Genomic DNA, 57,671 nt, shown 5'->3' on the forward strand with positions numbered 1-57,671 from the left:
CGTCCGGTACGACAAGCGCAGGGTCGGTCACCGCGCTGGCCAGGCACGCGGCGATCACATGGAGCAAGGGCTCGGTCAGCCGTGTGCAGTCATCCTCGGTCAGGCGCGGTGCGGCCACCGCCAGCGACGCCAGCAGGCGCCCCAGAAGGCCGCCCATCGTGCTTTGCCGGCACAATCGCAGGCCATGGAGTTGCCCCTTGGCATGGGGCACCACTACGCGCGGGATGACCAGGCTCAGCCCCTCGCCTGCGGCCATGCCGAATGCCGCCGGCTGGGCCAGGTCCAGCACCACTACATCCTGCACGCGCACGCGTAGGCCATTGCCGCCGGCCAGCCCACGTTGCAGCGGCAGGTACAACACATAGTGATCCAGGTCACACCAGGCCAGACGCGCTCGATCACGCACATAGCGGGCAGCGTCCAGGCGACCGCTACACAACAGGAACCGCTTGAAATGAAAGACCGCGAGCGAGGCGTCAACCGAGGTCCCGGCACGGGCCGTGGTGCCGAACAGCACCGAGGGCCAGCCGGGATGATTTTCCTGACCGAGGTGCAGGTGGGGCAGCAGCGTGGCGCGGTCGATTGGCGTTGCGTGAATATCCATGGGATTGGCTCTTCCGTCCGTAGTAGAGCCGGAAAAGTGGTCCACAACTGACCAGTTCGTAGCCAATCGCCATCATCAATGTCAGAGGATGCCTTGCGCTGCCGTAATCACCCATGCGCAGGCTTTCACAAAAGAACAACCACCCGGCCTAAAACCGAGATTTTTTCCGTAACGAAAATGTAATATTCGATTTCGCATACCTATAACAAGCTGGGAGCTTCACATGTTTGCCTTCTTCCGCCCTGCCGCGCACCAGGCGCCGCTGCCCGACGAGCGCGTCGACAGCACCTATCGCCGCCTGCGCTGGCAAATCTTCGCCGGGATCTTTTTCGGCTATGCCGGCTACTACCTGCTGCGCAAGAACTTCTCCCTGGCCATGCCCTACCTCATCGAGGAAGAGGGCTACACCCGCGGCCAGCTGGGCCTGGCGATCTCCGCCATCGCCATCGCCTACGGTTTGTCCAAGTTCCTCATGGGCCTGGTTTCGGACCGCTCCAACCCACGCTACTTCCTGCCCTTCGGCCTGCTGATCTCGGCCGGGGTAATGTTCATTTTCGGTTTCGCGCATTGGGCCACGTCCAGCGTGACGATCATGTTCGTGCTGCTGTTCATCAACGGCTGGGCCCAGGGCATGGGCTGGCCGCCAAGCGGCCGGACCATGGTGCACTGGTGGTCGCAGAAGGAGCGCGGCAGCGTGGTGTCGGTGTGGAACGTCGCCCATAACGTCGGCGGCGGCCTGATCGGCCCGCTGTTCCTGCTGGGCCTGGCCTGGACCAACGACTGGCACGCGGCCTTCTACGTGCCTGCCACGGTCGCCGTGCTGGTGGCCGTGTTCGCCTTCGCCACCATGCGCGACACTCCGCAGTCGGTCGGCCTGCCACCGGTCGAGCAGTACAAGAACGACTACCCCGAAGGCTACGATGAGAGCCACGAGCAGGAGTTCAGCGCCAAGCAGATCTTCGTCCAGTACGTGCTGTGCAACAAACTGCTGTGGTACATCGCCCTGGCCAACGTGTTCGTCTACCTGCTGCGCTACGGCGTGCTGGACTGGGCGCCAACCTACCTGAAGGAAGCCAAGCACTTCAGCGTCGACACCACCTCGTGGGCCTACTTCTTCTACGAGTGGGCCGGCATTCCCGGCACCCTGCTGTGCGGCTGGATGTCCGACAAGATCTTCCGCGGCAACCGTGGCCTGACCGGCATCGTGTTCATGGCCCTGGTGACCGTGGCCACCCTGGTGTACTGGCTCAACCCGCCGGGCAACCCGACCATCGACATGATCGCGTTGTTTGCCATCGGCTTCCTGATCTACGGTCCGGTGATGCTGATCGGCCTGCAGGCGCTGGAACTGGCGCCGAAGAAAGCCGCCGGTACCGCGGCAGGCTTCACCGGGTTGTTCGGCTACCTGGGCGGCTCGGTCGCGGCCAGCGCGGCGATGGGCTACACCGTCGACCACTTCGGTTGGGATGGTGGCTTCGTGATGCTGGTCAGCGCGTGCGTGCTGGCGATTGCGTTCCTGATTCCGACCTTGCGCCATACCAAGGTGGCCAGTGCCGGTCGTGAGGCAGTGGCCTGACAGCCTCGTGCGACACTCAGGTAAAAGCCCGGGGCCTGCACCCCGGGCTTTTTTCAAGCGGCTTGATGCAACCGCGTGATCACCGGTTGCTGACGCTGGCGCGCCTGCCAGATGTCGTAGTCCACCTGGATCGTCAGCCACAGCCGCGCCGTGCTGATGCCGGCCATTTCCAGGCGTACCGCCAGGTCCGGAGAAACCGCTGCTCGGCCATGAAGGACCCGCGACAGCGCCTCACGCGAGAAACCCAGATGCTCGGCGAACGCCTTGACCGTCAGGCCCAAGGTCGGCAGGACATCTTCACGCAGGGTTTCGCCGGGGTGAGGCGGGTTGTGCATAGCCATGATCCAGACCTCCCGTTTCAGAGCGAGAAAGTGTCACCCGGTGAGTCAGGCCCCACCAACTGCTAACTGTGACTTGATACTTCAACTTCGTGGTACATCACCCTTGCTACCAGCCGTTTAAGGGTCTTTTGGGCGCAAAGGTTGTTGACCGCATCAGGGCCTCCAAGTATCCGCCGCAAGCCTTGCAGCGCCTATCAGATCGAGCGCCGCCCGCGCGGCGCATCGCTGGCAAGCCAGCTCCCACATTTATTTCGGGCCAGTTATGCCTTCGCCGCCGCGGCTGTACGCCTTGTCGGTACGACGCGGTTTCAGCGTGTGCACCACTGGCGTCCTACCTGTCTCAAGACATGCACCAAGGCGGACAGCGATAACCTCACAGGACAGACTGGCCCGAAATAAATGTGGGAGCTGGCTTGCCAGCGATGCGCCGCGCGGGCGGCGCTCGAAATCCCAGGCACTGCAAAGCTTGCGCCGGACACCTGGTGGCTGCCCGCAGGATGCGCCACCTCAATGCCGTGTCTGCGGCTCACCTGGTATCTGTACCTGCGCCAACGCCGAGTCCAGCAGCGCGCGCACGGTTTCCATCTCGTGCACCGCCGTCAGCGCCAGCGTTGCACCGAGCGAATGCGGATGCGAGGCCAGCACCGACTGATGGGCTACGATCAGGGCGCAGCGTACATATTCCGCTGCCTGGATCAGGGTGTCTTCAAGATGATAAGGGGAAGGATTGGATGACGGTGGATCCGGACGATCTTTAACATGGCACTGCTCCCTTTGCTTGAAAGATACCGCCATTCAATACCTTGCAAGTAATGGTGGCGGTCGTGTGCAGGGCTGCAAGACCGGGGCAATAGGAGAAAACCCGGCTGGCCCGAAGGCCACCCACACACAACCGCCATAAATCAGCCACAGACAAACGTCAGCAGCATAGCGGTTAGCGCTAGGCTTCCTATCACACACAGGCTTGCAGACCTGGTCGCTGAATTGGCAACGACCGAAGGAGCCTAGATTGATGAGAAAACCGTAGCAATGGCCCAGGAGGGGTAAAAGGATGATTCGGAAACGGACTACAAGCAATGAGGAAAATCTGATCGTTCTGCGGATGTAGGATTAACTTTCAGGCCGCTACATTGTGCTTTCACCTGCCTGTTCGGGTATCCAGCATGGATGAAACGACAGTAGCGGCAAGCAGATCCCCCATAGTAGCGTCTTGCCTCTACCGCCCGGATGGGCGAGCACGCACTGGAGCGCAAATGGAATTTGTAGAACGTCTCAACGCGATGGCCGCCAAGGTCAACCAACTGGCTTCGAGCATTCAAACTGAAGAAGCTACTAAAACTGCATTCATCATGCCCTTTATCCACTCCGTTCTGGGCTACGACGTTTTCGACCCGTCCGAAGTTGTCCCAGAATACGTCTGTGACGTAGGCACAAAGAAAGGTGAGAAAATTGATTACGCCATATTGAAAGATGGTGAAATCCAGATACTCATCGAAACAAAGAAAATTGGCGAACCCCTCAACATCAACCATGCCAGTCAATTGTTCCGCTACTTCCACGTCACAACCGCCAGAATTTCAATATTGACGAATGGGCGGCATTACCGCTTCTTCACAGACCTTGACGCACCGAACAAAATGGACGAAAAGCCATTTTTGGAAATCGACCTTCTCGATATTGATGAGCACGTTATCCCGGAGCTGCAGAAGCTTACAAAATCAGCTTTCGACGTTGACTCAATAATCAATGCAGCAGGAGAGCTCAAGTACGTCGGGCAGATCAAACGAGTCATCGCATCACAATTCAGCCAACCTGACGACGACTTTATAAAATTCTTCGCCTCACGCGTCTACGACGGCGTTATCACTCAAAAGGTGAGAGAGCAATTCGGCCTGCTGACTCGCAAGGCAGCATCTCAATTCTTGAATGACCAGATCAACGATCGCCTGAAGTCAGCCATGAGTGGTGTTTCTTACCCAACCCCTGCTGAAAAGGTTGTTACCGAAACGCAGAGTGATTCCACGGATAACGCAGAAGATCGCATTCAAACCACAATGGATGAGTTGGAAGGCTTCCACATAGTCAAAGCTATTGTTCGTACCACTGTGGACTCCAAACGTGTCATCCACCGAGATACGCAGAGCTATTTCGGGATTCTGCTGGACGACAACAACCGAAAACCGATTACCCGGCTTCACTTCAACCGCTCACAAAAATACATCGGTATTTTCGACAAAGATAAGAATGAGACACGCCACCCCATCAACTCATTAGACGACATCTACGAATTCGCTGACCAGTTAAGGGACACCGTGGGCTATTACGAGTAAAGAAAAGACGCCCTCGCCACTGGAGTGCACCCAGGGCGAAGGTAACCCTACCGTCTCACCATCAACTGCCCCCCGCCCGATCCCGCACCGGACACTGCGCCCGGTGCAGGTTCAGCGCCGTATTGATGATGCCGATATGGCTGAACGCCTGCGGGAAATTCCCCAGCATCCGTTTGCCCACCGGGTCGTACTGCTCGGCCAGCAATCCCACGTCATTGCACAAGCCTGTCAGCCGCTCATAAAGCGCCTGCGCCTCCTCCTGCCGCCCCAGCAGCACATAGACATCCGCCAACCAGAACGAACACACCAGGAACGTCCCCTCACCTGGCGTCAGGCCGTCGCTGCAACTGTCGCTGTCGTAGCGCAGCAGCAGGCCGTTGCGCAGCAGGCGGGTTTCGATCTGTTCGAGGGTGCGCAGGAAGCGTGGATCGTCGGCGGGCAGAAAGCCGGTCAGGGCGATCTGCAGCAGGCTCGCGTCCAGCTCGGTCGAACCGTAGGCCTGGACGAAGTGGCGCCCGTCGGCATCCAGCCCGCGGCGGCAGACCTCGTCACGGATCTGGTCCGCCACCTGACGGTAATGTCGCCCCCGCTCACGCCCTTCCTCGGTGGTGTCGGCCAGGCTCGCCGAGCGGTCGAAGGCAACCCAGGCCATGACCTTGGAGTGCACGAAGTGCTGGCGACCGCCGCGCACCTCCCACAGCCCCTCGTCGGGCTCGCGCCAGATGCTTTCAAGGTACGGCAGGATCGAGCGGGCGATGGCGGCGCTGCGCGGATGCCGCGGCAGCCCGCCCTTAATGGCCTGGGTCATGGCGTCGGCCAGTTCGCCGTAGATATCCAGCTGCAACTGCTCGGAAGCGGCATTGCCGACCCGCACCGGCTGCGAATGCTCGTAACCGGCCAGCCAGGGCAGGCTGAACTCCGGCAGGTCGCGCTCCCCCGCCAGCCCATACATGATCTGCATCTGCTCGGGGTTGCCCGCCACCGAGCGCAGCAACCACTCGCGCCAGGCCTGGGCTTCGTCGAAGTAGCCGAGGTTCATCAGCGCCAGCAAGGTCATGGTGGCGTCGCGCAGCCAGCAGTAGCGGTAGTCCCAGTTGCGCTCGCCACCGACACGCTCGGGCAGCGAGGTGGTGACGGCGGCGACCATGCCCCCGGTGGGCGCGTAGGTCATGGCCTTGAGGGTCAACAGCGAGCGGCGTACCCGCTCGGTGTACGGGCCAACGTCGGGGCAGCGGGCGGCGAAGGCCTGCCATTGGTTGATGGTCTGCTCGAGGTCGTGGTCGACATCGCAACCGGGCTGCACAGGCAGGTGCGAGGGCTGGTGGCAAAGGCTGAACACCTGGCGCTCACCGGCGCGCACGCGAAACCGGGCGACGCTGTGGTGGTCCCGGCCATGGGTCTCGGTGCTGCTGCGCAGGATCAGGCGATCGGGGCCGGCAACCGCGCTAAGGGTCAGCGGGTCGAGTTTCTCCACCCAGGGCACGCTGCGGCCATAGTCGAAGCGCAGCACCAGGTCCATCTCGAACGCCGTCTCGCCGGCCAGGCCCTCGACAATGCGCAGCACAGCATTGGATTCGCCCAGGGGCATGCAGTCGAGCACACGGGCGCGACCGCTGGCGGTGGTCCAGGTGGTTTCCAGTACCAGGGTGTCGTCGAGGTAGCGGCGGGCGCTGTGTTCGACCGGGTCGCTGGGGGCGATGCGCCAACGGCCGTTTTCCTCGTTGCCCAGCAATGCGGCGAACACCGCGGGAGCGTCGAAGCGTGGCAGGCACAGCCAGTCGAGGGCGCCGTCGCGGTTGATCAGGGCGGCACTGCGACAGTTGCCGATGAGGGCGTAGTCTTCGATCAGGGCGGGCATCTCGGATCCTCAGGCGGTGGGCGTGAGTTTGGATGCCGAAGCGGGATTGCAGGTTCCGTTGAGCTGCACTCTGTGCAGGTTACCGAGGCGTTCGAATCGATGCGCAAGAACATTGATCCACGGCACAGACCCACTGTTGCGCTGTGTTAGAAATACCGGGCCAGTGGTTGCTTTTCAGGATGAATAAGCTTCTACCCCTGCGCAACCAGTGCGCTGAGTCTCTACTTTCAACAAGGACGTTATATGAAGATTGTCGGTTTATCCGGAATACTGCCCTCACGCTGCGTCAGCAACCAGGACGTGATCAACCTGGTGGAAGAACACTCCCGGGACACCTTCCAGGAAGACTTGCCGAAAACACTGAAGACCATCGGCAAGTTGCTGGAAAAAAGCGGCAGCGACACACGCCATTGGCTGGCGGCTGACGAGACGCCGATGCAATTGATGGAGGCGGCGTTCGATGCGGCGCTGGCCCAGGCCAATATCGGCAAGGCCGACCTGGACCTGCTGATCTATCCCAATGTCACCCGTGGCTTCATCGAGCCGGCCAACAGTACCTTCATCGCCAAGGCGCTGGGCCTGAACTGCCGCAACTTCGATGTGGTCGACGCCTGCAACGGCTGGGTGACGGCAATGGACGTCATCAACAGCAAGATGCAAGCGGGTGAAATCCGCTACGCCGCCATCGTCAACATGGAGTTCGGCATGTCGGCGGGCGGGCCGGTGATGCCCAAGAACTTCTCGCTGCAGTCGCCGGCCGAACTGGCCTACAAATTCCCGAGTTTTACCATCGGTGAAGCCGCCGTTGTCACCATCCTCAGTAACGAGGCAGCGGATAACTTCAAGTTCTCGTACATCAACCGACCTGACCTGAGTGACTTGTCGACGATCTCGTTGCCGGACTGGAAACTGTTCTGCAACGAGGAGGATATTGCCAGGATCGAACCTACCGGCGGCCAGTATCAGTTCAACTCCTATGCCGCCGCCTTGCACGAAGACGGTCGCAACGAAGCGATAAAAGTCTTCAACCTGCAGAAGCTCACGGCGGACGACGTGCACAAAGTGTTCATCCATACCGGCTCGCCAAAGATGTGGGAACATATTGGCCAGATGATCGGCGTCGATCACAAGTTGCATCACGTCGGGCACAAGACCGGCAACATCATTACCGCATCGATTCCCTTCGGCATCTTTGATGCGATGAGCCGGGGCGAAGCCGAGCAAGGTCAGTTCTGCATGGGCTGGGCGGGCAGTGGCGGGATGGTGTTCTCGGCCCTGTCGTTCACCTTGTAGTACGCATCTGCGCACCTACCGCCAACGGCGGTAGGTCGCTGCAGGCTCACCCCAGCTTATGCCACTCGCGCTTGTCCCGCGCCAGCAGCTCGTCGCCGGCCTCGGGGCCATCCTCTCCCGCCGCATACTCATGCACCTGGCCACCCTCGGCCGCCCAGGCATCGAGGAACGGCTGCACGGCACGCCAACCGTTCTCGATATTGTCGGCGCGCTGGAACAGGGTCTGGTCACCGGTAAGGCAGTCGTAGATCAATGTCTCGTAGCCGGTCGCCGGGGTCATCTTGAAGAAGTCCTTGTAGGCGAAACCCAGCTCGACATTCTCCATCACCAGCTCCGGCCCCGGGCGCTTGGCCTGCAAGTCGAACCACATGCCTTCGTTGGGCTGGATCTGGATCTTCAGGTAGTTGGGCTTGGGCCGCTCCAGTTCGCTTTCGCGGAACTGCGCGTAGGGCGCCGGCTTGAAGCAGATGGCGATCTCGGTGTCGCGCACGCTCATGCGCTTGCCGGTACGCAGGTAGAACGGCACCCCCGCCCAGCGCCAGTTATCGATCATCACCTTGAGGGCGACATAGGTCTCGGTCTGGCTGTGCGGGGCGACATTGGCCTCCTCGCGGTAGCCGGGGAGTTTCTTGCGGCCCTGCTTGCCGGCGCCGTACTGGCCACGCACGGAATTGCGCAGGGCCATTTTCTGCGACCAAGGGCGAATGGCGCCGATCACCTTGGCCTTTTCACCGCGCACCGCATCAGCGCCGAAGGCCGCCGGCGGCTCCATGGCGACCATCGCCAGCAGCTGGAACAGGTGGTTGGGCACCATGTCGCGCAGGGCGCCGGTATTGTCGTAGAACGCCCCGCGCGTCTCGACGCCGACGGTTTCGGCGGCGGTGATCTGCACGTGGTCGATGTAATGGTTGTTCCAGAACGATTCGAACAGGCCGTTGGAGAAACGGCTGACCAGGATGTTCTGCACGGTTTCCTTGCCCAGGTAATGGTCGATGCGGTAGATCTGCCGCTCGTTCATCACCTTGAGCAGGCAAGCGTTCAGCGCTTCGGCGCTGGCAAGGTCAGTGCCGAAAGGTTTCTCCACCACCACCCGGCGAAAGCCGCCACCCGACTCGTCGAGCAGGCCGGCGTCGCCCAGGCGCTGGGCCACCTCGGGGAAGAAGCGTGGCGAGGTGGCCAGGTAGAAGATGGCATTGCCATGGCCGGTTTTAGCGATGCGCCGGACCAGGGCCTGGTAAGTCTCGGGGTCGAGGAAGTCGCCGGTCTGATAGTCCAGGCGCTTGGCCAGGCGCGCCCAGCGCTTCTCGTCCAGGCACTTGGCACGCCCTTCCACGCCCTTGTCCCGCGCCTGCATGAACGCATGCAGGCGCGCGGCAAAGTCCTCGGCCGTGGCCGGGTTGTGGTCGACCCCGACGATACGCAGGTTGCGGTCGAGCAGGCCGTCACGGCTGAGGTTGTACAGCGCCGGCATCAACAGGCGCTTGACCAGGTCGCCGTTGGCGCCGAACAGGAACAAGGTGCATGGCGGCGCCGCGGGGATGGTCGTTCTAGTCATCTAGTCCTTCTTTTTCTCGACGTGGCCGCCGAAGCCCAGGCGCATGGCGGAGAGGATCTTGTCACCGTAGGTGCCCTGCTGCTGGCGCGAGCGGAAGCGGGCAAACAGCGCGCTGGACAGCACCGGCACCGGCACGGCCTGTTCGACGGCGGCGTCGATGGTCCAGCGCCCTTCGCCGCTGTCCGATACCGAGCCGCTGAATTCGGTCAGTTGCGGGTCGGCGACCAGCGCGTCGGCGGTCAGGTCCAGCAGCCAGGAGGTGACCACGCTGCCGCGGCGCCACACTTCGGCGATCTCGGCGACATTGAGGTCGAAGCGCTGTTCTTCCGGCAGTTCCGGGCCACCCTTGCTGCGCAGCAGGTCGAAACCTTCGGCGTAGGCCTGCATCAGGCCGTACTCGATGCCGTTGTGCACCATCTTCACGTAGTGACCGGCGCCGGGCGGGCCGGCGTGGATATAGCCATGCTCGGCGCGCTCGTGCTCGCCGCTGCGGCCCTGGGTGCGCGGAATGTCGCCGACGCCCGGGGCGAGGGCCTTGAACAGCGGCTCCAGGCGCTCGAACACCTCTTTCTCGCCGCCGATCATCATGCAGTAGCCACGGTCCAGGCCCCACACGCCGCCCGAGGTGCCGACGTCGAGGTAGTGCAGGCCACGCTTGCCCAGCTCGGCGGCGCGGCGCACGTCGTCCTTGTAAAAGGTGTTGCCACCATCGATGATGGCGTCGCCCGGCTCGAGCAGGTCGGCCAGTTGCGCGATGGTCTGCTCGGTGATTTCGCCCGCGGGCAGCATGACCCACACCGCGCGCGGCGCCTTGAGTTTCTGCACCAGCGCACCGAGGTCGTGGGCGCCGACGGCCCCCTCGCCTTCCAGGGTGGTGATGGCTTCGCGGTTGCGATCGTGGACCACAGTGCTGTGACCTGCGCGCATCAGGCGCCTTGCGATATTGCCGCCCATGCGGCCAAGCCCGATGATTCCCAGTTGCATGTGCCGACGCTCCCGTTGGTTTTGCTTTACAACAATTGAAGATTTCAGATTAGTCCAGCGTTCTGGCGTAGGGTTCACCGACGAACGGGGCGACAACGATAAACAAAAAAGTTCCCAAGGGCCTGCAAAGAATTCAGAATGCGCGCCGCGTGAAGCGTCTACGCTTCAAAATGTCACCAGCCATGCGAGGTGTGCCCATGGGAACCCTGATGCCTGCCACTCCCACCCAGACCCTCTATGTCACCGTGCGCCGCGATGAGCTGCGCCAGTTGAAGGATGAGCGCGATCACCTGCGCCAGCAGGTCGCCCAACTGAACCTGCTGCTCGAACAGGCCCGTTTGCAAGGCAAGGCCGCTGGCCTCTGACTCACCGCCCCTCTGCGTGGGAGCTGCCAGGCTCCCACCTCGCCTCAGCTTCCCTTCCTGATTACGTTGTGCCGCGTCTGTCGCGAATCCGCTGCGCCTACGCTGGCTAGCCTCATATTTTGCAACAACTCGCCAACGTTTGCGCGTCTAAACAGTCGCGACAAAAATGACCAACGGGTCACTTTCATGCCGCTTCGTCTCCTACACTCCAGATTCGGCCCGCGTTTTGCTCGGAAAAAGTGACGTAAAAAAGTCGAACTTTCCAAAACACGGGCAGGTCAGGACTTTAAGTAGGGCCGACGCAAAAGGACTGCCTGACGCCAGGCCCGCACACCCCAACCAGTCCATACGTCTTTCGGCGGGAATGCCGAGCGTGCCGTGCCTGCGCGCACGAATCTGGGGCAAGGAACGCACTACGAAGATGCAACAACGATCAGAGAGCAGACCCACGAGCCAACGCCAAGTAAACAGAACAAGGGACGGAGAGAAGTATGATCAGTGCCGCTGTCGAACCTCACGTAGAGTCATTCAACCCGGATAACCGCGAGCCGCTGCCATCGGCACTCGCCCCGACAGTCAAGGCACCCGGCGCGCAGCGCCAGCACAACCCGAACAAGCGCAAGATCCTGTTCGTCACCTCGGAGATCGCCGACCTGGTCAAGACCGGCGGCCTGGGCGACGTGTCCGCTGCCCTGCCCCGTGCCCTGGCGCACCTGCACGATGTGCGCGTGCTGATCCCCGGCTACCGCCAGGTGGTCGAGAGCGACAACCCCATTCACATCGTCGGCGAGCTGGGCGGCCACGCCGCGCTGCCGCCGTGCAAGATCGGCCGCATGGATCTGGCCGACGGCCTGGTGATCTATGTGCTGATCTGTCCCGAGCTGTACCAGCGCGACGGCACGCCCTACGGCGCCAATAACGGTCGCGACTGGCCCGACAACCACATCCGCTTCGCCCGCCTGGGCCTGGCCGCCGCGGAAATCGCCGCCGGCGAAGGCATGGCTCACTGGCGCCCCGACCTGGTGCACGCCCACGACTGGCCGGCCGGGCTGGCCCCGGCCTACATGCACTGGCGCGGCCTGAGCACCCCGACCTTGTTCACCATCCACAACCTGGCCTACCAGGGCGTGTACAGCCGCGGCTGCAGCCCGGAACTGGCGATCCCCGACCACGCCATGCAGCAGGAAGGCATGGAGTTCTACGGCAAGCTGTCGTTCCTCAAGGCGGGGCTTGCCTACGCCAGCCACATCACCACGGTCAGCGCCACCTATGCCCGGGAAATCACTACCCCCGAGTTCGGCTGCGGCCTGGATGGTTTCCTCGCCAGCAAGGCCCAGCAGGGACTGCTCGGCGGCATCCCCAACGGTATCGACGAAAGCTGGGACTCGGCCACCGACCAGCACCTGGACCACAACTTCAGCATCAACGACTGGGAGGGCAAGGCGCGCAATGCCGACCAGGTACGCGCGCTGTTCGGCCTGCAAGCAAGCGAGGGGCCGCTGTTCGCCGTGGTTTCGCGGTTGGTCTACCAGAAAGGCCTGGACCTGACCCTGGGGGTGGCCGACTACATCGTCGAACAAGGCGGCCAGATCGCCATCATCGGCCGTGGCGAACCGGAGGAAGAGCAGGCCATGCGCGAACTGGCCCTGCGTCACCCCGGCCGCATCGGCGTGCGCATCGGTTTCAACGAGACCGACGCCCGGCGCATGTTCGCAGGCAGCGACTTCCTGCTGATGCCGTCGCGCTACGAGCCCTGCGGCCTGAGCCAGATGTACGCCCAGCGCTTCGGCTCGCTGCCGGTGGCGCGCAACACCGGCGGGCTGGCCGACACCATCGAGAACGGCGTGACCGGTTTCCTGTTCAACGACTCCACCGAGGACAGCTATCGCGAAGCCCTGGGCCGCGCCTTCTATGTGTACGGCAAGAAGCACCTGCTCAATGCCATGCGCTGCCTGTCGATGACCCAGCCATTCAACTGGTGCCAGGCGGTGGAACCCTATGCGCGCCTGTACGAAGACCTGGTGAAGCAGACGCAGCACGCCCATTACTGAGCGGAGAGCCGACGATGCACAAGCATGGCGCACAGTTGCTGGACGCCACGTCGGCGCGCTTCGCCCTGTGGGCGCCGGATGCGCGCAGCGTGAGCGTGGCGATCGGCCAGCAGCCGCCCGTGGCACTGCTGCCCGACGACGATGGCTGGTACACAGGCGTCGCCCCCTGCCAGGCGGGCGAGCGCTATCAGTTCGTGATCGACGATGAACAGCGGGTGGCCGACCCGGCCTCGCGCTGCCAGCCCGAGGGCGTGCATGGGCCCAGCGAGCTGGTGGACATCAGCCGCTACCCGTGGCGCCACGCGTGGCAAGGCCGTCCGTGGCACGAGGCGGTGATCCAGGAGCTGCACGTGGGCCTGTTTGATGGCTACCACGGCGTGGCCCAGGTGCTGCCACGCCTGGCCGGGCTGGGCATCAGCGCCATCGAGCTGATGCCGCTGGGGCAGTTCCCCGGTGAGCGCAACTGGGGCTATGACGGCGTGCTGCCGTTTGCCCCCCAGCACAGCTATGGCCGCCCCCAGGACCTGTGCGCGCTGGTCGACGCCGCCCATGGCCAGCGCTTGATGGTACTGGTGGACGTGGTCTACAACCACTTCGGCCCGGACGGCAACTACCTGCACCGCTACGCCAGCCCGTTCTTCCGTGAAGACCGCCAGACACCGTGGGGCGCGGCCATCGACTTCCGCCGCGCCGAGGTGCGCGAGTTCTTCATCCAGAACGCCCTGATGTGGTTGTGCGACTACCGCTGCGACGGCCTGCGCCTGGACGCGGTGCACGCCATCGACCAGCCGGACTTTCTCGTCGAGCTGGCCCAGCGGGTACGCGCCACGGTCGAGCCTGGGCGGCAGGTCTGGCTGGTGCTGGAGAACGAGCACAATCAGGCCATGCTGCTCGAGCAAGGCTTCGACGCGCAGTGGAACGACGATGGCCACAACGCCCTGCACGTACTGCTGACAGGCGAAACCGAAGGCTACTACGCCGACTACAAGGACCGGCCGATCGACCAGCTGGCACGCTGCCTGGCCGAGGGTTTCGTGTTCCAGGGCCAGCCCGACCGCCACGGCAAGCCCCGCGGCGAGCCCAGCGGCCATCTGCCGCCCAGCGCCTTCGTGCTGTTCCTGCAAAACCACGACCAGGTCGGCAACCGCGCCCTGGGCGAACGGCTGTCCCGGCTCTGTCCGCCGCAGGCCCTGAAGGCCGCCACCACCCTGCTGCTGCTGGCACCGATGATCCCGCTGCTGTTCATGGGCGACGACGACGGCAGCCGCAAGCCGTTCCTGTTCTTCACCGACTTCCACGACGCGCTGGCCGACGCCGTGCGTGAAGGTCGCCGGGGTGAGTTCGCTCATTTCGAGGCCTTCGCCGACCCGCAGAAGCGCGAGCAGATACCCGACCCCAACGCCGAGGCCACCTTCGAGACCTCCAAACCTCGGCAACAGGAGGTACTGGCCGGCTGGCACGGCCTGTACCAGCAGTTGCTCGCACTGCGCAGGCGCCATGTCATCCCGCATCTGCCTGGCACCCGCGCCGAGGGCTGCGAGGTGCTCGGCGCCAAGGCGCTGACCGCCCGCTGGCGCCTGGGCGACGGCCAGCAGCTGCGCATCGACCTGAACCTCGATGCCCAACCCCAGCCGGTCACCTTGCCGGCACTGCCCCGCCGCCTGTTCGACAGCAGCGACAACGCCCACCCCGACTCTAGCCTCGCCGCGCACAGCTGCGTGGTGAGCCTGCTGCCCCCCGACCAGGAGACGCCATGAGCGCAGAGCCCCTTCACCGCCTGGCCGCCCGGGCAGGCCTGGCCCGCGACTGGATAGACGCCAATAACCGCCCGCAGCAGGTCAGCGATGACGTGCTGCGCCTGGTGCTCGCCGGCCTTGGCCACCCGGCCGGCAACGCCGCCGACATCGACGCCAGCCTGCGCGCCGTGGAGCAGGCCGAAGACAGCGAGCACCTGCCACCGCTGCTGACCGTGGACATCGACCAGCCCCTCGACCTGCAGCGTTACTTCAGCGCCGCCAGCCAGGTGCGCTGCAGCCTGGAAGACGGCAGCCAGCGCAGCCTGACCCTGGACGCCCAGGCGCGGCTGCCGGCCGGGTTGCCCCTGGGCTATCACCGCCTGGATATCGATGGCCGGACCTGCACCGTGGCCGTGGCACCGGCGCGTTGCCATGCCCTGCAAGACTGCGTGGAGCAACCCCCGCCCCGTTGCTGGGGCCTGGCCGTGCAGCTTTACAGCCTGCGGCGCCCCGGCGATGGCGGCTTTGGCGACTGCCTGGCACTGGAACAACTGGCACGCCACGCCGCCGAGCGCGGCGCCGATGCCCTGGCCATCAGCCCGATCCACACCCTGTCGGCCTTCGACCAGCACCACTACAGCCCCTATTCGCCCTCCAGCCGCCTGCTGCTCAATGTGCTCTATGCCAGCCCCGGCGTGGTCTTCGGCGAACGCGAAGTGCGCATGGCCATCGAGGCCTGTGGCCTGGAGGCGACCCTCGAAGCGCTGGAGCAGCATACGCTGGTGGAGTGGCCCAGGGCCGCCGAGGCCCGTCTGCGCCTGCTCGAAGCGCTCTACCGGCACTTCAGCCAGGGTGAGCACCCCTTGCGCGCGGACTTCGACAGTTTCCGCGCCAGTGCCGGCGAGCAACTGGAACACCACTGCCGCTTCGAAGTACTGCAGGCCGAAGCAGTGAGCAGCGGCCTGGGCGCGGACTGGCGCAACTGGCCCAAGGCCTGGCACAACCCCTACGACCCCGAGGTCGAGGCCTTCGCCAACGCCTACCCGGCCCGGGTCGAGTTCCATGCCTTCTGCCAGTGGCTGGCCGAGCGCAGCCTGCAACGGGCCCAGGACGCGGCGCGCGGCAACGGCATGGCCGTGGGCCTGATCGCCGACCTGGCAGTGGGCGCCGACGGTGCCGGCAGCCAGGCCTGGAGCCGCCAGGACGAACTGCTGGCCGAACTCAACGTCGGCGCCCCGCCCGATATCCTCAACCGCGCCGGGCAAGACTGGGGCATCTGCGCGTTCTCTCCCGAAGGCCTGCGGCGCAACGGCTACCGCGCCTTCATCGAAATGCTGCGGGCCAACCTGGCCCATGCCGGCGGCCTGCGCATCGATCATGTGATGGGCCTGCGCCGCCTGTGGCTGATCCCCCGTGGTGCCCGGCCCAGCGAAGGCGCCTACCTGAATTACCCGCTGGACGACCTGCTGCGCCTGCTGGCGCTGGAGTCGGCGCGACACCAGGCGATCATCCTTGGCGAGGACCTGGGCACCGTGCCCGAGGGCCTGCGCGAGCGCCTGGCCGACAAGGCCGTGCTGGGCATGCGCGTGCTGCCGTTCGAGCAGCAGCCGCCCGGGCGCTTCACGCCGATCCTCGACTGGCCGGACAACGCCCTGGCCACCACCGGCACCCATGACCTGGCCCCACTCGCCGGCTGGCTGGCGAACCGTGACATCGACTGGAGCCATCGCCTGCAACTGATCGACGCCGCCACAGAGCTGCACTGGCGCCATACCCGGGCCCTGGAGCGCGACGGCCTGCGCCGAACCCTGGAGCAGAACTACGGGCCACTGCGCGACGATTCGGCGCTGATCGACGCGGCGATCCGCTATGTCGGCCATACCCGCGCACCGCTGGTGCTGGTGCCGCTGGAGGACCTGCTGGGCAGCGACGAGCAACCCAACCTGCCCGGCACCACCACCGGTCATCCCAACTGGCGCCGCCGCTTCAAGGCGCCGGTACGCGAACTGCTGGACGACGAGGACGCCGCCCGGCGCCTGGAACTGCTGGCCCAGGCCCGCGAACAAGCCTGGGAGCGTGACCGATGAAACCCTTGACCGCCACTCTGCGCCTGCAACTGCACAGCGACTTCACCCTCGACCACGCGGTACCGCTGGTGCCTTATTTCGCCCGGCTGGGTATCAGCCACCTTTACGCCTCGCCCATCCTCACCGCCCGCGCAGGCTCGCGCCACGGCTATGACGTGGTCGACCCGACCCGGGTCAGTCCCGAACTCGGCGGCGAGGCGGCGCTCGAACGCCTGGTGGCCGCCTTGCGCCAGCATGGCATGGGGCTGATCGTCGACACTGTGTCCAACCACATGGCCGTGGGCGGCGCCGACAACCCGTGGTGGCAGAGCCTGCTGGCCTGGGGCCGGCGCAGCCCCTACGCGGAATTCTTCGATATCCAGTGGCATTCCAGCGACCCGTTGCTGGCCGGGCAACTGTTGCTGCCGTTTCTCGGCAGCGACTATGGCGCCGCCCTGCACAACGGCGAGATCCCGCTGACCTTCGATGCGCAGCACGGGCGCTTCGAAGTCGCCCACCATGAGCACCGTTTCCCGATCTGCCCACTGGACTACCCACGCATCCTCGGCCAGGCCGAGGACCCGCGCCTGCAAACACTGGCCGCGCACTTCAGCGCCCTCGGCGAGGCGGCCGACCCTCTGGCCGCGGCCCAGCCGCTACACCGCGAACTGGCGCGCCTGGCCGCCGCCGGCGCGGATCCGCAATCGGCCCTCGCCGCCTTCGACAGCCGCGGCGAAGCAGGCTTCAAGCGCCTGCACCTGCTGCTCGAGCGCCAGACCTACCGCCTGGCCAGCTGGCGCACCGCCGCCGACGACATCAACTGGCGGCGCTTCTTCGACATCAACGAACTCGGCGGCCTGCGCGTGGAGCGTGCCGTGGTGTTCGAGGCCACCCACGCCAAGCTGTTCGAGCTGATCCAGCGCGGCCTGGTCGATGGCCTGCGCATCGACCACATCGACGGCCTCGCCGATCCGCGCCGCTACTGCCGCAACCTGCGCCGCCGGGTAGATTCACTGCTGGCTCGACGCCCCGTCGATGCCGCGCTGGCGCACTTCCCGATCTACGTGGAAAAGATCCTCGGCGCGGGCGAACACCTGCACCGCGACTGGCTCACCGACGGCACCACCGGCTACGAGTTCATGAACCAGGTGTCGCTGCTGCAGCACGACCCTGCGGGCCAGCCCGCCTTGGACGAACTATGGCGCAACACCAGCGAGCGTCCCGATTTCCCCGAGGAGGTGCGCATCGCCCGGCACCTGGTACTCAACGCCAGCCTGGCCGGCGACTGCGAGTCGGTGGCCCAGGCCCTGCTGCAGGTGGCCCGCGACGACCTGATGACCCGCGACCTCACCCTCGGCGCCATTCGCCGGGCGCTGCAGGCGCTGGTCGAGCACTACCCGGTGTACCGCACCTACATCAATGCCTGCGGCCGGCCCGCCGAGGACGAGGCGTTCTTCCAGCAGGCGCTGGCCGGGGCGCGCCAGTCGCTGGGGGAGGCCGACTGGCCGCTGCTCGGTCAGCTCGAACGCTGGCTCGGCGGCCAACCCTGGCGGCACCTGCCGCCGGGCCGGCCGCGCAAGCACCTGCGCCACGCCTGCGTGCGCTTCCAGCAACTGACCGCTCCCAGCGCCGCCAAGGCCGTGGAGGACACCGCCTTCTATCGATCCGCCCGGCTGCTGTCGCGCAACGACGTGGGCTTCGACGCCGAGCGTTTCGGTGCCGATACGGCCTGGTTCCACAATGAAGCCCAGCGCCGCCTGCGCGACTTTCCCGACAACCTGCTGGCCACCGCCACCCACGACCACAAACGCGGCGAGGACTGCCGCGCGCGGCTGGCCGTGCTCAGCGAACGCGCGCCCTGGCTGGCCAGCCGTGTCGAGCACTGGCGCGAGCTTGCCGCGCCGTTGCGTGAGGAACTGGACGATGGGCGGGCGCCAAGCCCCGGCGACGAGCTGCTGCTGTTGCAGACGCTGCTCGGCAGCTGGCCGCTGGACCTCGACCTGCATGACCCGCAAGCCCTGAAACGCTACGCCGAACGCCTTCGCCAATGGCAATGCAAGGCCCTGCGCGAAGCCAAGCTGCGCAGTAGCTGGGCGGCCCCCAACGAACGCTACGAGCGTGCTTGCGCGGCCTACGTCGACGGCCTGCTGCTGGACGGGGAAAACCAGCAGCTGCGCCAGTCCCTGCATGAGACCGCGCAGCGCCTGGCCTGCCCCGGCGCCTTGAACGGCCTGGCGCAGTGCCTGCTGCGCATGACCACCCCCGGCGTGCCGGACCTGTACCAGGGCAACGAGTACTGGGACCTCTCGCTGGTCGACCCGGACAACCGCCGCCCGGTGGACTACCCGGCCAGGCGCGCCAGCCTCGACGACGGCACGCCACTCGCCGAGCTGCTCGCCCACTGGCGCGATGGCCGCATCAAGCAGGCCCTGGTGGCCCGCGTGCTGGACGCCCGCCAGGCCCATCCCGAGCTGTTCCAGCGCGGCGCCTATCTGCCACTGACCGCGCAGGGCCGCCACGCCGACCAGGTGCTGGCCTTTGCCCGCCTGGGCCAGGGCGAACGCGCCATCATTGTCGTGCCACGGTTGGCCAGCGCCCTGCTGGGCCCGGCCGCCACCCCGTTGATCCCGGCACAGAACTGGGACGATACCCGGCTTGTACTGCCGTTTGCCTTGTCGCCTGCCAACTGTTCGGGACTTTTCGGCGGCGGTGCTGTCACCCCTTCAAGGGAGCTGATGTTGAGCACCGTGCTGGCAGAGTTTCCGGTCAATGTGTTGATTGATCATGCCTAACTGTATTCAGGAGCGTCGTGATGAGTGTCGATGAAAAGCGTATTCGCGAGTTCGCGTATCAGATCTGGGAGTCGGAGGGTAAGCCCGAGGGGCGCGAGGCGGAGCATTGGGACAAGGCGCGCAAGCTGGCCGAGGCCGAGGCGCTGGCCCCCAAGGCGCCACCACGCAAGAAGGCAGCGGCCAAGCCCAAGCCACCGGCTGACCCCAAGGTGGCGGCGTTGCCGGGCGTGAAGCCGGCTGCGGCGGCTAAAAAACCGCGTGCGGCGAAGAAACCTGCCGCTGGTTGAGCCTTTTGCAAGCCTGTACCGGCCTTATCGCGGGGCAAGTCGCATCGGCGCACCGCCGCTCCCACGCCTCAGTCACTGAGTGCACGTGGGTGTGAGCGGGCTTGCCTCGCGATAGCCCCTCCCCCCGGACCATGAGGACCGCCATGAGCCCCCGCACCCCGAAGAAAACCCGCTCCGTCGCCCCGTCGCGCATTCGCGAAGGCCTGCCCTTCCCCCTCGGCGCCACCTGGGACGGCCTTGGGGTCAACTTCGCCCTGTTCTCGGCCAACGCCACCAAGGTCGAGCTGTGCCTGTTCGACGCCACGGGCGAGACCGAAATCGAGCGCATCGAGCTGCCCGAGTACACCGACGAGATCTACCACGGCTACCTGCCCGACGCCCACCCGGGCCTGGTCTACGGCTACCGGGTACACGGCCCCTACGAGCCCGAGAACGGCCACCGCTTCAACCCCAACAAGCTGCTGATCGACCCCTACGCCAAGCAATTGGTGGGCACGCTGAAATGGTCCGAGGCACTGTTCGGCTACACCATCGGCCACCCCGACGGCGACCTGTCGTTCGACGAGCGTGACAGCGCGGCGTTCGTGCCCAAGTGCAAGGTCATCGACCCGGCCTTCACCTGGGGCCGCGACCAGCGCGTGTCGATCCCGTGGGAGCGCACCATCCTCTACGAGGCCCACACCCGCGGCATCAGCATGCGCCACCCGGCGGTGCCCGAGCACCTGCGCGGCACCTTCGCAGGCCTGGCCAACGACGAGCTGCTGGGCCATATCAAGGAGCTGGGCGTGTCGAGCATCGAGCTGCTGCCGATCCACGCCTTCGTCAACGACCAGCACCTGCTGGACAAGGGCCTGAACAACTATTGGGGCTACAACAGCATCGCCTTCTTCGCCCCCCACCCGCGCTACCTGGCCAGCGGCAAGATCGCCGAGTTCAAGGAGATGGTCGCGCACCTGCACGACGCAGGCCTGGAGGTGATCCTCGACGTGGTCTACAACCACACCGCCGAAGGCAACGAGCGCGGCCCGACGCTGTCGATGCGCGGTATCGACAACGCCTCGTACTACCGCCTGATGCCTGACGACAAGCGCTTCTACATCAACGACTCCGGCACCGGCAACACTCTCGACCTGAGCCACCCCTGCGTGCTGCAGCTGGTCACCGACTCGTTGCGCTACTGGGCCGGCGAGATGCATGTCGACGGTTTCCGCTTCGACCTGGCGACCATTCTCGGCCGCTACCACGACGGCTACAGCGAGCGCCACGGCTTCCTCGTGGCCTGCCGCCAGGACCCGATGCTTAGCCAGGTCAAGCTGATCGCCGAGCCCTGGGACTGTGGCCCAGGCGGCTACCAGGTGGGCAATTTCGCCCCGGGCTGGGCGGAATGGAACGACCGCTTCCGCGACACCGTGCGCAGCTTCTGGAAAGGCGATGAAGGCATGCTCGCCGACTTTGCCGCGCGCATCACCGCCTCGGGCGACCTGTTCAACAACCGCGGCCGGCGCCCCTACGCCTCGGTCAACTTCGTCACCGCCCACGACGGCTTCACCCTGCGCGACCTGGTGTCGTACAACGACAAGCACAACGAGGACAACGACGAGAACAACCAGGACGGCACCGACAACAACCTGTCGTGGAACTGCGGCGTCGAAGGCCCCACCGACGACCCGGCGATCAACGCCCTGCGCATGCGCCAGATGCGCAACTACTTCGCCACCCTGCTGCTGGCCCAGGGCACGCCGATGATCGTCGCCGGCGACGAGTTCAGCCGCACCCAGCACGGCAACAACAACGCCTACTGCCAGGACAGCGAGATCGGCTGGGTGAACTGGGACCTGGACGAGGACGGCCAGGCGCTGATGGCCTTCGTCAAGCGCCTGACCCGGCTGCGCCTGGCCTATCCGATCCTGCGCCGCTCGCGCTTCCTGGTCGGCGACTACAACGAGGCGATCGGGGTCAAGGACGTCACCTGGCTGGCCCCGGACGCCAGCGAGATGACCGTCGAGCAGTGGGAAGATCCGCACGGGCGTTGCCTGGGCATGCTGATGGATGGCCGCGCCCAGATCAGCGGCATCGCCCGGCCCGGCGCCGAGGCGACCATGCTGCTGATCGTCAACGCCTACCACGACGTGGTGCCCTTCACCCTGCCGGCGGTGCCGGAGGGCGACTACTGGAGCTGCCTGGTCGACACCGACCGGCCCGAGCTGCGCAAGGCGCAGCATCTGGCGTTCGATACGGTGTTCGAGGTCAAGGGGCGGTCGTTGCTGCTGATGGTGTTGCAGCGGGAGGAGGACTGAACCTGCAATGGGCCTTTTAGGTCCTACACTGTAGCTTTGATCGCCAACGCTGCCCCCTGTAGGAGCGGCTTTAGCCGCGATCCAGACGCCGCGATGCAGGGCACCCGCTTCGCGGGTGATCGCGGATGAATCCGCTCCTACAGGGACGTGTCAACAGGAGCCGTCGTGAGCAGTCCAGGTTTCGCCAGCGTCAGCCAGGCCCCGGCCGTGCACCGGGTGAAGGTGCTGACGGTCAACACCCACAAGGGCTTCACCGCCTTCAACCGACGCTTCATCCTGCCGGAGCTGCGCGAGGCGGTGCGCAGCACCGGGGCCGATGTCGTGTTCCTCCAGGAGGTGCTCGGCAGCCACGACCGCCACGCCGCGCGCTACCCCGGCTGGCCCCAGACTTCGCAGTACGAATTCCTCGCCGACAGCATGTGGAGCGACTTCGCCTACGGCCGCAACGCGGTCTACCCCGACGGCCACCACGGCAACGCGCTGCTGTCCAAATACCCGATCATCGAGCACCGCAACCTCGACGTGTCGATCACCGGCCCCGAGCGCCGCGGCCTGTTGCACTGCGTACTGGACGTCCCCGGCCAGCAGCAGGTGCATGCCATCTGCGTGCACCTGTCATTGCTCGAGCGGCACCGGCAGCAGCAGCTGCACCTGCTGCGCCAGTTGCTCGACGCCCTGCCCGCCGACGCCCCGGTGATCATCGCCGGCGACTTCAACGACTGGCGGCTGCGCGGCAACCGCACCCTGCGCCTGCACCGCGACCTGCACGAGGCCTTCGAGCGCCATCATGGCTTGCTCGCCCGCACCTACCCCGCCCGCCTGCCCCTGTTGCGCCTGGACCGCGTGTACCTGCGCAATGCCGACAGCCACGCGCCGAGAATCCTCGGCAACAAGCCCTGGACCCACCTGTCCGATCACTTGCCGCTGGCGGTGGAGGTACGCTTGTAGCAACGATTCGGCATAGCGGCGTGGCGGCAAATCACCATTGTCGATATGCGTGAATCAATTTCCAATTGATTCAATAACTTGTGTATCCAAACAGGCATTTCGCGATCATTTCACGCTTTCTTGACGCAAGCGCCGTCCTCTCCTTAGCTGAACAGTAATCACCAGATGGAAAATCTCGTGCCGGGCCTCTAGCTCGCGCCCTCGTGCGCGTTCCAAGAGGCTGGCGCGCTGGTTTGGGTCGCCCCTGTTCTTGTCGTACAGCTCGTGACATCAGGCCAGGTATCGGGCTGTTCACTTCACACACAACAGGAGATCCGCCATGAAAAGCACCTCGAATCCCTCGCGCTTCGACGCTTTTTTCTGTGCGGTTTCCACGTCGCTGCTCCTGGCAACCCCGGTGGAAACCTTCGCGTTCGAACTGCAGGAGGGCGAGCCCTTCGCCCCCTTCCTGGCGCAACCCGAGGTGCCGCGACTATCGCTCGATCCAGTCAGCGCCAGCGGCCTGAGCCAGGGCATGCTCAGCGCCTTTTCCGAGCGCATGGGTGAGCGCCACGGCCAGCCCGACAGCGATCATATTGCCAGCCAGTGGGCGCAGTTCTTCCCCGGCGCGCCGCGCCCGGGCGCCCAGCCACCGGCGCAGGTGGAGGCGCCGAGCCAGCAGATGATGATCGGCCCGGACCTGTTCGTGCGTGAAACCAGCGCCGGCAACGTGCACCGCGCCGGCATCTTCGTCGGCCACAACAACCTGCAGAGCAGCTTCAATGGCATGCGCCCGCTGCTCGGCGACAAGCAGCGCGACGCGGTCAACCTCAGCGGCGAGAGCCTGGGCGTGTACTGGAGCATGACCCACGAACAGGGCTGGCACGTGGACGCTGTGGCCATGGGCACGCGCATCGACGTCAACGGCCGTTCCCAGGCCGGCCAGCGCCTTGACGACAGTGGCCACGCGATGACCTTCTCGGTGGAGGGCGGCTACCCCATTGGCCTGGGCGCCGGCTGGGTGATCGAGCCCCAGGCGCAGTTGATCAACCAGCAGTTCTTCCCCGGCAGCCAGGTGCAGGAAGAGACCCTGCAGGCCTTTGACAGCCAACCCAGCTGGAGCGGCCGGGTCGGCGCCAAGCTGTCGGCGCGCTACGAGGTGCGTGGCATGCCCATCGAACCCTATGTGCGCACCAACGTCTGGTACGACTTCAGCAACGCCGACCCGGTGAAGCTGGACCAGGTGGACAAGATCTCCAGCTCGCGCAGCGCCGCCACAGTGGAACTGGGGTTGGGCCTGGTGGCCCGGGTGACGCCGAACGTGGCGCTGTTCGTCAGCGCCGACTACAGCTCCGATGTGGATGACAATGACCTCAATGGGCTGATCGGCAGCCTGGGGGTCAGGATGCGCTGGTAAGCAGGCTCGGCCTCATCGCCGGCAAGCCGGCTCCCACAGGGATGGCACTCTGTGGGAGCCGGCTTGCCGGCGATGAGGCCAGGACAGTCGACACATCAGGCCGGCTTCATCACCAATACCCCCAGCGGCGGCAGGTTCAGCGCCAGCGACAATGGCTGGCCATGGCTGGCGACCTCATCGGCCACCACCGCCCCGAGATTGCCCACGTTCGACCCGGCATACAGCTCGGCGTCGCTGTTGAGCAGTTCCACCCAGTGCTCACCAAACGGCACGCCGATGCGGTAGCCCTCCCGCGGCACCGGGGTGAAGTTGGCCACCACCAGCAGCGGCTCGCCCTGGCTGCTCCAGCGCAACCAGGCATACACGCTGTTGTGCGCATCGTCGCCGATCAGCCACTGGAAACCCTGGGGCTGGCAGTCCTGCTCGTGCAGCGCGGGCAGTTCGCGGTACAGGCGGTTGAGGTCGGCCACCAGTTTCTGCACGCCCTGGTGCTCGGAGTACTGCAGCAGGTACCAGTCCAGCTGCTGGTCGTGGTTCCACTCGCGCCACTGGCCGAACTCGCAGCCCATGAACAGCAGCTTCTTGCCCGGATGGGTCCACATGAACGCCAGGTAAGCGCGCAGGTTGGCGAATTTCTGCCAGCGATCGCCGGGCATCTTGTCGATAAGCGAATGCTTGCCGTGCACCACTTCGTCGTGGGAAATGGGCAGGATGAAATGCTCGGAATAGGCGTAGATCAGCCCGAAGCTCATCTCGTTATGGTGATAGGTGCGGTGGATCGGGTCGTTCTGGATGTAGTGCAGGGTGTCGTGCATCCAGCCCATGTTCCACTTGTAGGCAAAGCCCAGGCCGCCCTGCTGTACCGGCTGGCTGACGCCGGGCCAGGCGGTGGACTCCTCGGCGATGATCAGCGCGCCCGGCGCTTCATGTGCGGCGACGTTGTTGAGATGGCGGATGAAGTCGATGGCCTCGAGGTTCTCGCGCCCGCCGTGGCGGTTGGGCACCCATTCACCGGCCTTGCGCGAATAGTCGCGGTAGAGCATCGAGGCCACCGCGTCCACGCGCAGACCATCGATGTGGAAGTGCTTGAGCCAGTGCAGCGCCGAGGCCAGCATGAATCCGCGCACCTCGTTGCGGCCGAGGTTGTAGATCAGCGTGTTCCAGTCCTGGTGAAAGCCTTCCAGCGGGTTTTCGTATTCGTACAGGGCTGTGCCGTCGAAACGCGCCAGGCCATGCTCGTCGGTGGGGAAGTGCGCCGGCACCCAGTCCAGCAGCACACCGATGCCGCCCTGGTGGCAGGCATCGACGAAGAAGGCGAAGTCCTCGGCGCTGCCATAGCGTGAGGTCGGCGCGAACAGCGACAGCGGCTGGTAGCCCCACGAGCCGCCGAAGGGGTGCTCCATGATCGGCATCAGCTCGATATGGGTGAAACCCAGCTCCTGCACATATGGCACCAGGCGCTCGGCCAGTTCGCGCCAGTTGTAGTAACGGGCGACTTCGCCGGCATCGTCCAGCTCGCAGCGCCAGGAGCCGACGTGCAGCTCGTAGATCGACAGCGGCGCGCTGTAGGCGTGGCGCTGGGCCCTGTGTTCCAGCCACTGGCCATCGCGCCATTCATGGGCCAGGGCGCCGGCCACCTTGGAGGCGGTGCTCGGCGGCAGTTCGGTGGCGCGGGCCAGGGGGTCGGCCTTGAGGGGCAGCACGCCATCATGGCCGAGCACTTCGAACTTGTAGGTCTCGCCCACGCCAAGGCGCGGCACGAACAGCTCCCACACCCCGGCGCCATGGCGCAGGCGCATGGGGTGGCGGCGGCCATCCCAGTTGTTGAATTCGCCCACCACCGACACCCGCCGGGCATTCGGCGCCCATACCGAAAAGCACACGCCGGCGACCCCATCCACCTCAATCGGCTGGGCGCCGAAACGCCCGGGCAGGTCGCGGTGGTTGCCCTCGGCAAACAGGTACATGTCCATCTCGCCCAACTGCGGGCCGAAGCTGTAGGGGTCCTCGGTGACCTGCTCGCCACCGGCCCAACCGATCTGCAGCAGGTAGGGGACCGCCTGGTCCAGGTGCGCGGTGTACAGACCGGGCACGCCGCCCTGGCGCATCTCGGCGAGTACCCTGCCGTCGTCGCGGGCCAGCACGCGCACGCTCAGGGCACTGGGCAGGAAGGCCCGGATGAACTGGCCGCCCGCACCATCGGGGTGCGGGCCGAGTACGGCGAACGGGTCGGCGTGCTCGGCGCGGGCCAGGGCATCGAGGTCCCGTTGCCGAAGGCCGCCGTTGTCACGCGTGGTTGCATTCATCTATGACTCTCCCCAGGTACTGATCAGTCCATGCAGGCCATGCAAAGGCACGGCCAGCCAACTTGGCCGGTTCTCGGCTTCATAGGTAATTTCGTAGGCGGCCTTCTCCAGGCAGAACAGCTCCAGCGCGGCGCGCTCGCCCTCGGCCTGCTGCCAGGCGTGGGGCATGGCGGCGGTGGCCAACCCGTAGGCTTCGACGAAGGCATGGCGCGACTGGTGCAGGTACTGCCGGGCGACCCGCTGCCGGGCCTGGCGCGCCGCCTCGGAGAGGTCTACCGCCGAGGCGCTGCGCAGGATCATCGCAGCAGCATAGTCGAAGGATCGCAGCACACCGCTGACATCCTTGTACGGGCTGTGTTTGGCCCTGCGTTCATCCAGCGGTCGCGCCGGCTCGCCCTCGAAATCGATCAGGTAGGCGTCGCCCTGCACCACCAGCACCTGGCCCAGGTGCAGGTCGCCGTGCACCCGCATCAGCAGCCCGCCCTGGGCCTGGTGTGCGAGATTGTCGACATGCTGCTGCAGGCCTTCGCGCTGTTGCTGCAGGTCGTCGACCAGGGCCTGGCTGTCGCTGTCCAGGGTGTCACGGTGCTGGGCGAGCAAGTCGAGGGCATGGCTCAGTTCGGCACTGATCTGGCGGCTCCAACGCTCGCTGTCGCGGGCGTCGCTCGGGCGTGAACGGAACGCTTCGTCGTCGCTCGGCGCGGCCAGCAACAGGTGCATCTCGCCCAGGCGCTGGCCAAGCAAGGCGGCAAAGCCGGTCAGCTCGGCCAGGGCATCGGTGTGCGCCTCCTGCTCGACGCTGGTGGGCTCCATCTGGTCGCGGATCGCCCGTTCCAGGGTGTTCTGCGTCCAATCCCAGGCGTCGCCCTGATTGCTCAGGTAGCCCTGGGCGATCATCAGCAGATGCGGCTGCTCGCTGTCGTCCTCGCGGCTGACCCAGGCCAGCAGCGGCGAGATGTTGGCAAAGCCGGCGGCGGTCAGGTAGGCGCTCATCTCCAGCTCCGGGTGGATGCCCGGATTGACCCGACGGATCAACTTGAGCACCAGGCTGCCGCCGACCACCACCGAGCTGTTGGACTGCTCGGCGCTCAGGTAGCGCACCTCGCTGTGCTCATCGAGCTGCAACGCAGCCAACTGTTCGGTGCTGTGGAAGCGCAACTCGCCCAGGTCCTCGCCACAGGCCAGCCGCAGGCCATCCTGGCAGCCCTGGAGCACGGCGCGAATAAAGGGCTCGAGCACGAAAGCATCGGTGATCAACCCCACCTGACGGCCACGGCGCACCCGCGACAGCGCCAGCTGCTGGGGCAGCGCGGCATTGATCTGCTCCTCCGGCAACAATCCGAAGGGCAGCTGGTAGTGGGTGACCACGCCCTCGCTGTACACCTCCAGCTCGCCAAGCAGCACCGGCAACGCCGGGGTGGCCATGCGCACACCGTAGCGCAGGCGGACCTGGTCGATCGGCCCTTCCTTGCCAGCGAACCAGCGGCGCTTGGGCAGGTACTGTGGCAGGATCGCCGCCTGCAACGTCTCGCGGGCCGGTGATTCGAGCAGCTCCTCCATGCGCTTGCGCAACACCAGGGTGGTCAGCTCGGGCAGGCCCTCGCTGGGCTGGATATGCCAGCTGGGCATGCGGTCGTGGCTGGCCAGCAGGAACCAGTAGAAGCCGTAGGGTGGCAACGTCAGCAGGAACGGCAGCTGGCCGATGGGGGGGAAGGCGCTGCCGCCGAGCATCTCCACCGGCACCTTGTCGGCGTACTGCGACAATTCCAGCTCGGCGGCCTGGGCGGCCCGCGAGACGTTGGCCACGCACAGCACGATCTCGACATTGCCCTCGGCATCGGTGTACTCGCGGATGTAGGCCAGCACCCGCCGGTTGCTCGGCGTGAGCATCTTCAGGCTGCCGCGGCCGAAGGCCTTCTGCTGCTTGCGCACCGCCAGCAGCCGACGGTTCCAGTTGAGCAGCGAATGCGGGTCGTGGGCCTGGGCCTCGACGTTGATCGTCTGGTAGCCGTACAGCGGATCCATGATCGGCGGCAGCACCAGACGCTGCGGCTCGGCCCGCGAGAAGCCGCCGTTGCGATCCGGCGACCATTGCATGGGGGTGCGCACGCCATCGCGGTCGCCCAGGTAGATGTTGTCGCCCATGCCCAGTTCGTCACCGTAGTACAGCGTCGGCGTGCCGGGCATCGACAGCAGCAGGCTGGTGAGCAGCTCGATACGCCGCCGGTCGCGCTGCAGCAGCGGCGCCAGGCGCCGGCGAATCCCTAAGTTGATGCGGGCGCGGCGGTCCTCGGCGTAGTAGTTCCACAGATAGTCGCGCTCGCGGTCGGTGACCATCTCCAGGGTCAGCTCATCGTGGTTGCGCAGGAAGATCGCCCACTGGCAGTTGGCCGGGATCTCCGGGGTCTGGCGCAGGATGTCGGTGATCGGGAAGCGGTCTTCCATGGCCAGGGCCATGTACATGCGCGGCATCAACGGGAAGTGGAAGGCCATGTGGCATTCGTCGCCGTCGCCCTCGCCGAAGTACGGGCGGGTGTCCTCGGGCCACTGGTTGGCCTCGGCCAGGAGCATGCGGTCGGGGTAGTTGGCATCGATTTCGGCGCGGATCGCCTTGAGCACCACATGGGTCTCGGGGAGGTTCTCGTTGTTGGTGCCGTCGCGCTCGATGAGGTAGGGAATGGCGTCCAGGCGCAGGCCGTCGACGCCGATGTCGAGCCAGAAGCGCATCACCCCGATGACGGCCTTGAGCACCTGCGGGTTGTCGAAGTTGAGGTCCGGCTGGTGCGAGTAGAAGCGGTGCCAGAAGTACTGGCCGGCCACCGGGTCCCAGGTCCAGTTGGACTTCTCGGTATCGAGGAAGATGATCCGCGTGCCGTCGTACTTCTGGTCATCGTCCGACCACACGTAGAAGTCCCGGGCCTTGCTGCCGGGCTTGGCATGCCGGGCGCGCTGGAACCAGGGGTGCTGGTCGGAGGTGTGGTTGATGACCAGCTCGGTGATCACCCGCAGGCCGCGCTTGTGCGCCTCGGCGATGAAGCGCCTGGCGTCGGCCATGCTGCCGTAGTCCGGGTGCACGGCCTTGTACTCGGCTATGTCGTAGCCATCGTCGCGCCGTGGCGAGGGGTAGAACGGCAGCAGCCAGAGGGTGTTGACGCCAAGTTCCGCGATGTAGTCGAGCTTGCCGATCAGACCTGCGAAATCGCCGATGCCGTCGTTGTTCGCATCGAAGAACGATTTCACGTGCAGTTGGTAGATCACCGCGTCCTTGTACCACAGCGGATCGTCGATGAAGGCTGCCGGGCGGGAACGCTTGGCCATTGGGGACTCCTTTGTGTCCGAGGGTTCAGCTTGAAGCCCATCGCGGGCTAGCGCGATTTCTCGATGCGCCAGATACCGAACGGCTGGTGCCAAGGCTCGATGCGCATCCACTGGGTCTTGCCATGCCAGGTCCAGCGCTGGCCATTCATCAGGTCTTCCCCTTGGGTGTCGGCGCTGTCGTCCAGCCCCAGCTCCCACAGTGGCAACTCAAAGCTGGCCTCCTGGGCGTTGTGCGGGTCGAGGCTGATGGCCACGAGGATGAAGTTGTCGCGCTCGGGGGTGCGCTTGGCGAAGTAGAGAATGTTGTCGTTCCAGCAGTTGAGGAACACCACCCCCAGGTGGGTCTGCAGGGCGCGGTTGTGCCGGCGGATGCGGTTGAGCTGGGCGATCTCGGCGACGATGTTGCCAGGCTGGGTGAAGTCCCGGGGGCGGATCTCGTATTTCTCCGAGTCCAGGTACTCCTCCTTGCCCGGCAGCGGCGTGCCCTCGCACAGCTCGAAGCCCGAGTACATGCCCCACAATCCCGAACCCATGGTCGCCAGCGCCGCACGGATCAGAAAGCCCGCCCTTCCGGAGGTCTGCAGGAAGAAGGGGTTGATGTCCGGGGTGTTGACGAAGAAATTGGGTCGGTAGCACTGGCTCCACGGCGGCTGGTTGAGCTCCTCGAAGTAGTCGCGCAGCTCCTGCTTGGTATTGCGCCAGGTGAAGTACGTGTAGCTCTGCGCGTAGCCGACCTTGCCCAGGCGCGCCATCATCGCCGGGCGGGTGAACGCTTCGGCGAGGAAGATCACCTCGGGGTGCTGGCTGCGCACATTGCCGATCAGCCATTGCCAGAACGGCAGCGGCTTGGTGTGCGGGTTATCGACGCGGAAGGTCTTCACCCCCTCCTCGACCCAGCCGACCACCACGTCGCGCAGCGCCAGCCACAGGCTCGGCACCGCCTCGGGGGCGTAGAAGTCGACGTTGACGATGTCCTGGTATTTCTTCGGCGGGTTTTCCGCGTAGCGGATACTGCCGTCGGGGCGCCAGCTGAACCAGCCGGGGTGCTCCTGCAGCCAGGGGTGGTCCTGGGAGCACTGGATGGCGAAGTCCAGGGCGATCTCCAGGCCATGCTCGGCGGCGGCGGCGACCAGTCGGCGGAAGTCCTCGCGGCTGCCCAGCTGCGGGTGGATGGCGTCGTGCCCGCCTTCGGGGCTGCCGATGGCATAAGGGCTGCCGGGGTCGCCGGGCTCGGCCTGCAAGGCGTTGTTGCGGCCTTTGCGGTGCTTCATGCCGATGGGGTGGATCGGCGGGAAGTACAGCACGTCGAAGCCCATGTCGCGGATCATCGGCAGGCGCTGGTGCACGTCATCGAAGGTGCCGTGGCGTTCGGGGTCGTCGGTGACCGAGCGCGGGAACAGCTCATACCAGCTGGCAAACTGGGCCGCCTCGCGGTCCACGTCCAGCGGGAATTCGCGGCTGCGGGTGAGGTAGCTGCGGTGCTCGGCCTCCCCCATCAAACGGGCGGCCTCAGGGTGCAGCAACGTCTTCACCTGTTCTTCCACCGGCAATCCCGGCAAGCGCTGCTGCAGCTGCGCCAGTTGCTCGCGCAGCAGTCCGTCGCTGCGTTCGATGCCCTTGCCCAGCAGCAGGCGGCCCTCCTCCAGCTCCAGCTTCACCTCCACGCCGGCAGCGTATTTCTTCTCCAGGTCGTGGCAATAGGTCGCCCAAGGGTCGATCCAGGCCTCGATGCTGAACAGATGGAGGCCCAGCTCGGCAGGCGTGAATTCGGCCAGCCACAGGTCGTTGCCCGGCGAATGCATGGCCACGCAGTGCCAGCGCCGGCTGTGGGCCTGGCGCCAGTGCAGGGTCACGGCCAGGCGGTCATGACCGTCGGTGTAGACCTTGGCGCCCACTTCAACCTTGTGACCGCGCACGGCCTTGGCGGCGAAGGTGCCGCCGTCGAGCACCGGGCTTGCGTCCTCGATCACGATGCGCGGCGCCAGCAGGGCCTGGGACAGGCTGATGGCCTGGTCCGGGTGATCACCTGCCATCGGCACGCTTTCGAACGGCTCGTTACCAGACATCGACCTTGCTCCCCTGGGCTGGTGGCGGTAAGGGTTCAGAGCCGTGCGCAAGCGCGAGGGTTCAAAAAAAATGAGCGCAGGGCGCAGGCTTGGGTCAAAGCCTGCGACACCTCTTCATTCATCCCGCGAGGCCAGGCCCATGAACATTCCCATTCCACCGGAGACACCCGACCCGAACATCGACGACCCGACCTTGCCGCCGCCGGTGCCCGAGGAGGACCCGGACGAGCTGCCGATCAAGCCGACCGTGCCGCCGACCGTGGGCGACCCGCCAAGCCAGGAGCCGCCGGTGAAAGCTTGAGGATAGACAAGGCTGCGCAAATCTGAACGCCTTGGCCGGCCTCGTCGCGGGGCCGGCATTCACAGCACAAAACCTGGCTCAACCGCACCTGGCATTTCTACCAGTAGCACCTGCCCGCAAAGCCACGTACAGAGAAGCCTCACTCTCTGACGATCCTTCCGGCATGCACTCACGCCTCTACATCGCCTTCCACCTGCAATGGATCCTCGCAAGCTTCCTGGAGCAGAGCCTGCACCAGATCCGCCCCGACATCTCCCTGGACGAGCTGGGCGCCGACAGCTTCGACCTGATGGAGCTGCAGGCGATCATGGAGGAAACCTTCGGCATCTTCATCGCCGAGCCCCTGCGTACCTATACCACCTTCGCCGAACTGGTCGAGCTGGTCTACACGACCATGGCTAACCCCCCAGCTCCTCCACACTGATCTCGCGCATGCGAAACTTCTGCACCTTCCCCGTCACCGTCATCGGAAACTCTTCGACGAAGCGGAAATGCCGCGGTGTCTTGAAATGCGCCAATCGCGCCTTGCACCACTGCTGCAATTCCTCGGCCGTGGCATGGTGCCCAGGGTGCAGGCGAATCCACGCCACCACCTCCTCGCCGTACTTGCTGCACGGAATCCCCACCACCTGCGCCTCGGCCACGGCCGGATGGGTATGGAAGAACTCCTCCAGCTCGCGCGGATAGATGTTCTCGCCGCCGCGAATGATCATGTCCTTGTTGCGCCCGACAATGCGTACATAACCCTCGTCGTCCATCACCGCCAGGTCGCCGCTGTGCATCCAGCCGGCCGGGTCGATGGCGTCATGGGTGGCCTGCAGGTTGTCCCAGTAACCAAGCATCACGCTGTAACCACGAGTGCACAGCTCGCCGATCTCACCCTGTGCGACGATGCGCCCGTCGGCGTCCACCAGCTTGGTCTCCAGGTGCGGATGGGTACGGCCCACGGTGGTCACGCGCAGCTCCAGGCCATCGTCGGGACCGGTCTGCAGCGACACCGGGCTGGTCTCGGTCATGCCGTAGGCGATCTGCACCTCGGCCATGTGCAACTGGTCGATCACCTTGCGCATCACCTCGATCGGGCAGGTGGCGCCGGCCATGATGCCGCTGCGCAGGGTGGACAGGTCCAGTTGCGTGCGTGCGGGGTGGTCGAGCATGGCGATGAACATGGTCGGCACGCCATAGAGGATGCTGGCGCGCTCCTCGGCCACGGCACGCAGGGTGAGCTCCGGGTCGAAGGCATCGTTGGGGTAGATCATGGTGCTGCCGTGGGTGATGCAGCCGAGGTTGGCCATGACCATGCCGAAGCAGTGGTACAGCGGCACCGGGATCACCATGCGGTCGCGCTCGCTCAGGCCCAGGCTCTGGCCGACCATGTAGCCGTTGTTGAGGATGTTGTAGTGGCTCAGGGTCGCGCCCTTGGGCGCGCCGGTGGTGCCGGAGGTGTACTGGATGTTCACTGGCTGGTCGAACTGCAGGCCCTGTTGCCGCGCCTGGTAGGTCTCAACCTCGACCGCCCCTGCCCGCCCGGCCAGCGCGGCCCAGGGCAGGAAGCCCGAGGGCGGCTCGGCGGCCAGGCTGATCACGCCACGCAGGTCGGGCAGTCGTTCGCTGGCCAATTCGCCCAATGCGTGGGTCGCCAGCTCCGGCACCAGTTCCTGCACCATCGCGTGGTAGTCGGAAGTCTTGAAGGCATCGGCGCACACCAGCCAGCGGCAGCCGGACTGGCGCAGCACGTACTCCAGCTCGCCCACCCGGTAGGCCGGGTTGATGTTGACCAGGATCGCGCCGACCTTGGCCGTGGCCAGTTGCAGGATGCACCACTGGGCGCAGTTGGGCGCCCAGATGCCAACCCGCTCGCCCACCTCCACCCCCAGCGCCATCAAGGCCTGGGCCTGCACATCGACCTCGGCGGCGAGCTCGCGCCAGCTGTAGCGCAGCCCCTGGTGGCGCACCACCAGCGCCTCGCGCTCGCCGTGGCGGGCGACGGTGGCATCGAAGGCCTGGCCGATGGTCAGGGTCAGCAAGGGGTGGTCTTGACGGCCGCGGGTATAGCTTGGTTGAGGCATGGTGATCCCTTCTTGTGGTTGTTCTGGGCATGACTGAAGCAGGCGGCGAATACTCTGGCGCAGATTTACGTTTACGTAAAGGTGATGATCCGATTGACAGCCCCGGAAGGCAGGTTTACGTTAACGTCAACCACGCATCACGACGACCGGACGGGAGCGCGGTTGTGGGAGCGGGCTTGCCCCGCGATGAGGCCGGACCAGGCAACACAGCTGGCCGCTCTGACGGGCATCGCGGGGCAAGCCCGCTCCCACAACTCCGTTTCCGCAAGGTCGCCGTGGTACCCAAATTTCAAGAACAAGAAGGTGCCCACATGCATTACCCCAGCCTGAACTTCGCCCTGGGCGAGACCATCGACATGCTCCGCGACCAGGTGCACACCTTCGTTGCCGCCGAGCTGGCGCCGCGCGCCGCGCAGATCGACCACGACAACCTGTTCCCCGCCGACATGTGGCGCAAGTTCGGCGACATGGGCCTGCTGGGCATCACCGTGCCCGAAGAATACGGCGGCGCCGGCCTGGGCTACCTGGCCCACGTGGTGTCGATGGAAGAGATCAGCCGGGGCTCGGCGTCAGTGGCCCTGTCCTACGGCGCCCACTCCAACCTGTGCGTCAACCAGATCAACCGCAACGGCAGCCACGAGCAGAAGCTCAAGTACCTGCCCAAGCTGATCAGCGGCGAGCACATCGGCGCCCTGGCCATGAGCGAGCCCAACGCCGGCTCCGACGTGGTGTCGATGAAACTGCGCGCCGAAAAACGCGGCGACCGCTACGTGCTCAACGGCAGCAAGACCTGGATCACCAACGGCCCCGACGCCAACACCTACGTGATCTACGCCAAGACCGACCTGGACAAGGGCCCCCACGGCATCACCGCGTTCATCGTCGAGCGCGACTGGAAAGGCTTCAGCCGCAGCAACAAGTTCGACAAGCTCGGCATGCGCGGCTCCAACACCTGCGAGCTGTTCTTCGACGGCGTCGAAGTGCCGGAAGAAAACATCCTCGGCCAGCTCAACGGCGGCGTGCGCGTGCTGATGAGCGGCCTGGACTACGAGCGCGTGGTGCTGTCCGGCGGCCCGACCGGCATCATGCAGAGCTGCATGGACCTGGTGGTGCCTTACATCCACGACCGCAAGCAGTTCGGCCAGAGCATCGGCGAGTTCCAGCTGATCCAGGGCAAGATCGCCGACATGTACACCCAGCTCAACGCCAGCCGCGCCTACCTGTACGCCGTGGCCCAGGCCTGCGACCGCGCCGAGACCACCCGCAAGGACGCCGCCGGGGTCATCCTCTACACCGCCGAACGCGCCACGCAGATGGCCCTGGAAGCGATCCAGATCCTCGGCGGCAACGGCTACATCAATGAATTCCCGGCTGGCCGCCTGTTGCGCGACGCCAAGCTGTACGAGATTGGCGCCGGCACCAGCGAAATTCGCCGGATGCTGATCGGCCGCGAACTGTTCAACGAAACCCGCTGAGCACAAGGAACGGGCGCACATGGCTACCCTGCATACCCAGATCAACCCGCGCTCGGCGGAGTTCGCCGCCAACAGCGCGGCCATGCTCGAACAGGTCCAGGCCCTGCGCGGCCTGCTCGCCCAGGTCAGTCAGGGCGGCGGGCCGAAGGCCCAGGAGCGGCATACCTCGCGGGGCAAGCTGCTGCCTCGCGAGCGCATCGACCGCCTGCTCGACCCAGGCTCGGCGTTCCTCGAGATCGGCCAGCTGGCCGCCCATGAGGTGTACGGCGAAGACGTGCCGGCTGCGGGCGTGATCGCCGGCATCGGCCGCGTCGAAGGCGTGGAGTGCATGATCGTGGCCAACGACGCCACGGTCAAAGGCGGCTCCTACTACCCGCTGACGGTGAAGAAGCACCTGCGCGCCCAGACCATCGCCCTGCAGAACCGCCTGCCATGCATCTACCTGGTGGACTCCGGCGGCGCCAACCTGCCACGCCAGGACGAGGTATTCCCCGACCGCGAGCACTTCGGGCGGATCTTCTTCAACCAGGCCAACATGAGCGCCCTGGGGATACCGCAGATCGCCGTGGTGATGGGCTCGTGCACCGCCGGTGGCGCCTACGTGCCAGCCATGGCCGACGAAGCGATCATGGTGCGCCAGCAGGCGACCATCTTCCTCGCAGGCCCCCCTTTGGTAAAAGCCGCGACCGGCGAGGTAGTCAGTGCCGAGGACCTCGGCGGCGCCGACGTGCACTGCCGCACCAGCGGCGTGGCCGACCACTATGCCGACAACGACGAGCACGCCCTGGCCATCGCCCGGCGCAGCGTCGCCAATCTCAACTGGCACAAGCAGGGCAAGCTGCAATGCCAGGCACCGCTCGCGCCGCTGTACAACGCCGAAGAGCTGTACGGCGTGGTCCCCGCCGACGCCAAGCAGCCGTTCGACGTGCGCGAGGTGATTGCGCGGCTGGTCGACGGTTCGGTGTTCGATGAGTTCAAGGCGCTGTTCGGCACCACCCTGGTGTGCGGCTTCGCCCACCTGCACGGCTACCCGGTGGCGATCCTGGCCAACAACGGCATCCTCTTCGCCGAGGCCGCGCAAAAAGGCGCGCACTTCATCGAACTGGCCTGCCAGCGCGGCATCCCGCTGCTGTTCCTGCAGAACATCACCGGTTTCATGGTTGGGAAAAAATACGAGGAAGGCGGCATCGCCAAGCACGGCGCCAAGCTGGTGACGGCAGTGGCCTGCGCCCAGGTACCGAAGTTCACGGTGATCATCGGCGGCAGCTTCGGCGCCGGCAACTACGGCATGTGCGGCCGCGCCTACGACCCGCGCTTCCTGTGGATGTGGCCCAACGCCCGCATCGGCGTGATGGGCGCCGAACAGGCGGCCGGCGTGCTGGCCCAGGTCAAGCGCGAGCAGAGCGAGCGCAGCGGCGAGGTGTTCAGCGCCGATGACGAGAAGAAGCTCAAGCAGCCGATCCTCGACCAGTATGAGCGCCAGGGCCACCCCTACTACTCAAGCGCCCGACTGTGGGACGACGGTGTCATCGACCCGGCGCAGACCCGCGACGTGCTCGGCCTGGCGCTGTCCGCCGCGCTGAACGCCCCGATCGAACAGAGCCGCTTCGGCATATTCCGGATGTGACCCATGAGCGAATTCGCCACCCTTGAACTGGTCAAGGACCCTCGCGGTTTCGCCACCCTGTGGCTGAGCCGGGAAGACAAGAACAACGCCTTCAACGCGCAGATGATCCGCGAACTGATCGTCGCCCTCGACCAGCTAAGCGAGGATAGCGGCCTGCGCTTCGTGGTGCTGCGCGGCCGTGGCCGGCACTTCAGCGCCGGCGCCGACCTGGCGTGGATGCAGCAGTCGGCGCAACTGGACTTCAACACCAACCTGGACGACGCCCATGAGCTGGGCGAGCTGATGTACGCCCTGCACCGGCTCAAGGCGCCGACCCTGGCCGTGGTGCAAGGCGCGGCCTTCGGCGGCGCGCTGGGGCTGATCAGTTGCTGCGACATGGCCATCGGCGCCGAGGACGCCCAACTGTGCCTGTCGGAGGTGCGCATCGGCCTGGCTCCGGCGGTGATCTGCCCGTTCGTGGTCAAGGCCATCGGCGAGCGCGCCGCCCGCCGCTACGCCCTCACCGCCGAGCGCTTCAGCGGCGTGCGCGCCCGCGACCTGGGCCTGCTGGCCGAGGTGTACCCGGCCGCCGAACTGGACGCCCAGGTCGAGGCCTGGGTCGACAACCTGCTGCAGAACAGCCCGCAGGCGCTGCGCGCCACCAAGGACCTGCTGCGCGAAGTGGATGACGGTGAGCTGAGCCCGGCCCTGCGCCGCTACTGCGAGAACACCATCGCCCGCATCCGCGTCAGCGCCGAAGGCCAGGAGGGCCTGCGCGCCTTCCTGGAAAAACGCCGCCCTGCCTGGCAAGACAACAAGGAACCGCGCCCATGAGCCGACCCACGCTGACCACCCTGCTGGTCGCCAACCGCGGCGAAATCGCCTGCCGGGTGATGCGCACCGCCAAGGCCATGGGCCTGACCACCGTGGCCGTGCACAGCGCCACCGACCGCGACGCGCGGCACAGCCGCGAGGCCGACATCCGTGTCGACCTCGGTGGCAGCAAGGCCGCCGACAGCTACCTGGTGATCGACAAGCTGCTCGCCGCCGCCAAGGCCAGCGGCGCCCAAGCCATCCACCCAGGCTATGGCTTCCTCTCGGAGAACGCCGGTTTTGCCCGCGCCATCGAACAGGCCGGGCTGATCTTCCTTGGCCCACCGGCCAGCGCCATCGATGCGATGGGCAGCAAGTCGGCGGCCAAGGCGCTGATGGAGGCCGCCGGCGTGCCGCTGGTGCCGGGCTACCACGGCGAGGCCCAAGACCTGGAGACCTTCCGCGCCGCCGCCGAGCGCATCGGTTACCCGGTGCTGCTCAAGGCCAGCGCCGGGGGCGGCGGCAAGGGCATGAAGGTGGTCGAGGAGGAATGCCAGCTGGCCGACGCCCTGGGCTCGGCGCAACGTGAAGCGCAGTCTTCGTTCGGCGATGCGCGCATGTTGGTCGAGAAGTACGTGCTCAAGCCGCGCCACGTGGAGATCCAGGTGTTCGCCGACCAGCACGGCCACTGCCTGTACCTCAACGAGCGCGACTGCTCGATCCAGCGTCGCCACCAGAAGGTGGTCGAGGAAGCCCCGGCACCGGGCCTCTCCCCCGAGCTGCGCAAGGCCATGGGCGAGGCCGCGGTGCGCGCCGCCCAGGCCATCGGCTACGTGGGGGCCGGCACTGTCGAGTTCCTGCTCGATGCCCGTGGCGAGTTCTTCTTCATGGAAATGAATACCCGCCTGCAGGTGGAGCATCCGGTCACAGAGGCCATCACCGGGCTCGACCTGGTGGCCTGGCAGATCCGCGTGGCCTGCGGCGAGCCGCTGCCTTTGACTCAAGAGCAGGTGCCGCTGATCGGCCACGCCATCGAGGTACGGCTATACGCGGAGGATCCGGCCAACGAATTCCTCCCGGCCACCGGCACCCTGGCGCTGTACCGCGAGTCGGCGCCGGGCGAAGGCCGCCGGGTGGACAGCGGCGTCAGCGAGGGCGATGTGGTATCGCCGTTCTACGACCCGATGCTGGGCAAGCTGATCGCCTGGGGCCAGGACCGCGAACAGGCGCGCCTGCGACTGCTGGCGATGCTCGATGAGTTCGCCATTGGCGGGCTGAAAACCAATATTGCCTTCCTGCGCCGCATCCTGGCGCACCCAGCGTTTGCCGAGGCGGAGCTGGACACCGGGTTCATTCCGCGTCACCAGGATGTGTTGTTGCCTGCGCCTCAGACTTTGCCGGCCCATTTCTGGGAAGCTGCCGCCGAGGCGTGGCTGCAAAGCGAGCCTGCGCTAAAGCGCCAGGACGACCGCGCTTCACCGTGGGCGGCCCGCGATGGCCTGCGCCTGGGCTTGCCGGCGCACAGCAGCCTGCATTTGCAGTGTGAAGGGCATGAACAGGCGGTGGCACTGGAGCGCAGCGCGCCTTCGACTTATCGCCTGGAGGGGGAGCAGCTGTGTCATGACCAGGATGGTCTGCGCCATCGCCACCTGGCGGTGCGTCGGGGTGGCACGCTGTACCTGCAGTGGCAGGGTGAGCTGCATGCCGTCAGCGTTCATGACCCGATCGCTGCGGCCGAGGCCAGCCACAGCCACCAGGGCGGGCTGGGTGCGCCGATGAACGGCAGTATCGTGCGGGTGCTGGTGGAACCGGGGCAGGCTGTGGAGGCCGGTACTGCGCTGGTGGTGCTTGAGGCGATGAAGATGGAGCACAGTATCCGGGCGCCCCATGATGGGACGGTGAAGGCGCTGTTCTGTCAGGAGGGGGATATGGTCAGCGAGGGGACAGTGTTGGTCGAGCTGGAGGAGGCGTAACGGCGGCAATGTGTTCGTCGAAAGGGTTGTTTCGCCTCTGAGATCGAGCGCCGCCCGCGCGGCGCTCGATCTCGAGAGCGCTGCAAGGCTCCCGCCTGGCACCTCGCAGCCCCAACACGGTCTGTGCGCGCGAACCTAGAGCACCCCGTGCATCCGCACCACAACGCCAAGGAACTCGCACCCCTCCTCGCACAGCACCGTCGGATACAAGGTATTGAGCGGCCTGAGCATGCGCTGCCCGCCCTCCTCGATCAACTCACGCAGCACGGCCGACTTACCGGGCTGCCGAGCCACCACCAGCCTGCCCGGCGTCACCTCGATCCCCGCATCCACCAGCACCCGCATGCCCAGCGGCACGCTCCTGCCGCTGGCGGCATTCATCGAATCGTTCTCGACCGGCAACCAGAACGCATTGCCCGCAGGCATGTAATCGGTCAGCTCATGAACTTCACAGGATTGCGGCAAAGGCCCGTCCAGGTCGGTCCAGCTCAGCACTGGAAAGCGGAAACTGGCATGGCGCAAGGCATTGACCGAAAGCGGCCGCTCCACGGCATAGCCCCCCCTGGTCTCGCGAACCGTAACGTCACGCTCGACCACCATCACCCGCGCTTCGAGGTACACCAGCCCGAGCTTTTCCAGCTTCTCGTTGACTGTCACCAGGGTGGGCCTGCGCGTGCCACGCAGCCAATGGCCGACACCGCCTTGGGTCATGCCCAGGCGTTCGGCCAGTTGGTGCTGCTTGAGGTTGTGCTCGCGCTGATAGCGCGACAGAAATTCGATCCAGTTTTCCATGGCAGTGAACAATACGGACTGGATGAACGGCATCAATACACATTCTGAATTATCTCAGAACTCAAAAATAATACAAATTGACCTAACATCAACGCTCATTGTCCTCGAAGGGATTTCACAGGAGCAGTCATGAGCAATTCGACAAAAGAAGAAACAGATCTCGACGAAGAAGCAGCCCGCCGCGCCCTCGATTTCTACCTCAACCCCACCCCCACGCCCCGCGACCTGGAGCGTTCACTGTGGACCCTGCGCGAAGGCGTCAGCGACGCCCAGGCCAGCGAGCACGCCATGGCACTGCTGCGCTGCGCATCGGCCACGGCACAGGAAACCGGCAACCATCTGCAGGGCACGACACGGGAAGTGGTGTTTGCGCTGATGCACATGATCAACATGGCCCGCGCCCTGCTGGAGCAGTGCCACGCCACGGAAAAGGCATCGATCTGAGGGGGAGAACTGTGAGCAGGCGCCGGATTTGGCACCAACGCGATATTTGGCACTCTGATAAATCATAGAAAAATCAATATTTTGCGCTATTTTTCGGTGCCAAAGGCTGCGCTAAGGAAAATGGGGATTTTCTTCATTCTTACGCATTTTTGCAGGCTATTTGGCATTCAAAATCGTCTCTAGCCCGCATGTTTACTGGGGATGCCAAAGACAGCGCTTCACAGTGCCAAATCCACCGCCTCCTCACACCACGGCACAGGAAACCGGCAACCATCTGCAGGGCACGACGCGGGAAGTGGTGTTTGCGCTGATGCACATGATCAATATGGCCCGCGCCCTGCTGGAGCAGTGCCACGCCACGGAAAAGGCATCGAGCTGAAGGGAGAACGTGATAGCCGACGAACGGCAAAAGCCCCGATTGCCGGGGACGAGGAGTGCGTCAGGAATATTTTTTTAGCCGATCGCTGAAAAATCATTTGACTGGCAAATGATAACGATTATTATTGCACTCAGCAGGTCGCGAGACCCGCTGGATAACCTGCAACGTCCTCAGGTCGGACGCTCAGATTATCTCCTCATCAGGCTAATCACGGTTTTTGACCCGGCTTTTTGCCGGGTCATTTTTTTTGGCTCTTCAGGCTAATGAAGATCGTTTAATGGCCGCGATGATAGCAAAAGTGTGTCAGCACGTGAATGCTCATTACAAATCTTTGCGGAATCAGCACTTGAGAATCAATCTCGTTTAGCCTAAGCTGGTTCGGCATCAAGGAAGATGCCCCCACCCCTTTCCTTATGAGCAAGGAGCTGTCCATGACCCGCCTGCTGCTGCCCCTCGAGCACGACCCGCGCCCTGCCGAACTGCACGCTGAAGACGCGCTGCTGCATGCACTCAAGCGCTTGCCGCGCCGGGTCCAGCAAGTCTTCCTGCTCAACCGCCTCGACCAGCAGAGCTTCGCCGCCATCGCCGAGCGCCTGGACCTGCCACTGATCAGCATCGAGCGCCACATGAACCAGGCCCTGCAGACCGCCCGCGCGCCCGGCGACGCGCTGGCCAGCATTGCCGGCCAGTGGTACGTGCGCCTGCAGAGCCCGCAGGTGACCGCCAGCGAACGCATCGACTTCCGCCGCTGGCTGGATGCCAACCCCGACCACCTGCGCGCCTTCCACGAAACCGAACTGCGCTGGCGCAGCCTGCTCGCCCCGGCGCGGCAATTGGGCCATGACGGCTGGTACCGGCAAGGACGCGCGGCGCTTTCGCTAGGTGGCTGTTCGATTGCCGTCGGGCTTGGTGTTGCTGCGCTTGTGGCACTGGGGCTGCTGGCCTGATTCGCAGGCGCGGACTTATCCACGACTGCGTCAATTAACCTGCGCACCCGCGCCACCAGGCGGTGTAGAGTACGGTCACAACAACGCCAACAGGAGGCTGGCAATGACCGTGACGCTCTCCCCGCTGCACATCGACTGCGATTTCGACTCCGGCAACATCCTGGTCCTGGACGCCAGCAACCCTGCGCACGTCCACCTGAACATCCGCAAGGACAGCCACAGCGACCACTTCCAGTGGTTCCATTTCAAGGCCAGCGGCCTGACTCCGAGCCAGGTCCATCGCTTCAGCCTGGACAACGCCCACCAGTCCTCCTACAAGCACGCCTGGACCGGCTACCACGCCGTGGCCTCCTACGACCAGCAGACCTGGTTCCGTGTGCCCAGCCAGTTCGACGGCAAGGCCCTGAGCTTCGACTTCAAGGCCGAACAGCCACAAGCCTGGTTCGCCTACTTCGAGCCCTACCCCCGCGCCCGCCACAACCAGCTGATCGAGCGCGCCAAGCAGATCCGCGGCGTCAAGCTGCTGGCCAGCGGGCGCAGCGTGCAAGGTCGGGATATCCCGCTGCTACGCGCAGGCAACGGCGCGGCCGGCAAGCGCAAGCTGTGGCTCATCGCCCAGCAGCACCCGGGCGAGCACATGGCCGAGTGGTTCATGGAAGGTGTGATCGACGCCCTCGAAGCCAACGCCTCGGTCATCCAGCAACTGCTGGCCAAGGCCGACCTGTACCTGATCCCCAACATGAACCCGGATGGCGCCTTCCTCGGCCACCTGCGCACCAACTTCAAGGGCAAGGACCTCAACCGCGCCTGGCAGGACGCCAGCGTCGAGTTGAGCCCCGAGGTGTTCTTCGCCCAGAGCCAGATGAAGCTGCATGGCGTGGACGCGTTCATCGATGCCCATGGCGACGAGGAGATCCCCCATGTGTTCACCGCGGCCTGCGAGGGCAACCCCGGCTATACGCCACGCATCGCCAAGCTGGAAGAGCAGTTCCGCAGTACCCTGTGCAGCCTGACCCCAGACTTCCAGGTGAAGTATGGCTATACCCGCGACGAACCAGGCCAGGCCAACATGACCCTGGCATGCAATGCCGTGGGGCAGACCCATGACTGTCTGTCGCTGACCCTGGAGATGCCGTTCAAGGACCACGACGATGCGCCGAACCCGCGCACCGGCTGGTCGGGTGAGCGCTCCAAGGCGCTGGCCGGGGCGGTGCTTGAGACGTTGCTGAAGATGGTTGGCGACCTGCGCTGAGCAACGCCGTCACTCAAAACTGCACATCCAGAATCACGCTGTCGGTATAGGTCGCCGCCGGCGGCGTGGCCTGGTCGGTGTACACCTTGGCGTTGTAGTTGAACACCTGGCTGCCCGTGCCGGTCCCCGCCCCGGGGTTCACCTCGGCATCGCTGCTCGAACGCCGCGCCGCGCCCACCGAGCCCCAGCGCACCACGCCTGCGCTCTTGAAGATATCGTAGGCCAGGTAGTTGTTGGCACTGGATTTCATCCGCCGCCGTCCGCCCGAGACGTTCTGCCCGTCGTCCAACCCGACCGTGTAGTTGCTGCCCTTGGTGCACGACACGCTCAGGCTCTGGTTCACCGTGCCGAACCCGGCCACCACCGGTGCGCTGGCGAAGCTGATGTTGGGCGTGGTGATCTGGCAGTCGTTGCTTACCGTCAGGCTGACGTTCAGGGTCTTGCTGCCACTGCCGATATCGCGCCCCAGGCAGATATTGCCGATGCCAATGCCCGAGCAGTAGTTCCAGCTCCAGGCAACGGTCAGCGTCTCCTGGTACAGGCCCGCGGCGACATTGCTGCCGATCTGTGTACGCAGATAAATCGGTACCGCCTTGGGCGTCGGACCATTGAGCAGGCCCAGCAAGTCGATGATGCCATTGCGGGCAACGTCGAAGGCAACGCCCCGGGTGATCGGGTAGTTGACACTGTTGTCGGCATACAGGGTGTAGTTGATGACATCGCCGGTCGGGCCGACCAGGCCACCGGAGGCGGGCGTGATGGTTGCGTAGAAGTGGTCATTGCTGGACAGCAGGCTGAGCAGCGAGCCGGTGCACTGCAAGCCGGAATTGGTGGTCGAGGCAGTCTGCACGGTGGTACGTACCAGCGTCGAGTTGACAGTGCCGAACGCCGCTGGCGTGGTGGCCACCGACGAACACAGTGCCCAGGCCGGGCATGGCGCCAGCAACAGGCCAAACAGCAGGCCGTGCCGTCGAACATTCACTGGCACACCAGCGGACCGATCAACGGGATCGGCCCCTCCCCTTCAGGCAGGTCGAACGCCACCTGGCACTGCCCGCCATCGGCCTTGTCCACCTGCAGGCGGTTGTGCGGCGCCAGGTTCTCCAGGTAGACCAGCCCGTCCCAGCCCACCACCGCCTCGCCGCCGCTTTCCCGGTGGCGTACCCGGCTGCCCAGCTTGAGCTCCCGCTGATTGCCGTCGACCAGCACCAGGCTTGCCGCCAGGACACGCTTGAGCGGGAACTCCAACAGGTAACCGCTGCCACGGCGCACGGCCACGCGCTGCTCCACCTGCGGCGCCAGCACATCGGCGGGCAGGTCCATGGGGTCGATCTCGTATTTGCCGCGGTAATAGCCGCTGCTGTAGGGCACCAACAAATGGCCGTTGCGATCGGTGCGGCCGATCTGCTGGTTCTCGTAGCGCACCGGCACGTCGGCGTAGCCGCTGGTACTGACCACCACAAAGGCGTCGTCGATGCGGTTGGCGGCGAACAGCCCCGCATCCATCAGCACCAGCGAACCGCTGGCGTCGGCCCAGCGGGTCATCTCGCCGCTGCTGCCGTAGGCGCCCACCTGCAACTGCACCGATTGCAGGCGCCAGGTCAGGTCGGCCTGGCGGTAGTCGTCGCGGTTGCCGCCGGTGGCGTAGCCCAGGTTATAGCCCACACCACCGCCCACCGGTACCGCCTGGCTGTAGTTGACCCGCTGCAGGTCCTGACCGTCCTTGCTGCGCTCGGCGCTGAAGGCCAGGGTGCCGCGCAGGTCGAAGGGGATCACCAGTTGCGCCTGCACCGCCCACTGGCTGTCACCAACCTCGCGGTTGGCCGACAGGTACAGGCTGCTGTTGCGCCACAGCGGCTTGCTCCAGCTGAGGTTGATCAGCCGCGTGCGCGTGCCGTCACCGGCGCGCACATCGAAGTAACCGGCGCCGAGGCTGCCGTAGCTGTCCAGGTTGAGGCTCAGGGTCGCCTGCTCGCTGCGCTGGCTCAGGCGCGTGTAGGGGCTGTCGACCCGCGACAGGTCGGCGTAGTCGCCATGGCGCTGCACGCGCTGGTAGTTGAAGCCTATCCGCCGGCTGTTGTACTGGTAGCCCAGCGCCAGCTGCTGGCCTGTATCGCCTTCAAAGCGGCTCTGGGTCACTGCCGCATTGAGCACGCCGAAGGTGCCCAGGCGCAGGTTGCCGCCCAGGCCGCCGAGCATCAGCGACTCGGCGCTCTCAGCATGGGTTTCCACGGTGAAGTAGTCGGATACACCGTGGCGCAGGGTCGCCGAGGCCACACCCGGACCATAGGCGAAATCGCGCACGGCGTAGTCGCGGCGCAGGCTGCCGGCGGCCACCGAGAAGTCTGACAGGCCCTTGGCCAGCAGGCTGCTGGTGACATAGAACGGCAAGGTGGTCGACACCTGCCGGCCCAGGGCATCGGTGGTGACCACCACCGCTTCGCCGGCGCCGTTGATGAACGGCACGTTGGTCAGGGTGTAGGGGCCAGGCTGCAATTCGGTACTGCTGCTCTTGTAGCCGTTGATGAACAGGTCCAGCGAGGTCGGCACAGCGGCTTCGCCGGCAAAGGCCGGCAGCGGGTAGGTGACCAGGTCGGGACGGGCGCCGAAGTCGCGGGACAGTTGCAGCCCGCCCACGCGCACCGAGGTGGTCCAGGGCAGCGCGCCGGTCACCAGGTCGCCGGCCTCATAAGTGAGCAGGCGCTGCTCGTCGGTGTAGCGGAAGGTGGTGTCGTAGCGCAGGAAGCCCTGGCGGCCCTGGGCCTGGGCACCATTGAACGACTGGCGCCATTGCCCGGTGGTGGAAAAGGTGCCCCAGTCGTCGAACAGGCGCAGCTCGTTCCAGGCGGCCAGGTAGCTGCCGCCCTCATCGGTGTCGTTGAGGTAGGCGTCGTAGTTGAGCAAGGCGCCGAAGCTGCTGCGCGCGTCGCTGGCCGGGTACAGGTTGCGCTCACCGACCTGCTGGTCGGGTAGCCAGGCCGGCGGCACCTGCAGCAGCAGGCGCTGGTTCTGGCTGTCGTAGTCGCTGTGCAGGCCGGAGATGTCGTCCAGGGCCACCTCGCCCTGAGGCTCTCCCGGCAGCCTGACGCCCGCCTCGCGCAGCACCTCGCTGGCCAGGTACAGGCGCCCGGCGCGCTGCTGCACCGGCACCAGCTCAGCCTTGGCCACCTGGTTCACCAGCAGGTCGAGGTACAGCGTGGCGTCGGCGATGGCGGCATGCTCCGAGGGCGGCGGCGGCAGCTCGTCGGCCACGGCCAGGCCGGGCCCCAGCACCGCCAGGCCCAGCCACAACCGGTGCGTTGCCACCCGCACCCAGCTCACACACGATTTCCAACCATTGCCGGGTCCTCCCTGGCCCCTGTGATCCGTTCAAGCGCGGCTCATTGCCCCTGTTTGATGGCCTGTGCCACCTCCTGGCCGTTGACTCGCCCTTTCAGCACGCTGGCGGCGCCCGGCGTGGCCGGTGCCGGCCAGCGCATGCTGGCGCCGGGCAACACATAACCGAGCAGCCCTTCGACCAATGGCCTGTCCTGACCGGCTTGCTGCAGCACCACGTCGGTCAGCCGCGCATGCACAGGCCCCGTGTTGCGCAGCTCGACATAGGGTTTGCCCTGCACTGTCACCGCGCGCCAGCTCAACTGCGGCTTGCCCACGCCTTCGACGCTGCGCTTGCCCGCTGGGTCGGGTTTGCCCCACAGCCCCTCGCCGTAGACGAACAGCGGCACCGAGTAGCGCATCTGCAAACGGATCGCTGCCTTCGGCCCTTCACTGGCGGCATCGGTCGGCAGCGGCGACGGGATCTCATCGATGATGATGCGGTACGCCTGCTCCTGACCTGCGGGCGAACCGCCGGTGCGGGTCAGGCGGATCAGTTGTTTCTGCCCCGGCGCAATGTTGGCCACCGGCGGGCTGCCGATGATCTCGCGCTGGGCCTGGAACTGCTCCTGGTACTCGCCCTGGCGCCAGGCGAACACCCGCACCTGCAGGCTGGTCGGCGCCGAGCCACGGTTTTCCAGCCACAGCGCGCCGGCCTTCTGGTCGGCCTCCAGCACTGGGTCGATCGGCCAGATCAGCACCGAGGTGGCCGCGAAGGCCGGTGCGCTGGCCAACAGCAGCACCCCGATGATTCCTCGCGCCCATTTCGCGCCTGCCCCCATGCCCCTCTCCTTTTCTGTTATCCGCGGTGGCCTTTCACCAGGTCACCGTCACTTGCACGACATCGGTGTAGGTCCCCGCCGGCAAGGTGCCGGTCAGGGTGGTACGGCCATAGACCGGCAGCTTGATCGCGGTCGGGTCGCTGTAGCTCACCGCCACGCTGCTGCCGATGCCCAGGCTCTGGCTGAAACCGGCGTCGCGGTAAAGCTGATAGGCCAGCAATTGCGTACCGCCCGAACGCTTGAGGTTGCGCGTGCCGCTGGCGCTGTTCTGGCCACCGTCCAGGCTCATGCTCAGGACCACGCCGGGGGTGCACTGGAACGTCACCGTGCTGCCGCCGAGCGAGGTGCTCAGGGTGGCCGTGGACAGTGCCGAGCTGGTGCCGTAATCGAGCACGCCATAGGCCGTCACGCCGCCCACAACCAGACAGCCCGCGACGATCTGCGCCGTCACCTGGAAGGTGCTGGTGGTGACCGCGTGGGCACCCGGGGTCAACGTCAGGCACACGCCGACCGCGACCAGCCGCGCAGTGCCTGGCATGGCTCAGAAACTCAGCTCGACCGCCACCGTGTCGGTGTACACCCCGGCCGGCAGGCCGGCTTTACCCCGGGCCTGGCCATACAGGTTGACGGTCTGCGCCACGCCGGTACTGGTCGGCAGGGTAATGGTGCCGTCGATCGCCAGCAGTTGGGTGTGTCCGGCGTCGGTGTAGAAGTCGTAGGGCACGAAATTGCCCGCGCCATCGGCCAAGGCCCGGGTCCCCCCGGCGGACTGCGAGTCATGGGCGCCGGCACGCACCTTGATCGTCGGCACCGTGCCTGCCGAGCAGAGAATACTCATGGCCCCGCCTCCGCCGCCGAGCACCTGGCCATTGGCGGTGGTGAACAGCGAATCCTGGGTGCCAAAGTTGAGGCTGCCGAAGTTCAGCCCGGAGGTGCCGCCGCTGCCATTGACCTGGCAGGCGGCGGTCAGGGTCAGGGTCGAGCTGATGGTGCCGGTCACGGTGGCGGCCTGGGCCTGGGCCGCCAGGGCGAGGCCAAGGCCGGCGAGCATGCAGCGGGTGAGGTGCTTGGGCATCGGAATCTCCTTGCGTGTTACCAGTCCAGGGTCACCCTGAGGGTGTCGCGATACAGCCCGGCGGGCAGCGCGCGCGGTTGCGCGACCACTACGCCGTAGATGGGCACGGGCACTTGCTGGGTACTGCTGATGGTGAAGGTACGAGCCTGGCCGATGCCGTAGCGGCTGTTGCCGCCCGGGTCGATGGCCAGTTGGTAGGGAATGAGCTCGCGGCCATTGCTCAGGCGGCGCACGCCGTCGCTGCCGTTCTGGCCACCGTTGATGCGCACGCTGAAAGCGCGCACCTGGGGCGAACAGCTGATCTGCAGGCTGCCCTCGCCGCCGGCCTCGTCGACCCGGCTGGTCAAAGGCTGGTCCCAGGTCGGCCCCCGCGCACCGAAGTCCATCAACCCCGGGTTGCCCAGGGTGGCCGGTTGCGGGTCGCTGCTGATCTGACAGGCGGCGCTGATCACCAGGCGCGCCTGGATGAAGCCGGTGGTGGTGCCGTGGGCCGCGCCAGTGGGCAGCAGCAACGGGCCGAGGGTCAGCAGCAGGATCGATCCACGGTGCAACACTTCCATGAGCATGAAGCCTCCCTACCAGGTGACCGTGACTTTGAGCAGGTCGGTATACAGGCCGGCGCGGGGTACCCAGGCCAGCTTGTCGATCCGTGCGTAGAGGGGAAGCTGCGCCGAACCGCTGTCCGGCACCCGCGCCGATTGCGCAGCGTCCACCGCCAACGGCTGGCGCCAGGCGGCGTCGCGGTAGAGACGATAGGGAATCGGCCGGGCCTGGACATCACGGCTCGCCAGGTAGCGCAGTTCGCCGATGCCGCCGTGCTGGCCGCCATCGACACGTACCTGGTACGGGGTATCGGGGTTGCACTCCAACCGCGGCGGGCGCTGGGCCAGCAGAGCGCCACTCAACGGCGCACCAGGGCCATCCAGGCGCGCCGCGCTGCCCAGGTCGATGCGCCCCAGCGCCTGCGGGCCGGCATCGCGCTGCTGGTTGACCAGCATGCACCCGCGCTGCACGCGCACCTGCACTTCAACGACAAAATCCGCTGCCATGGCGTTGCCACTCAACCACAGGCCCAACAGCATGGCCACAAAGCGCTCCGTCACCTGACAATCCTTCCTGTATAGGTTGAACTTGAGCGTAGCAGCGCGATTGGATCCGGGCCGGGCAAGCCCTACCCCTCTTTGGCATTAATGAAAATGGCGGGGGCTGGGGCTGTGCAGTTCATTGCGGGCCTGACAAACGTGACACGATTGAATTTTCTCGCCTGATAACGAAACCCCAGCGCCTGGCGCCTTTCAAAACAATCAGATCCCGGCAAAGCGGCCGGCATTCTGATACCGTTCACCAACAACATCCTGTGCAATACGCATGCGCCATGCGTGGACGGACCCTACAGGAGAGTCCCGTGACGACCGAACCGACCTCGCTCGAGCAGGCCATCGAGCGCTGTGCCCAGGAACCGATCCAGGTTCCGGGCAGTATTCAGCCACAGGGTTTCCTGTTGGTGCTGGACGAGACCGACCTGCGTATTCTCCAGGCCAGCGAGAATACCGAGCGTTGGCTGGGCGTACCTGCCCGCGCGCTGGCGGGCCAAGCCTTCGCCGAGCTGGTCAGCACCAGCTTCGACCTGCGCACCCGCCTGGCCAACCTGCCCGACGACGAAATCTTCCCGTTTCACATCGGCGATACACACCTGCACCATGGTGCGCCCTGGCAAGCGCCGCTGCGGGTCCTGGCACACCGTCACGACCAGGTGCTGATCCTCGAACTGGAACCCCACCGCAGTGCTGCGCAGGGTGGCGAAAAGGACAACTACTACCCGCTGGTCCGCGCCTTCGTCAGCACCCTGCACCAGGTCAGCAGCATCGACGAGTTGCTGCTGCAATCAGTACGCCAGATCAAACGCATCACCGGCTTCGGCCGGGTCAAGGCCTACCGCTTCGACAGCGAGGGCACCGGCACGGTCCTGGCCGAGGATGCCGACCCCGGCTACCCGAGCTACCTGGGGCTGTGCTTCCCCGCTTCGGACATCCCGCGCCAGGCCCGCGAGCTGTACCGGATCAACCGCATCCGGGTGATCGAAGACGCCAACTACCAACCCTCGCCCCTGGTGCCGGCCAGCAATCCGCGTACCGGCAAGGCTCTGGACATGAGCTTCGCCTCGCTGCGCAGTGTGTCGCCGGTGCACCTGCAGTACATGCGCAACATGGGCACACTGGCGTCGATGTCGTTGTCCATCGTGGTCGATGACCAGCTATGGGGCCTGGTGTCCTGCCACCATGACCAGCCTAGGCCGGTGGATTTCCAGACCCGCACCGCCTGCGAACTGCTGGCCAATGTGCTGTCGTTGCAGATCGAGGCCATCGAGTCCCACGACAGCACACGCCAGCTGCTCGACTTGCGCCAGCGCATCGTGCGCATGCTCGGCTCGATGGCCGACCATGACAGTGTCAGCGATGGCCTGCTCGCCCAGCCCGAGGTGATGCTGCAGTTCGCCGGAGCCTCGGGGGCGGCGATCATCAGCGCCGAGCGCTGCGACCTGATCGGCGCCACCCCGCCAGCGTCGCTGGTCAATGCCCTGGCGCACTGGCTGGCGCGGCGTGACGGCCAGGCGGTGTTCCACACCGACAACGTACAGCGTGACATCGATGAACTGCCTGAATTGGCCCGGCATGCCGCCGGGGTGCTGGCAGTCGCGATCTCGCAGATTCATTCGCACTATCTTGTATGGTTCCGGCCCGAGCAGGCCCATACGGTGAACTGGGCGGGCCGACCGGAGAAGTCTGTCGGTCCGCAGGGCAATCTCAACCCACGGCACAGCTTCGAGCGCTGGCAGCAGGAAGTGCGCGGCATCAGCGCGCCTTGGCACCCGCTGATCATCGAAGGCGTGATGGAGTTGCGCGGCGCGGTGCTCGGCATCGTCTTGCGCAAGGCCGAGGAACTGGCACAGCTGGCCGGCGAGCTGAAGCGCTCGAACAAGGAACTCGAAGCGTTTTCCTACAGCGTGTCCCACGACCTGCGTGCTCCGCTGCGGCACATCGCCGGCTACAGTGAACTGCTCGGCGAAATAGAGGGAGAGCAGCTCTCCGAACGCGGCAAGCGCTTCCTCAGCCATATCGAGGATGCCGCGCAATTCGCCGGTACCCTGGTGGACAACCTGCTCAACTTCTCGCAGATGGGCCGTTCGGCGCTGCGCCTGTCCGACGTCGACCTCAATACCCTGGCCGACACCATCCGCTCGGAGCTGGCGCCGGACTACGCGGGGCGTGACATCGTCTGGGAAATCGCCGACCTGCCCAAGGTAATCGCCGACCCGGCCTTCATCAACATGGTCCTGCACAACCTGATCGCCAATGCCATCAAGTACACCCGCGGCCGCGCCCCCGCGCGCATCGAGATCGGCGCGGTGCGTCACCGGCACGAACTCGAGTTCTATGTGCGCGACAATGGCGTGGGCTTCGACATGGCCTATGTCGACAAGCTGTTCGGCGTGTTCCAGCGCCTGCACCGTATGGAAGAGTTCGAAGGCACCGGGATCGGCCTGGCCAGCGTGCGCCGCATTATCGAGCGCCACGATGGGCGGGTGTGGGCCGAGGGCCGCATCAACCAGGGCGCCAGCTTCCACTTCACCCTGCCACTAAACCCAAAGTCTGCCTGAGGCCGGACATCATGCTCAAACCTATCCTGCTGGTCGAAGACAACCCCAGAGACCTCGAGCTGACCCTGCTCGCCCTTGAGCGCAGCCAGCTGGCCAACGAGGTGGTCGTCGTGCGCGACGGCGCCGATGCGCTGGACTACCTGCTGCGGCGCAACGCCTTTGCCGGACGCGACGGCGGCAATCCGGCGGTGATGCTGCTGGACCTGAAGCTGCCCAAGGTCGATGGCCTGGAAGTCCTCAAGGTAGTGCGCGAAACCGCCGAGTTGCGCAGCATCCCCATCGTCATGCTGACGTCCTCGCGCGAGGGGCCGGACCTGAGCCGGGCCTATGAGCTCGGGGTCAATGCCTATGTGGTCAAGCCTGTGGAGTTCAAGGAGTTCGTCACCGCCATCTCCGACCTGGGCATGTTCTGGGCGGTGCTCAACGAACCACCACCCGGTTCGCTGCGCCTGAACCGACGCGGCAGCAACTGAGGCGGACACGATGCAGCTTACTCCACTGAAACTGCTGATGGTCGAAGACAGCGCCATGGATGCCGAGCTGATCCTGGTGCGCCTTGAGCGCAGCGGGTTTCAGGTGCAATCACGGCTGGTGTTCGACCATGTCGGTGCCGAGCATGCCCTGGGCGAGGCTTCGTACGACCTGATCCTGTGCGATTGCGTGCTGCCGAGCTCCTCTGGCGCCGACGTGCTGGCCATCGCCCAACGCCTGGCGCCTCACATACCGTTCATCTTCCTCTCCGGCATCTACGGCGAAGAACACGCGGTGGAGATGATCCGCCTCGGCGCCACCGACTACGTCCTGAAGAAGAACCTGCCGCTGCTGCCCAAGGCCGTGCGCCGGGCGCTGACCGAAGTGCAGGAACGCCAGCGCCGACGCCGCGCTGAAGAGGCCCTGGCCGAGGCGGAGGCGCGCGCCCGCATCGCCATCGATGCCGCCGGCATGGGCACTTGGGACTACCGCCCGCAGGACGGGCAGTTGGTCTGGGACGACCGCTGCAAGATGCTGTTCGGCCTGCCCAGCGACACTCGGATGACGATCGAGGTCTTCTACGCCGGCATCCACCCCGACGACCAATCCCGTGTGCGCAACGCCGTCGAGCAGGCCATGCGCCCTGACAGCGATGGCCATTACCGGGCCGAGTTCCGTATCGCTCAACCCGGCGCACTGGAGCCGCGCTGGCTGCTCTCCACCGGCCAGACCCAACTCATCGACGGCCTGTGCGTGCGCTTTTCCGGGGTGCTGCAGGACATCCACCAGCAGCGCCAGGCCACCCGGGCGCTGGAGCAGCTCAACGAGATGCTCGGCGAGCGGGTCGAGCGCCGCACCCGCGAGCGCGACCGTGCCTGGGAACTGTCCCAGGACCTGCTGGCGGTACTCAACAAGGACTTGACCCCGGTAGCCCTCAACCCGGCCTGGGAAGCCGCGCTGGGCTTTCCCCGTGAGCGGTTGGCGCAGATTTCGCTGCTGCAGCTGCTACCGGAAGCCGACCAGGAAACCTTCCTCACCGAGCTGGCCGCGCTCTCTCAGGGACGCACCAGCGCCCGCTTCGTCGGCCGCATCCTGCATGCCGAAGGCCAGCAGCGCTGGCTGTCGTGGGTGGTGGTGCCGGACGACAACCTGCTGCATGTGGTCGCCCGCGACATCTCCAGCGAACGCGAAGCGGTGCTGGATCTGGCCGAGGCCAACGAGCGCCTGCGCGAACAGATCGCCGAACGCGAACGCATCGAGGCCGCGCTGCAGCAGATGCAGCGCCTGGAAGCGGTCGGCCAGCTCACGGCCGGCGTTGCGCACGATTTCAACAACCTGCTGACGGTGATCCTCACCGGTGCCAGCTTCCTGCAGAACGACTTGGACAAAGGCCTGCTGGACAAGGCACACAAGCGCCTGCAGCACATTCGCGAGGCGGGTGAGCGCGGGGCCAAGCTGACCTCCCAGTTGCTGGCGTTTTCGCGCAAGCAACGGTTGGAGCCGGTGCCGCTGAACCTCAACCGCACGTTGGCAGGGCTGGAAGAACTGCTGCGCCGCACCCTGGGTGGCAGCGTCGCAGTGCGCCTGGAGCTCGATGCTGGGCTATGGCAAGCCCTGACCGACCCGACCCAGACCGAAATGATCATCCTCAACCTGGCGATCAACGCCCGCGACGCCATGCCCGAGGGCGGCCAACTTACCCTGGCCACGCGCAACACCCGGGTCAATACCCGTCCACAACGCCCGGAGGACCCGGAACCCGGTGAGTACGTGGTGCTGAGTATCCGCGACAGCGGCTGCGGCATGAGCGAGGAGGTACTGGCCAAAGCCTTCGAACCGTTCTTCACCACCAAGGATATCGGCAAGGGCTCAGGCCTGGGGCTGGCGCAGGTGTTCGGCTTCGCCAAACAGATCGGCGGTGGCGTGCGCATTGATACAACGCCAGGCCGCGGCACCCTGGTCAGTGTCTACCTGCCAGCGGTAAAGGCCCGTGCCGATTCACTCACTACGGGCGAGGACGATGTGCGCCCGCCTTTCGCCCAAGGGGCCGAGCGTCACATCCTGCTGGTGGACGACGACCATCTGGTGCGCGAAATGATTGGCGACCTGCTGCAGCGCCAGGGCTACGAGGTACACCAGGCGCACAATGGTGCCCAGGCCATGGCCCTGCTCGATGAACGCATAGACCTGCTGCTTACCGACTTCGCCATGCCAGAGTTCAATGGTGCCCAACTGGCCTTGGCGGCCCGCGAGCGCTTTCCGCGCCTGCCCGTGGTGTTCCTCACCGGCTATGCCCAGCTGCAAGGGCTGGAGCTGCAGGGGTGCCAGGTGGTGCAGAAACCGGTGCACGAACACATCCTCGCCCAGGTGCTGGCCGAGTCGCTGGAAAACAGGTAGGCAGAAACGAAAAAATCGCCGAAAGGCGATTGGGGAGAGGATACAACTTTAAAATGGCAGGGGCGGCTGGATTCGAACCAACGCATGGCAGGATCAAAACCTGCTGCCTTACCGCTTGGCGACGCCCCTGTATCGGATCTGGCGAATGACTGATCACCGCCTCACTGACAACCCCCTGACAGCTCCGTGTGTTGCTGCTCGGGAATGGCCGGCACTTTAACAACCTTTTTTCGAAGTGGGAAGCTTTTTTTTGAAAAAAACGCAGGAAAACAGCAAGTTAGTTATAGCAGCTACCTCCCGAGAGGGTTCTCGCGGCGCCTACGACAACCGCTCGTCGCAATTCCACCGCCTCGCCTCAACACAATCGCATTCCTCCATTCCAATCAGATAGAGCCCATCGGCGCATCACAAGGAGGACGCCATGCCCGTTTCCCATGACCTCTATCAGGACCTGCACTACCCACGCGAAATCGTCCAGCAGCGCCGCCAGCAGGACCCGCAGCTCGACCGCCTGCTGGACGAGTACATGGACATCGACAACCAGGTGCTGGCCGCCGAGTCGATCTCGGCAGGCAACTTTGTGGACGAAGACCTGCGCCATCTCAAGGAGCGTCGCCTGGCGGTGAAGTACATGATCGAGCGCCAGCTCGAGCACAAGACCTGAAGTATCGTATTTCACGATCATTGTCCGGCACATTCTCGATTGGTCAAAATGCCCGGCATCGCGCAAGCTGCGCCCTGCCCCAGACTCGGCCCGAGGAGCCTGCCACTTGCCCACCTGGATTCCCCCGTCCTTGCGCCAGATTGGCCAGCGCCTGCGCAGTGCCCCGGCCAAGGTTCCCACCTTGTTGGGCCACTTCCAGACAATGGCAACCGAGCGTGGCTATGCCCTGAGCGATGGGCAGCTTCAGGTGATAGAGGCGATGGCCATGCTGTTGGGCAGCCTCGACGCGGGTCCGACGCGCAGCCTGTACCTGCACGGCGCGGTCGGACGCGGCAAGAGCTGGCTGCTCGATGGCTTCTTCCAGGCCGTGCCGACGGCGGCCAAGCGCCGCCTGCATTTTCACGATTTCTTCGCCCGCCTGCACCAAGGCATGCATCACCACCGGGCGCAGGACGATGCCCTGGGGGCGACCCTCGACGCGCTGCTTGGCCACTGCCAAGTGCTGTGCTTCGACGAGTTCCACGTCCATGACATCGGCGATGCCATGCTCCTCACCCGGCTGTTCGATGCCCTGTTCGCACGAGGCGTTTCCCTGCTGGTCACGTCCAACTACGCGCCTGAGGGGTTGCTGCCCAACCCGCTGTATCACGCGCGCTTCCTGCCGGTGATCCGCCTGATCAACAGCCGCATGCAAGTGCTTGAGGTAGGGGGAGAGACCGACTTTCGCAGCCTGCCAGCCAATCGCCAACACCAGCGCTTCACCCGGGGTCGCTACGTCTGGCCAGGAGATGCAGGGCAGCGCCGGGCTCTGCAGGTGCCCGCGCCGCAGCCGGTAGGGCTGGAGGTCAACAAACGTTCCCTGAGGGCCCTGGCCAGCGAGGGGCGCCAGGTAATGTTCAGCTTCGACGATCTGTGCGAACAACCGACAGCAGTGATCGATTACCTGGCCCTGGCCGAGCGCTATGATCGCTGGATCATAGACGGCCTGGATGATCTGGCCGAGTGCTCGCTGGCGGCGCAGCAGCGCTT

The 57,671-nt window shown here is 65.4% G+C and carries 44 protein-coding genes, 1 tRNA gene and 1 pseudogene (2 of these 46 cut by a window edge); 27 read left to right on the forward strand and 19 right to left on the reverse strand.

Translation table 11 applies throughout. The annotated features are described in order from the left end of the window. Positions 1-604 carry the 5' portion of a helix-turn-helix domain-containing protein gene (locus tag ACVWY1_RS05335; RefSeq protein WP_110698592.1) on the reverse strand. The gene continues 416 nt to the left of window position 1, outside the view, so only the first 604 of its 1,020 coding nucleotides appear in the window; the start codon lies at positions 602-604; the stop codon falls past the left edge of the window. A gap of 223 nt (positions 605-827) precedes the next feature. On the opposite strand from ACVWY1_RS05335, the gene glpT reads away from it, so the two are divergent. Continuing rightward, positions 828-2,180: a glycerol-3-phosphate transporter gene (gene glpT, locus ACVWY1_RS05340; RefSeq protein ID WP_046856272.1), complete on the forward strand. Its 1,353-nt coding sequence runs from the start codon at positions 828-830 to the stop codon at positions 2,178-2,180. A 53-nt stretch (positions 2,181-2,233) separates the two neighbouring features. Here glpT and ACVWY1_RS05345 read toward each other — a convergent pair whose 3' ends face one another. Together ACVWY1_RS05345 and ACVWY1_RS05350 are read right to left on the reverse strand one after the other, a co-directional pair. Continuing rightward, positions 2,234-2,521 (reverse strand): HigA family addiction module antitoxin, encoded by a 288-nt coding sequence (locus tag ACVWY1_RS05345; RefSeq protein WP_046856273.1) that lies wholly within the window; start codon positions 2,519-2,521, stop codon positions 2,234-2,236. Between the two features lie 507 nt (positions 2,522-3,028). Next, on the reverse strand, positions 3,029-3,316 hold the full coding sequence (locus ACVWY1_RS05350; RefSeq protein WP_457377896.1) for a hypothetical protein: 288 nt from the start codon (positions 3,314-3,316) through the stop codon (positions 3,029-3,031). 458 nt (positions 3,317-3,774) lie between these two features. Here ACVWY1_RS05350 and ACVWY1_RS05355 point away from each other — a divergent pair, with 458 nt between their 5' ends. After that, on the forward strand, positions 3,775-4,851 hold the full coding sequence (locus ACVWY1_RS05355) for a type I restriction endonuclease (RefSeq protein WP_277503379.1): 1,077 nt from the start codon (positions 3,775-3,777) through the stop codon (positions 4,849-4,851). Positions 4,852-4,912: 61 nt separating this feature from the next. On the opposite strand, the gene ACVWY1_RS05360 is transcribed toward ACVWY1_RS05355, so the two are convergent. Beyond that, positions 4,913-6,709: a glycoside hydrolase family 15 protein gene (locus ACVWY1_RS05360; RefSeq protein WP_457377897.1), complete on the reverse strand. Its 1,797-nt coding sequence runs from the start codon at positions 6,707-6,709 to the stop codon at positions 4,913-4,915. 243 nt (positions 6,710-6,952) lie between these two features. Between ACVWY1_RS05360 and ACVWY1_RS05365 the strand changes: the two genes are divergently transcribed. Then, positions 6,953-8,002 (forward strand): 3-oxoacyl-[acyl-carrier-protein] synthase III C-terminal domain-containing protein, encoded by a 1,050-nt coding sequence (locus tag ACVWY1_RS05365; protein ID WP_102684440.1) that lies wholly within the window; start codon positions 6,953-6,955, stop codon positions 8,000-8,002. Between the two features lie 46 nt (positions 8,003-8,048). Here ACVWY1_RS05365 and zwf read toward each other — a convergent pair whose 3' ends face one another. Both zwf and gnd read right to left on the reverse strand, forming a co-directional pair. Further along, positions 8,049-9,557 (reverse strand): glucose-6-phosphate dehydrogenase, encoded by a 1,509-nt coding sequence (gene zwf, locus ACVWY1_RS05370; protein WP_277503377.1) that lies wholly within the window; start codon positions 9,555-9,557, stop codon positions 8,049-8,051. Beyond that, positions 9,558-10,577 (reverse strand): phosphogluconate dehydrogenase (NAD(+)-dependent, decarboxylating), encoded by a 1,020-nt coding sequence (gene gnd, locus ACVWY1_RS05375; RefSeq protein WP_256582509.1) that lies wholly within the window; start codon positions 10,575-10,577, stop codon positions 9,558-9,560. Between the two features lie 161 nt (positions 10,578-10,738). Between gnd and ACVWY1_RS05380 the strand changes: the two genes are divergently transcribed. From ACVWY1_RS05380 to ACVWY1_RS05420, 9 genes are all read left to right on the forward strand, one after another. Next, positions 10,739-10,906 carry a DUF6026 family protein gene (locus tag ACVWY1_RS05380; protein WP_219730232.1) on the forward strand — a complete coding sequence of 56 codons (168 nt, stop codon included), beginning with the start codon at positions 10,739-10,741 and terminating at the stop codon, positions 10,904-10,906. 491 nt (positions 10,907-11,397) lie between these two features. Then, positions 11,398-12,957, forward strand: a complete 1,560-nt coding sequence (glgA, locus tag ACVWY1_RS05385) for a glycogen synthase GlgA (RefSeq protein ID WP_102684443.1) — start codon at positions 11,398-11,400, stop codon at positions 12,955-12,957. Positions 12,958-12,971: 14 nt separating this feature from the next. Then, positions 12,972-14,714 carry a malto-oligosyltrehalose trehalohydrolase gene (treZ, locus tag ACVWY1_RS05390; protein WP_277503376.1) on the forward strand — a complete coding sequence of 581 codons (1,743 nt, stop codon included), beginning with the start codon at positions 12,972-12,974 and terminating at the stop codon, positions 14,712-14,714. Continuing rightward, positions 14,711-16,780 carry a 4-alpha-glucanotransferase gene (malQ, locus tag ACVWY1_RS05395; protein ID WP_277503375.1) on the forward strand — a complete coding sequence of 690 codons (2,070 nt, stop codon included), beginning with the start codon at positions 14,711-14,713 and terminating at the stop codon, positions 16,778-16,780. The genes treZ and malQ overlap by 4 nt, the downstream gene beginning before the upstream one ends. Beyond that, on the forward strand, positions 16,777-19,551 hold the full coding sequence (locus ACVWY1_RS05400) for a malto-oligosyltrehalose synthase (RefSeq protein ID WP_277503374.1): 2,775 nt from the start codon (positions 16,777-16,779) through the stop codon (positions 19,549-19,551). Before malQ ends, ACVWY1_RS05400 begins: the two co-directional genes overlap by 4 nt. Positions 19,552-19,568: 17 nt before the next feature. After that, positions 19,569-19,838: a DUF2934 domain-containing protein gene (locus ACVWY1_RS05405; RefSeq protein WP_277503373.1), complete on the forward strand. Its 270-nt coding sequence runs from the start codon at positions 19,569-19,571 to the stop codon at positions 19,836-19,838. Between the two features lie 143 nt (positions 19,839-19,981). Beyond that, a complete protein-coding gene (glgX, locus tag ACVWY1_RS05410; RefSeq protein ID WP_277503372.1) occupies positions 19,982-22,135 on the forward strand; it encodes a glycogen debranching protein GlgX in 2,154 nt (717 codons plus the stop codon). Between the two features lie 165 nt (positions 22,136-22,300). Next, positions 22,301-23,083 (forward strand): endonuclease/exonuclease/phosphatase family protein, encoded by a 783-nt coding sequence (locus ACVWY1_RS05415; protein WP_102684449.1) that lies wholly within the window; start codon positions 22,301-22,303, stop codon positions 23,081-23,083. Between the two features lie 319 nt (positions 23,084-23,402). Then, positions 23,403-24,479, forward strand: coding sequence for an autotransporter domain-containing protein (locus ACVWY1_RS05420; protein WP_102684450.1), 1,077 nt, complete (start codon positions 23,403-23,405; stop codon positions 24,477-24,479). Positions 24,480-24,574: 95 nt separating this feature from the next. Here the strand turns inward: ACVWY1_RS05420 and glgB are convergent, their stop codons facing one another. The 3 genes from glgB to ACVWY1_RS05435 are packed head-to-tail and all read right to left on the reverse strand — an operon-like array spanning position 24,575 to position 32,169. After that, the gene (glgB, locus tag ACVWY1_RS05425; RefSeq protein WP_277503371.1) at positions 24,575-26,785 is read right to left on the reverse strand and encodes a 1,4-alpha-glucan branching protein GlgB; all 2,211 of its coding nucleotides are present in this window, start codon (positions 26,783-26,785) and stop codon (positions 24,575-24,577) included. Next, the gene (gene treS, locus ACVWY1_RS05430) at positions 26,786-30,103 is read right to left on the reverse strand and encodes a maltose alpha-D-glucosyltransferase (protein WP_277503370.1); all 3,318 of its coding nucleotides are present in this window, start codon (positions 30,101-30,103) and stop codon (positions 26,786-26,788) included. Between the two features lie 47 nt (positions 30,104-30,150). Beyond that, complete coding sequence (locus ACVWY1_RS05435) at positions 30,151-32,169, reverse strand: alpha-1,4-glucan--maltose-1-phosphate maltosyltransferase (protein ID WP_277503369.1); 2,019 nt, start codon at positions 32,167-32,169, stop codon at positions 30,151-30,153. A gap of 139 nt (positions 32,170-32,308) precedes the next feature. On the opposite strand from ACVWY1_RS05435, the gene ACVWY1_RS05440 reads away from it, so the two are divergent. Continuing rightward, positions 32,309-32,470, forward strand: coding sequence for a hypothetical protein (locus ACVWY1_RS05440; RefSeq protein ID WP_167388392.1), 162 nt, complete (start codon positions 32,309-32,311; stop codon positions 32,468-32,470). 163 nt (positions 32,471-32,633) lie between these two features. Next, the gene (locus ACVWY1_RS05445) at positions 32,634-32,894 is read left to right on the forward strand and encodes an acyl carrier protein (protein WP_102684454.1); all 261 of its coding nucleotides are present in this window, start codon (positions 32,634-32,636) and stop codon (positions 32,892-32,894) included. Here the strand turns inward: ACVWY1_RS05445 and ACVWY1_RS05450 are convergent. Further along, the gene (locus tag ACVWY1_RS05450) at positions 32,869-34,539 is read right to left on the reverse strand and encodes an AMP-binding protein (RefSeq protein WP_277503368.1); all 1,671 of its coding nucleotides are present in this window, start codon (positions 34,537-34,539) and stop codon (positions 32,869-32,871) included. The two genes, ACVWY1_RS05445 and ACVWY1_RS05450, sit on opposite strands and share 26 nt — an antisense overlap. Positions 34,540-34,850: 311 nt before the next feature. Here ACVWY1_RS05450 and ACVWY1_RS05455 point away from each other — a divergent pair, with 311 nt between their 5' ends. Genes ACVWY1_RS05455 through ACVWY1_RS05470 form a run of 4 tightly spaced genes read left to right on the forward strand, consistent with a single transcriptional unit; the run spans position 34,851 to position 40,406 of the window. Continuing rightward, positions 34,851-36,014, forward strand: a complete 1,164-nt coding sequence (locus tag ACVWY1_RS05455) for an isovaleryl-CoA dehydrogenase (protein WP_277503367.1) — start codon at positions 34,851-34,853, stop codon at positions 36,012-36,014. Between the two features lie 19 nt (positions 36,015-36,033). Beyond that, a complete protein-coding gene (locus ACVWY1_RS05460; protein ID WP_457377898.1) occupies positions 36,034-37,641 on the forward strand; it encodes a carboxyl transferase domain-containing protein in 1,608 nt (535 codons plus the stop codon). Positions 37,642-37,644: 3 nt separating this feature from the next. Further along, the gene (locus tag ACVWY1_RS05465) at positions 37,645-38,454 is read left to right on the forward strand and encodes a gamma-carboxygeranoyl-CoA hydratase (RefSeq protein ID WP_457377899.1); all 810 of its coding nucleotides are present in this window, start codon (positions 37,645-37,647) and stop codon (positions 38,452-38,454) included. Further along, positions 38,451-40,406: an ATP-binding protein gene (locus tag ACVWY1_RS05470; protein WP_457377900.1), complete on the forward strand. Its 1,956-nt coding sequence runs from the start codon at positions 38,451-38,453 to the stop codon at positions 40,404-40,406. Before ACVWY1_RS05465 ends, ACVWY1_RS05470 begins: the two co-directional genes overlap by 4 nt. 135 nt (positions 40,407-40,541) lie before the next feature. On the opposite strand, the gene ACVWY1_RS05475 is transcribed toward ACVWY1_RS05470, so the two are convergent. After that, a complete protein-coding gene (locus ACVWY1_RS05475) occupies positions 40,542-41,198 on the reverse strand; it encodes a LexA family protein (protein ID WP_457377970.1) in 657 nt (218 codons plus the stop codon). A gap of 129 nt (positions 41,199-41,327) precedes the next feature. On the opposite strand from ACVWY1_RS05475, the gene ACVWY1_RS05480 reads away from it, so the two are divergent. The 4 genes and pseudogenes from ACVWY1_RS05480 to ACVWY1_RS05495 all read left to right on the forward strand — a co-directional run bounded on the left by ACVWY1_RS05480 (position 41,328) and on the right by ACVWY1_RS05495 (position 44,220). Next, positions 41,328-41,642 (forward strand): DUF6124 family protein, encoded by a 315-nt coding sequence (locus tag ACVWY1_RS05480; protein WP_110698643.1) that lies wholly within the window; start codon positions 41,328-41,330, stop codon positions 41,640-41,642. A 250-nt stretch (positions 41,643-41,892) separates the two neighbouring features. Beyond that, a pseudogene (locus ACVWY1_RS05485) lies at positions 41,893-42,021 on the forward strand (DUF6124 family protein); the annotation flags it as partial. 431 nt (positions 42,022-42,452) lie between these two features. Then, a complete protein-coding gene (locus ACVWY1_RS05490) occupies positions 42,453-42,968 on the forward strand; it encodes a DUF4880 domain-containing protein (protein WP_457377901.1) in 516 nt (171 codons plus the stop codon). Between the two features lie 103 nt (positions 42,969-43,071). Further along, on the forward strand, positions 43,072-44,220 hold the full coding sequence (locus ACVWY1_RS05495) for a M14 family metallopeptidase (protein ID WP_277503364.1): 1,149 nt from the start codon (positions 43,072-43,074) through the stop codon (positions 44,218-44,220). 13 nt (positions 44,221-44,233) lie between these two features. Here the strand turns inward: ACVWY1_RS05495 and ACVWY1_RS05500 are convergent, their stop codons facing one another. The 7 genes from ACVWY1_RS05500 to ACVWY1_RS05530 all read right to left on the reverse strand — a co-directional run bounded on the left by ACVWY1_RS05500 (position 44,234) and on the right by ACVWY1_RS05530 (position 50,555). Continuing rightward, positions 44,234-45,202: a Csu type fimbrial protein gene (locus tag ACVWY1_RS05500; protein ID WP_277503363.1), complete on the reverse strand. Its 969-nt coding sequence runs from the start codon at positions 45,200-45,202 to the stop codon at positions 44,234-44,236. Next, on the reverse strand, positions 45,199-47,532 hold the full coding sequence (locus ACVWY1_RS05505; RefSeq protein WP_277505583.1) for a fimbria/pilus outer membrane usher protein: 2,334 nt from the start codon (positions 47,530-47,532) through the stop codon (positions 45,199-45,201). Before ACVWY1_RS05505 ends, ACVWY1_RS05500 begins: the two co-directional genes overlap by 4 nt. A 68-nt stretch (positions 47,533-47,600) precedes the next feature. Next, a complete protein-coding gene (locus ACVWY1_RS05510) occupies positions 47,601-48,377 on the reverse strand; it encodes a fimbrial biogenesis chaperone (protein WP_277503362.1) in 777 nt (258 codons plus the stop codon). Positions 48,378-48,411: 34 nt separating this feature from the next. Further along, entirely contained in the window at positions 48,412-48,915 is a 504-nt protein-coding gene (locus ACVWY1_RS05515) for a Csu type fimbrial protein (RefSeq protein WP_457377902.1), read from the reverse strand. A 3-nt stretch (positions 48,916-48,918) separates the two neighbouring features. Next, positions 48,919-49,452: a Csu type fimbrial protein gene (locus tag ACVWY1_RS05520; RefSeq protein ID WP_111532996.1), complete on the reverse strand. Its 534-nt coding sequence runs from the start codon at positions 49,450-49,452 to the stop codon at positions 48,919-48,921. Positions 49,453-49,469: 17 nt separating this feature from the next. Further along, positions 49,470-50,003 (reverse strand): Csu type fimbrial protein, encoded by a 534-nt coding sequence (locus tag ACVWY1_RS05525; protein ID WP_102684541.1) that lies wholly within the window; start codon positions 50,001-50,003, stop codon positions 49,470-49,472. Positions 50,004-50,027: 24 nt separating this feature from the next. Continuing rightward, positions 50,028-50,555, reverse strand: a complete 528-nt coding sequence (locus ACVWY1_RS05530) for a Csu type fimbrial protein (RefSeq protein ID WP_102684531.1) — start codon at positions 50,553-50,555, stop codon at positions 50,028-50,030. Between the two features lie 272 nt (positions 50,556-50,827). Here ACVWY1_RS05530 and ACVWY1_RS05535 point away from each other — a divergent pair, with 272 nt between their 5' ends. From ACVWY1_RS05535 to ACVWY1_RS05545, 3 genes are read left to right on the forward strand one after another with little or no spacing between them, the layout of a single operon-like run. Continuing rightward, the gene (locus ACVWY1_RS05535) at positions 50,828-53,110 is read left to right on the forward strand and encodes an ATP-binding protein (protein WP_457377903.1); all 2,283 of its coding nucleotides are present in this window, start codon (positions 50,828-50,830) and stop codon (positions 53,108-53,110) included. Positions 53,111-53,121: 11 nt separating this feature from the next. Further along, complete coding sequence (locus tag ACVWY1_RS05540) at positions 53,122-53,583, forward strand: response regulator (RefSeq protein ID WP_102684529.1); 462 nt, start codon at positions 53,122-53,124, stop codon at positions 53,581-53,583. A 10-nt stretch (positions 53,584-53,593) separates the two neighbouring features. Further along, positions 53,594-55,978 carry a response regulator gene (locus tag ACVWY1_RS05545; protein WP_457377904.1) on the forward strand — a complete coding sequence of 795 codons (2,385 nt, stop codon included), beginning with the start codon at positions 53,594-53,596 and terminating at the stop codon, positions 55,976-55,978. A gap of 54 nt (positions 55,979-56,032) precedes the next feature. Here the strand turns inward: ACVWY1_RS05545 and ACVWY1_RS05550 are convergent. Then, positions 56,033-56,107: transfer RNA gene (locus ACVWY1_RS05550), tRNA-Gln, on the reverse strand. A gap of 292 nt (positions 56,108-56,399) precedes the next feature. On the opposite strand from ACVWY1_RS05550, the gene ACVWY1_RS05555 reads away from it, so the two are divergent. Further along, on the forward strand, positions 56,400-56,642 hold the full coding sequence (locus tag ACVWY1_RS05555) for a hypothetical protein (RefSeq protein ID WP_102684527.1): 243 nt from the start codon (positions 56,400-56,402) through the stop codon (positions 56,640-56,642). A gap of 106 nt (positions 56,643-56,748) precedes the next feature. Next, a protein-coding gene (gene zapE / locus ACVWY1_RS05560) for a cell division protein ZapE (protein WP_258700995.1) crosses the window boundary here: on the forward strand, positions 56,749-57,671 show its 5' portion. The gene runs 151 nt beyond the window's last position; only the first 923 of its 1,074 coding nucleotides appear in the window; it begins with the start codon at positions 56,749-56,751; the stop codon falls past the right edge of the window.

The sequence above is a fragment of the Pseudomonas sp. TE6288 genome, assembly GCF_054062095.1.

What these genes read in the sequence shown, in the direction of transcription:
- treS (WP_277503370.1), bottom strand. Translation starts at nt 30,103, where the DNA reads ATGGCCAAGCGTTCCCGCCCGGCAGCCTTCATCGACGATCCGCTGTGG.
- ACVWY1_RS05535 (WP_457377903.1), top strand. Translation starts at nt 50,828, where the DNA reads ATGCGTGGACGGACCCTACAGGAGAGTCCCGTGACGACCGAACCGACC.
- ACVWY1_RS05400 (WP_277503374.1), top strand. Translation starts at nt 16,777, where the DNA reads ATGAAACCCTTGACCGCCACTCTGCGCCTGCAACTGCACAGCGACTTC.
- ACVWY1_RS05355 (WP_277503379.1), top strand. Translation starts at nt 3,775, where the DNA reads ATGGAATTTGTAGAACGTCTCAACGCGATGGCCGCCAAGGTCAACCAA.
- ACVWY1_RS05490 (WP_457377901.1), top strand. Translation starts at nt 42,453, where the DNA reads ATGACCCGCCTGCTGCTGCCCCTCGAGCACGACCCGCGCCCTGCCGAA.
- ACVWY1_RS05470 (WP_457377900.1), top strand. Translation starts at nt 38,451, where the DNA reads ATGAGCCGACCCACGCTGACCACCCTGCTGGTCGCCAACCGCGGCGAA.
- ACVWY1_RS05495 (WP_277503364.1), top strand. Translation starts at nt 43,072, where the DNA reads ATGACCGTGACGCTCTCCCCGCTGCACATCGACTGCGATTTCGACTCC.
- ACVWY1_RS05480 (WP_110698643.1), top strand. Translation starts at nt 41,328, where the DNA reads ATGAGCAATTCGACAAAAGAAGAAACAGATCTCGACGAAGAAGCAGCC.
- ACVWY1_RS05540 (WP_102684529.1), top strand. Translation starts at nt 53,122, where the DNA reads ATGCTCAAACCTATCCTGCTGGTCGAAGACAACCCCAGAGACCTCGAG.
- glgB (WP_277503371.1), bottom strand. Translation starts at nt 26,785, where the DNA reads ATGAATGCAACCACGCGTGACAACGGCGGCCTTCGGCAACGGGACCTC.
- ACVWY1_RS05520 (WP_111532996.1), bottom strand. Translation starts at nt 49,452, where the DNA reads ATGCCCAAGCACCTCACCCGCTGCATGCTCGCCGGCCTTGGCCTCGCC.
- malQ (WP_277503375.1), top strand. Translation starts at nt 14,711, where the DNA reads ATGAGCGCAGAGCCCCTTCACCGCCTGGCCGCCCGGGCAGGCCTGGCC.
- glgA (WP_102684443.1), top strand. Translation starts at nt 11,398, where the DNA reads ATGATCAGTGCCGCTGTCGAACCTCACGTAGAGTCATTCAACCCGGAT.
- ACVWY1_RS05350 (WP_457377896.1), bottom strand. Translation starts at nt 3,316, where the DNA reads ATGGCGGTATCTTTCAAGCAAAGGGAGCAGTGCCATGTTAAAGATCGT.
- ACVWY1_RS05420 (WP_102684450.1), top strand. Translation starts at nt 23,403, where the DNA reads ATGAAAAGCACCTCGAATCCCTCGCGCTTCGACGCTTTTTTCTGTGCG.
- ACVWY1_RS05460 (WP_457377898.1), top strand. Translation starts at nt 36,034, where the DNA reads ATGGCTACCCTGCATACCCAGATCAACCCGCGCTCGGCGGAGTTCGCC.
- ACVWY1_RS05445 (WP_102684454.1), top strand. Translation starts at nt 32,634, where the DNA reads ATGCACTCACGCCTCTACATCGCCTTCCACCTGCAATGGATCCTCGCA.
- ACVWY1_RS05365 (WP_102684440.1), top strand. Translation starts at nt 6,953, where the DNA reads ATGAAGATTGTCGGTTTATCCGGAATACTGCCCTCACGCTGCGTCAGC.
- ACVWY1_RS05545 (WP_457377904.1), top strand. Translation starts at nt 53,594, where the DNA reads ATGCAGCTTACTCCACTGAAACTGCTGATGGTCGAAGACAGCGCCATG.
- glgX (WP_277503372.1), top strand. Translation starts at nt 19,982, where the DNA reads ATGAGCCCCCGCACCCCGAAGAAAACCCGCTCCGTCGCCCCGTCGCGC.
- ACVWY1_RS05455 (WP_277503367.1), top strand. Translation starts at nt 34,851, where the DNA reads ATGCATTACCCCAGCCTGAACTTCGCCCTGGGCGAGACCATCGACATG.
- ACVWY1_RS05450 (WP_277503368.1), bottom strand. Translation starts at nt 34,539, where the DNA reads ATGCCTCAACCAAGCTATACCCGCGGCCGTCAAGACCACCCCTTGCTG.
- ACVWY1_RS05555 (WP_102684527.1), top strand. Translation starts at nt 56,400, where the DNA reads ATGCCCGTTTCCCATGACCTCTATCAGGACCTGCACTACCCACGCGAA.
- glpT (WP_046856272.1), top strand. Translation starts at nt 828, where the DNA reads ATGTTTGCCTTCTTCCGCCCTGCCGCGCACCAGGCGCCGCTGCCCGAC.
- ACVWY1_RS05345 (WP_046856273.1), bottom strand. Translation starts at nt 2,521, where the DNA reads ATGGCTATGCACAACCCGCCTCACCCCGGCGAAACCCTGCGTGAAGAT.
- ACVWY1_RS05360 (WP_457377897.1), bottom strand. Translation starts at nt 6,709, where the DNA reads ATGCCCGCCCTGATCGAAGACTACGCCCTCATCGGCAACTGTCGCAGT.
- ACVWY1_RS05440 (WP_167388392.1), top strand. Translation starts at nt 32,309, where the DNA reads ATGAACATTCCCATTCCACCGGAGACACCCGACCCGAACATCGACGAC.
- ACVWY1_RS05515 (WP_457377902.1), bottom strand. Translation starts at nt 48,915, where the DNA reads ATGCCAGGCACTGCGCGGCTGGTCGCGGTCGGCGTGTGCCTGACGTTG.
- treZ (WP_277503376.1), top strand. Translation starts at nt 12,972, where the DNA reads ATGCACAAGCATGGCGCACAGTTGCTGGACGCCACGTCGGCGCGCTTC.
- ACVWY1_RS05435 (WP_277503369.1), bottom strand. Translation starts at nt 32,169, where the DNA reads ATGTCTGGTAACGAGCCGTTCGAAAGCGTGCCGATGGCAGGTGATCAC.
- zwf (WP_277503377.1), bottom strand. Translation starts at nt 9,557, where the DNA reads ATGACTAGAACGACCATCCCCGCGGCGCCGCCATGCACCTTGTTCCTG.
- ACVWY1_RS05510 (WP_277503362.1), bottom strand. Translation starts at nt 48,377, where the DNA reads ATGGGGGCAGGCGCGAAATGGGCGCGAGGAATCATCGGGGTGCTGCTG.
- ACVWY1_RS05380 (WP_219730232.1), top strand. Translation starts at nt 10,739, where the DNA reads ATGGGAACCCTGATGCCTGCCACTCCCACCCAGACCCTCTATGTCACC.
- ACVWY1_RS05465 (WP_457377899.1), top strand. Translation starts at nt 37,645, where the DNA reads ATGAGCGAATTCGCCACCCTTGAACTGGTCAAGGACCCTCGCGGTTTC.
- ACVWY1_RS05475 (WP_457377970.1), bottom strand. Translation starts at nt 41,198, where the DNA reads ATGGAAAACTGGATCGAATTTCTGTCGCGCTATCAGCGCGAGCACAAC.